General features: G+C 67.3%; 50 protein-coding genes, 1 tRNA gene and 1 pseudogene (1 of these 52 only partly in view). 28 read left to right on the forward strand and 24 right to left on the reverse strand.

Translation table 11 applies throughout. The features are described 5' to 3' along the window. Window positions 1-31: 31 nt before the first annotated feature. The 3 genes and pseudogenes from E1H18_RS11115 to E1H18_RS26730 all read left to right on the forward strand — a co-directional run bounded on the left by E1H18_RS11115 (window position 32) and on the right by E1H18_RS26730 (window position 893). Window positions 32-108, forward strand: a tRNA-Met gene (locus E1H18_RS11115). 245 nt (window positions 109-353) lie between these two features. Further along, window positions 354-557 (forward strand): annotated as a pseudogene (locus E1H18_RS26725) (cold-shock protein); the annotation flags it as partial. 141 nt (window positions 558-698) lie between these two features. Then, a complete protein-coding gene (locus E1H18_RS26730; protein WP_233206781.1) occupies window positions 699-893 on the forward strand; it encodes a cold-shock protein in 195 nt (64 codons plus the stop codon). 217 nt (window positions 894-1110) lie between these two features. Here E1H18_RS26730 and E1H18_RS11125 read toward each other — a convergent pair whose 3' ends face one another. Beyond that, complete coding sequence (locus E1H18_RS11125; protein ID WP_172269539.1) at window positions 1111-3390, reverse strand: NADP-dependent malic enzyme; 2280 nt, start codon at window positions 3388-3390, stop codon at window positions 1111-1113. A 335-nt stretch (window positions 3391-3725) separates the two neighbouring features. Here E1H18_RS11125 and uraH point away from each other — a divergent pair, with 335 nt between their 5' ends. Genes uraH through guaD form a run of 5 tightly spaced genes read left to right on the forward strand, consistent with a single transcriptional unit; the run spans window position 3726 to window position 10128 of the window. Next, a complete protein-coding gene (gene uraH, locus E1H18_RS11130; RefSeq protein ID WP_172267735.1) occupies window positions 3726-4073 on the forward strand; it encodes a hydroxyisourate hydrolase in 348 nt (115 codons plus the stop codon). Next, window positions 4073-5515, forward strand: coding sequence for a xanthine dehydrogenase small subunit (xdhA, locus tag E1H18_RS11135; RefSeq protein ID WP_172267738.1), 1443 nt, complete (start codon window positions 4073-4075; stop codon window positions 5513-5515). Before uraH ends, xdhA begins: the two co-directional genes overlap by 1 nt. Continuing rightward, window positions 5508-7847, forward strand: a complete 2340-nt coding sequence (gene xdhB / locus E1H18_RS11140) for a xanthine dehydrogenase molybdopterin binding subunit (protein ID WP_172267782.1) — start codon at window positions 5508-5510, stop codon at window positions 7845-7847. The genes xdhA and xdhB overlap by 8 nt, the downstream gene beginning before the upstream one ends. Beyond that, a complete protein-coding gene (gene xdhC / locus E1H18_RS11145; RefSeq protein WP_172267785.1) occupies window positions 7840-8835 on the forward strand; it encodes a xanthine dehydrogenase accessory protein XdhC in 996 nt (331 codons plus the stop codon). Before xdhB ends, xdhC begins: the two co-directional genes overlap by 8 nt. Before the next feature lie 3 nt (window positions 8836-8838). After that, window positions 8839-10128, forward strand: a complete 1290-nt coding sequence (guaD, locus tag E1H18_RS11150) for a guanine deaminase (RefSeq protein WP_172267788.1) — start codon at window positions 8839-8841, stop codon at window positions 10126-10128. A 116-nt stretch (window positions 10129-10244) separates the two neighbouring features. On the opposite strand, the gene E1H18_RS11155 is transcribed toward guaD, so the two are convergent. The 4 genes from E1H18_RS11155 to E1H18_RS11170 are packed head-to-tail and all read right to left on the reverse strand — an operon-like array spanning window position 10245 to window position 13236. Then, entirely contained in the window at window positions 10245-11210 is a 966-nt protein-coding gene (locus tag E1H18_RS11155) for a nucleoside hydrolase (RefSeq protein ID WP_172269541.1), read from the reverse strand. Window positions 11211-11213: 3 nt separating this feature from the next. Beyond that, window positions 11214-11630, reverse strand: a complete 417-nt coding sequence (hpxZ, locus tag E1H18_RS11160) for an oxalurate catabolism protein HpxZ (protein WP_172267791.1) — start codon at window positions 11628-11630, stop codon at window positions 11214-11216. Then, window positions 11630-13021, reverse strand: a complete 1392-nt coding sequence (locus E1H18_RS11165) for an AtzE family amidohydrolase (protein WP_172267794.1) — start codon at window positions 13019-13021, stop codon at window positions 11630-11632. Before E1H18_RS11165 ends, hpxZ begins: the two co-directional genes overlap by 1 nt. Beyond that, window positions 13018-13236, reverse strand: coding sequence for a hypothetical protein (locus E1H18_RS11170; protein ID WP_172267797.1), 219 nt, complete (start codon window positions 13234-13236; stop codon window positions 13018-13020). The genes E1H18_RS11165 and E1H18_RS11170 overlap by 4 nt, the downstream gene beginning before the upstream one ends. A gap of 223 nt (window positions 13237-13459) precedes the next feature. Between E1H18_RS11170 and E1H18_RS11175 the strand changes: the two genes are divergently transcribed. The 3 genes from E1H18_RS11175 (at window position 13460) to E1H18_RS11185 (ending at window position 19154) form a co-directional block, all read left to right on the forward strand. After that, window positions 13460-14404 carry an acetamidase/formamidase family protein gene (locus tag E1H18_RS11175; RefSeq protein ID WP_172267800.1) on the forward strand — a complete coding sequence of 315 codons (945 nt, stop codon included), beginning with the start codon at window positions 13460-13462 and terminating at the stop codon, window positions 14402-14404. 247 nt (window positions 14405-14651) lie between these two features. After that, entirely contained in the window at window positions 14652-18338 is a 3687-nt protein-coding gene (locus tag E1H18_RS11180; RefSeq protein WP_172267803.1) for a hypothetical protein, read from the forward strand. A gap of 90 nt (window positions 18339-18428) precedes the next feature. Next, on the forward strand, window positions 18429-19154 hold the full coding sequence (locus tag E1H18_RS11185; protein WP_172267806.1) for a YceI family protein: 726 nt from the start codon (window positions 18429-18431) through the stop codon (window positions 19152-19154). Window positions 19155-19156: 2 nt separating this feature from the next. Here the strand turns inward: E1H18_RS11185 and E1H18_RS11190 are convergent, their stop codons facing one another. The 9 genes from E1H18_RS11190 to trmFO form a co-directional block, all read right to left on the reverse strand. Further along, window positions 19157-19837, reverse strand: coding sequence for a TetR family transcriptional regulator (locus E1H18_RS11190; protein ID WP_172267809.1), 681 nt, complete (start codon window positions 19835-19837; stop codon window positions 19157-19159). Continuing rightward, the gene (locus E1H18_RS11195; protein WP_172267812.1) at window positions 19834-21021 is read right to left on the reverse strand and encodes a urate hydroxylase PuuD; all 1188 of its coding nucleotides are present in this window, start codon (window positions 21019-21021) and stop codon (window positions 19834-19836) included. Before E1H18_RS11195 ends, E1H18_RS11190 begins: the two co-directional genes overlap by 4 nt. 1 nt (window position 21022) lies before the next feature. Beyond that, window positions 21023-21547 (reverse strand): 2-oxo-4-hydroxy-4-carboxy-5-ureidoimidazoline decarboxylase, encoded by a 525-nt coding sequence (uraD, locus tag E1H18_RS11200; RefSeq protein ID WP_172267815.1) that lies wholly within the window; start codon window positions 21545-21547, stop codon window positions 21023-21025. Continuing rightward, window positions 21544-22473: an allantoinase PuuE gene (gene puuE, locus E1H18_RS11205; protein ID WP_172267818.1), complete on the reverse strand. Its 930-nt coding sequence runs from the start codon at window positions 22471-22473 to the stop codon at window positions 21544-21546. The genes uraD and puuE overlap by 4 nt, the downstream gene beginning before the upstream one ends. 142 nt (window positions 22474-22615) lie before the next feature. Continuing rightward, window positions 22616-23836 carry an alanine--glyoxylate aminotransferase family protein gene (locus tag E1H18_RS11210; RefSeq protein WP_172267821.1) on the reverse strand — a complete coding sequence of 407 codons (1221 nt, stop codon included), beginning with the start codon at window positions 23834-23836 and terminating at the stop codon, window positions 22616-22618. Continuing rightward, on the reverse strand, window positions 23833-25098 hold the full coding sequence (locus tag E1H18_RS11215) for an allantoate amidohydrolase (RefSeq protein WP_194247989.1): 1266 nt from the start codon (window positions 25096-25098) through the stop codon (window positions 23833-23835). Before E1H18_RS11215 ends, E1H18_RS11210 begins: the two co-directional genes overlap by 4 nt. A gap of 152 nt (window positions 25099-25250) precedes the next feature. Continuing rightward, complete coding sequence (locus E1H18_RS11220) at window positions 25251-26336, reverse strand: mechanosensitive ion channel family protein (protein WP_172267827.1); 1086 nt, start codon at window positions 26334-26336, stop codon at window positions 25251-25253. 110 nt (window positions 26337-26446) lie between these two features. After that, window positions 26447-29833, reverse strand: coding sequence for a TonB-dependent receptor domain-containing protein (locus E1H18_RS11225; RefSeq protein WP_370526487.1), 3387 nt, complete (start codon window positions 29831-29833; stop codon window positions 26447-26449). Window positions 29834-30148: 315 nt separating this feature from the next. Continuing rightward, window positions 30149-31573 (reverse strand): methylenetetrahydrofolate--tRNA-(uracil(54)-C(5))-methyltransferase (FADH(2)-oxidizing) TrmFO, encoded by a 1425-nt coding sequence (gene trmFO / locus E1H18_RS11230; protein WP_172267833.1) that lies wholly within the window; start codon window positions 31571-31573, stop codon window positions 30149-30151. Between the two features lie 109 nt (window positions 31574-31682). Here trmFO and E1H18_RS11235 point away from each other — a divergent pair, with 109 nt between their 5' ends. From E1H18_RS11235 to E1H18_RS11250, 4 genes are all read left to right on the forward strand, one after another. Beyond that, on the forward strand, window positions 31683-32612 hold the full coding sequence (locus E1H18_RS11235; RefSeq protein WP_172267836.1) for a hypothetical protein: 930 nt from the start codon (window positions 31683-31685) through the stop codon (window positions 32610-32612). 82 nt (window positions 32613-32694) lie between these two features. Then, window positions 32695-33453 (forward strand): hypothetical protein, encoded by a 759-nt coding sequence (locus tag E1H18_RS11240; RefSeq protein WP_172267839.1) that lies wholly within the window; start codon window positions 32695-32697, stop codon window positions 33451-33453. Further along, window positions 33454-34311 (forward strand): hypothetical protein, encoded by an 858-nt coding sequence (locus E1H18_RS11245; RefSeq protein WP_172267842.1) that lies wholly within the window; start codon window positions 33454-33456, stop codon window positions 34309-34311. It begins immediately after the preceding gene. Window positions 34312-34403: 92 nt separating this feature from the next. Further along, window positions 34404-35321: a hypothetical protein gene (locus tag E1H18_RS11250; RefSeq protein WP_172267845.1), complete on the forward strand. Its 918-nt coding sequence runs from the start codon at window positions 34404-34406 to the stop codon at window positions 35319-35321. Window positions 35322-35372: 51 nt separating this feature from the next. On the opposite strand, the gene uvrA is transcribed toward E1H18_RS11250, so the two are convergent. After that, entirely contained in the window at window positions 35373-38282 is a 2910-nt protein-coding gene (uvrA, locus tag E1H18_RS11255; protein WP_172267848.1) for an excinuclease ABC subunit UvrA, read from the reverse strand. Window positions 38283-38577: 295 nt separating this feature from the next. On the opposite strand from uvrA, the gene E1H18_RS11260 reads away from it, so the two are divergent. After that, window positions 38578-39177, forward strand: a complete 600-nt coding sequence (locus E1H18_RS11260) for a hypothetical protein (RefSeq protein WP_172267851.1) — start codon at window positions 38578-38580, stop codon at window positions 39175-39177. 107 nt (window positions 39178-39284) lie between these two features. Further along, window positions 39285-39443 carry a hypothetical protein gene (locus E1H18_RS11265; protein WP_172267854.1) on the forward strand — a complete coding sequence of 53 codons (159 nt, stop codon included), beginning with the start codon at window positions 39285-39287 and terminating at the stop codon, window positions 39441-39443. On the opposite strand, the gene E1H18_RS11270 is transcribed toward E1H18_RS11265, so the two are convergent. Further along, complete coding sequence (locus E1H18_RS11270; protein ID WP_172267857.1) at window positions 39440-39904, reverse strand: DUF1203 domain-containing protein; 465 nt, start codon at window positions 39902-39904, stop codon at window positions 39440-39442. The two genes, E1H18_RS11265 and E1H18_RS11270, sit on opposite strands and share 4 nt — an antisense overlap. A 124-nt stretch (window positions 39905-40028) precedes the next feature. On the opposite strand from E1H18_RS11270, the gene E1H18_RS11275 reads away from it, so the two are divergent. The 3 genes from E1H18_RS11275 (at window position 40029) to E1H18_RS11285 (ending at window position 42314) form a co-directional block, all read left to right on the forward strand. After that, on the forward strand, window positions 40029-40142 hold the full coding sequence (locus E1H18_RS11275; protein ID WP_172267860.1) for a hypothetical protein: 114 nt from the start codon (window positions 40029-40031) through the stop codon (window positions 40140-40142). Next, complete coding sequence (locus tag E1H18_RS11280; RefSeq protein WP_172267863.1) at window positions 40099-41682, forward strand: ABC-F family ATP-binding cassette domain-containing protein; 1584 nt, start codon at window positions 40099-40101, stop codon at window positions 41680-41682. Before E1H18_RS11275 ends, E1H18_RS11280 begins: the two co-directional genes overlap by 44 nt. Before the next feature lie 65 nt (window positions 41683-41747). Continuing rightward, a complete protein-coding gene (locus E1H18_RS11285) occupies window positions 41748-42314 on the forward strand; it encodes a methyltransferase (protein WP_370526510.1) in 567 nt (188 codons plus the stop codon). Here E1H18_RS11285 and E1H18_RS11290 read toward each other — a convergent pair. The 3 genes from E1H18_RS11290 to E1H18_RS11300 are packed head-to-tail and all read right to left on the reverse strand — an operon-like array spanning window position 42311 to window position 44243. Next, window positions 42311-42760, reverse strand: a complete 450-nt coding sequence (locus tag E1H18_RS11290) for a flagellar basal body protein (protein WP_172267866.1) — start codon at window positions 42758-42760, stop codon at window positions 42311-42313. The genes E1H18_RS11285 and E1H18_RS11290 overlap by 4 nt on opposite strands. A 2-nt stretch (window positions 42761-42762) precedes the next feature. Continuing rightward, complete coding sequence (locus E1H18_RS11295; protein ID WP_172267869.1) at window positions 42763-43119, reverse strand: rod-binding protein; 357 nt, start codon at window positions 43117-43119, stop codon at window positions 42763-42765. Then, complete coding sequence (locus E1H18_RS11300; RefSeq protein WP_172267872.1) at window positions 43119-44243, reverse strand: flagellar basal body P-ring protein FlgI; 1125 nt, start codon at window positions 44241-44243, stop codon at window positions 43119-43121. Before E1H18_RS11300 ends, E1H18_RS11295 begins: the two co-directional genes overlap by 1 nt. A 220-nt stretch (window positions 44244-44463) precedes the next feature. Between E1H18_RS11300 and E1H18_RS11305 the strand changes: the two genes are divergently transcribed. Together E1H18_RS11305 and dksA are read left to right on the forward strand one after the other, a co-directional pair. Further along, window positions 44464-44901, forward strand: coding sequence for a flagellar assembly protein FliX (locus E1H18_RS11305; protein WP_172267875.1), 438 nt, complete (start codon window positions 44464-44466; stop codon window positions 44899-44901). Between the two features lie 213 nt (window positions 44902-45114). Next, window positions 45115-45543, forward strand: a complete 429-nt coding sequence (dksA, locus tag E1H18_RS11310) for an RNA polymerase-binding protein DksA (RefSeq protein ID WP_172267878.1) — start codon at window positions 45115-45117, stop codon at window positions 45541-45543. A gap of 69 nt (window positions 45544-45612) precedes the next feature. Here the strand turns inward: dksA and adhP are convergent, their stop codons facing one another. Continuing rightward, complete coding sequence (gene adhP / locus E1H18_RS11315; protein ID WP_172267881.1) at window positions 45613-46647, reverse strand: alcohol dehydrogenase AdhP; 1035 nt, start codon at window positions 46645-46647, stop codon at window positions 45613-45615. A gap of 185 nt (window positions 46648-46832) precedes the next feature. On the opposite strand from adhP, the gene E1H18_RS11320 reads away from it, so the two are divergent. Further along, a complete protein-coding gene (locus tag E1H18_RS11320) occupies window positions 46833-48365 on the forward strand; it encodes a sodium:proton antiporter (RefSeq protein WP_172267884.1) in 1533 nt (510 codons plus the stop codon). A gap of 59 nt (window positions 48366-48424) precedes the next feature. Then, complete coding sequence (locus E1H18_RS11325) at window positions 48425-49726, forward strand: hypothetical protein (RefSeq protein ID WP_206679056.1); 1302 nt, start codon at window positions 48425-48427, stop codon at window positions 49724-49726. A gap of 3 nt (window positions 49727-49729) precedes the next feature. Here the strand turns inward: E1H18_RS11325 and E1H18_RS11330 are convergent, their stop codons facing one another. Both E1H18_RS11330 and E1H18_RS11335 read right to left on the reverse strand, forming a co-directional pair. Beyond that, window positions 49730-50344, reverse strand: a complete 615-nt coding sequence (locus E1H18_RS11330) for a pyridoxamine 5'-phosphate oxidase family protein (RefSeq protein ID WP_172267889.1) — start codon at window positions 50342-50344, stop codon at window positions 49730-49732. A gap of 21 nt (window positions 50345-50365) precedes the next feature. After that, window positions 50366-50734 (reverse strand): response regulator, encoded by a 369-nt coding sequence (locus E1H18_RS11335; protein ID WP_172267891.1) that lies wholly within the window; start codon window positions 50732-50734, stop codon window positions 50366-50368. Between the two features lie 174 nt (window positions 50735-50908). Between E1H18_RS11335 and E1H18_RS11340 the strand changes: the two genes are divergently transcribed. Together E1H18_RS11340 and E1H18_RS11345 are read left to right on the forward strand one after the other, a co-directional pair. After that, complete coding sequence (locus E1H18_RS11340; RefSeq protein ID WP_172267893.1) at window positions 50909-51721, forward strand: crotonase/enoyl-CoA hydratase family protein; 813 nt, start codon at window positions 50909-50911, stop codon at window positions 51719-51721. Between the two features lie 2 nt (window positions 51722-51723). Further along, a complete protein-coding gene (locus tag E1H18_RS11345; RefSeq protein WP_172267895.1) occupies window positions 51724-52317 on the forward strand; it encodes a DUF3052 family protein in 594 nt (197 codons plus the stop codon). Between the two features lie 123 nt (window positions 52318-52440). Here E1H18_RS11345 and E1H18_RS11350 read toward each other — a convergent pair whose 3' ends face one another. Continuing rightward, on the reverse strand, window positions 52441-53361 hold the full coding sequence (locus E1H18_RS11350; RefSeq protein ID WP_172267896.1) for an oxygenase MpaB family protein: 921 nt from the start codon (window positions 53359-53361) through the stop codon (window positions 52441-52443). 71 nt (window positions 53362-53432) lie between these two features. After that, on the reverse strand, window positions 53433-54899 hold the full coding sequence (locus E1H18_RS11355; RefSeq protein ID WP_172267898.1) for an NAD(P)/FAD-dependent oxidoreductase: 1467 nt from the start codon (window positions 54897-54899) through the stop codon (window positions 53433-53435). Between the two features lie 307 nt (window positions 54900-55206). On the opposite strand from E1H18_RS11355, the gene phnX reads away from it, so the two are divergent. Together phnX and psrA are read left to right on the forward strand one after the other, a co-directional pair. Further along, complete coding sequence (phnX, locus tag E1H18_RS11360; protein WP_172267900.1) at window positions 55207-56025, forward strand: phosphonoacetaldehyde hydrolase; 819 nt, start codon at window positions 55207-55209, stop codon at window positions 56023-56025. Then, window positions 56025-56880, forward strand: partial view of an iron-containing alcohol dehydrogenase PsrA gene (gene psrA, locus E1H18_RS11365; RefSeq protein ID WP_172267901.1) — the 5' portion only. It continues 272 nt past the right edge of the window; only the first 856 of its 1128 coding nucleotides appear in the window; the start codon lies at window positions 56025-56027; its stop codon lies off the right edge, out of view. Before phnX ends, psrA begins: the two co-directional genes overlap by 1 nt.

Consider the following 56880-nt stretch of genomic DNA (forward strand, 5'->3'; position numbering starts at 1 on the left):
CACCCTGCCATCACAATCCAAAACACCCTGACGCGGGGTGGAGCAGCCCGGTAGCTCGTCAGGCTCATAACCTGAAGGTCACAGGTTCAAATCCTGTCCCCGCACCCAAGGTCGTCAAGTCTGATCACCCCGTCGATCCGTCGGCGGGGATTTTTAATGCTCAATCTTGCAACCTATAGCGGCATTTCGGCAACGCCCGTTGCCTGAAGCGTGAATTTTTCGAACTTCTGTCGCTGTTCGGCCAACTTTCTACGCTCAAAGCCCATAGCGCTTGCTGCGGTTTTGCGTCATGACTTCCCTTGGAAGGACGCGGGCCGACTATCAGCCCGTCGATTGAGGTGTTTGAGGATAATATGGCGAACGGTGTCGTTAAGTGGTTCAACCCGGCCAAGGGCTTTGGCTTCATTCAGCCCGAGGACGGCGGCCAGGACGTGTTCGTCCATATCGCCGCGGTTGAACGCTCGGGCCTGGGTGGCCTGAACGAAGGTGATCAAGTCGCGTACGAGCTGGAAGAAGATCGCCGTTCGGGCAAGACTTCGGCCGGCCAACTGCGCGTGACGGGTCACGGCGAAGTTCCGGGTGGCGGCGGCGCCCGCGCTCCGCGTCCCCCGCGCAGCTTCGACGGCCCGCGTGGCGGCGGTTATGACGCTCCGCGCGGCGGCGGTGGCGGCGGTGGCGGCGAAGCCGGCACGGGCGTCGTGAAGTGGTTCAACACCACCAAGGGCTTCGGCTTCATCCAGCCGGACAACGGCGGCGGCGACATCTTCGTGCACATCTCGGCCGTTGAACGCGCCGGCCTGCGCGGCCTGAACGAAGGCCAGCAAGTCGGTTATGAGCTTGAACAGGACCGTCGCTCGGGCAAGACCTCGGCCGGCAACCTGCGCATCCTCTAAGCGCCAAAAAGAAAAGGCCGCCCGGACGGACGGCCTTTTCGAAAGACTTTTGAAGGGCCCCGCCGACGTGAAAGCGTCGGACGGGGCCTTTCGGCGTTTGGAGCTTTGCTCTGCGGGACGCCTTGAGCTGCGCGCACAGCCATTGGGTGGGCGTGGCGCATGGAAAAGGCCGCCCTTCCGGACGGCCTTCCCAAGACGAACTGAGCCCGTGTCGTGCCTACTCAGCGGCCGCCCGGGCCGCCTGGTTCACCGCCAGGGCCGTCAGATTGACGATGCCACGGGCCGTGACGCTGGGCACCAGCACGTGCACCGGCTTGCTCATGCCCAGAAGGATGGGTCCGACGAGCAGAGACTCGGTGGCGGCGCTGAGCAGGGTCAGGCCGATATTGGCCGCGTCCAGGGTCGGCATGACCAGCAGATTGGCCGAGCCCTTCAGCGGGCTGTCGGCCACCATGCGGTCGCGCAGGTGCTGGCTGAGCGCGGCGTCGGCGTGCATCTCACCGTCAACCTCGAGGTCCGGCGCCTGCTCGCGCAGCAGGCCCAGGGCCTCGCGCATCTTGCGGGCGGTCGGCGAGTTGCTGGCCCCGAACGAGGAGTGCGAGAGCAGGGCGGCCTTGGGCGTCAGGCCAAAACGCCGAACGGCTTCGGCGGCGAGCTGAGTGCATTCGGCGATCTGCTCGGCGGTCGGGTCGACATTGACGTGGGTGTCGCAGAAGAACAGCGTGCCGTTGTCCAGGATCAGCGACGACATGGCGTAGACGCGGCTAACGTCGTCCCGCTTGGGGATGATCGGCAGGGCGTACTTCATGTGCTGCCACCAGTCACCGCTGCCGCCGACCAGGGCGGCCTCGACGTGACCCGACAGCAGCAGCATCGAGGCGGCCACCGTGCGCCGGCCCGAGACGCGGCGCTCGGCGGCGATCGGCGGCACGCCGCGCCGGCCGACCAGCTTCTGATAGTCGGCGACCAGCGGCGCAAACAACTCGGTGTCGGTCTGCGGATCGGCGATCTCGACCGCGCCGTCCAGGTCGAGGCGCAGGCCCATCTCGGCGACCTTGGCCTTGATGACTTCGCGACGGCCGACCAGCACGGGGCGGGCCAGGCCTTCGTCGACGACGGTCTGCACGGCGCGCAGCACGCGCTCGTCCTCGCCCTCGGCATACGCCACCTTGACCGGCGCCTTGCGGGCCCGTTCGAACACCGGTCGCATCAGCTGGCCCGAGCGATAGACGAACAGCTCCAGTTCGTCGTGATAGGCGTCGAAGTCGGCGATCGGGCGCGTGGCCACGCCGGTGTCCATCGCCGCCTTGGCTACGGCCGGCGCGATCTGCAGGATCAGGCGCGGGTCGAAGGGCTTGGGGATGATGTACTGCGAGCCAAACACCGGCGCCGCGCCGCCATAGGCGCTGGCGACGACCTCGGAAGCCTCGGCGCGGGCCAGTTCGGCGATGGCCTCGACGGCGGCGACCTTCATCGCCTCGTTGATCTCGGACGCGCCGACGTCCAGTGCGCCGCGGAAGATGAACGGGAAGCACAGGACGTTGTTGACTTGGTTGGCGTAGTCGCTGCGGCCGGTCGCCATGATGGCGTCGGGGCGGGCGGCATAGACCAGCTCTGGCAGGATTTCCGGGTCCGGATTGGCCATGGCCAGGATCAGCGGCTTCTCGGCCAGCAGCGGCAGCCATTCAGGCTTGAAGACACGCGGAGCCGACAGGCCCAGGAAGATGTCGGCGCCCGGCAGCACTTCCGGAAGGGTGCGCGCATCGGTCTGGCGCGCATAGCGGGCCATGTTGTCGGGCATGTCCGGCTCACGGCCGGCATGCACGACGCCCTTGATGTCAGTCAGGGTCACGTTGTCGACGGGCAGGCCCATCGACACCAGCAGGTCGACGCAGGCCAGGGCGGCGGCGCCGGCGCCCGAGGTGACCAGCTTGACGTCCTTCAGCTGCTTGCCCTGGACGAGCAGGGCGTTGCGGACGGCGGCGGCGCAGACGATGGCGGTGCCGTGCTGGTCGTCGTGGAAGACCGGGATGTTCATCCGTTCACGCAGGGCGCGCTCGATGACGAAACACTCCGGCGCCTTGATGTCTTCCAGATTGATACCGCCGAAGGTGGGCTCCAGGGCCGCAACCACCTCGATGAACCGGTCAGGATCCTTGGCGTCGACTTCGATGTCGAACACGTCGATGCCGGCGAACTTCTTGAAGAGGACGGCCTTGCCTTCCATCACCGGCTTGGAGGCCAGCGGGCCTATGTCGCCCAGACCCAGCACGGCGGTGCCGTTCGAGATCACGGCGACCAGGTTGCCGCGCGCGGTGTAGTCGCGGGCCAGGTCCGGGTTCTCGGCGATGGCGATGCAGGGGGCGGCGACGCCGGGCGAATAGGCGAGGGCGAGATCGCGCTGGGTGGCCATCCGCTTGGTGGCTTCGATCGCCAGCTTTCCGGGTCGCGGGAGGCGATGGTAGTCCAGCGCCGCCTTGCGGAAATCCTCGTCCATCATGTCCCTCTTGAAGCTCTGCGCACGTCTAGCGCGGCCCATCTTCGCGCGCGGGCCGTTAGAGCGTCTAGCTACCGGGGATGGGCGGCTTTTCCAACCCTGCGCGCCGGTTTGTGGGCTGGGCTGTGTGATAGCGGTAACATTTTCGCGGGCCTGCGAACGCTGTTCCGGGGCTCCATAAGTAATAAAACTATTATATATTGCCTGCGCTTCGGGCGCCCGCCGCCCCGTTCCTCGGCGCTTGTCCTTCCAATGTGATCGCCGGGGCCTGGGCGCTGGACAGGGTGTCCGGAGCAACCGAGCATCGATCGCGAACGGCGATCCGAGGACGGACCATGAGCGGACTGACGACCCACATCCTCGACCAGGCGGCTGGCAAACCGGCGACGAACGTGGCCGTGCGGGTGTTGTGGCGCGAGGGTTCCGAGGTCTCGTTGGTGGCGGAATTCCGCACCGATGCGGACGGCCGTGCGCGACTTCTCGCCGTCGAGGACCTGAAGGTCGGCGGATATCGACTGGAGTTCGCGATCGGCGAGTATTTCAAGGCCTCGGGCCTGGCTGTGACGGAGCCGCCGTTCCTGGACGTGGTGGTCATCGACTTCGCTGTTTCGAGCGTCGAGCAGCACTGGCACGTGCCGCTGCTGGTGTCGCCATACGGCTACTCGACCTACCGGGGCAGCTGATGGGCGAGATGATCCGCTTCCTGCTGGACGGCCAGGCGCATGAAGTGCGCGGCGCCAATCCGACGACGACCCTGCTGGAGCACCTGCGCGGTCCGATGCGTCGCACCGGGATCAAGGAAGGCTGCGCCGAGGGCGACTGCGGTTCGTGCACGGTGCTGGTCGGCGAGGAAGAGGGCAATGGGATCGCCTGGCGGGCGGTCAACAGCTGCATCCAGTTCCTGCCCATGCTGCACGGCAAGGCGCTGATGACGGTCGAGAGCTTGGCCAGTGATGGGGCGCTGCATCCGGTGCAGCAGGCCATGGTCGACAAGCACGGCTCGCAATGCGGCTTCTGCACGCCCGGCATCGTCATGTCGCTGTATGCCCGCGCGGTCGGGGCCAAGGGGGCGAGCGCGCCGGTGGGCGAGGTGCTGGCCGGAAACCTGTGCCGCTGCACCGGCTACGGCCCGATCATCGAAGTCGCCCAGACCGTGGCGGTCGAGGCGGCGCCGACGGTCGATCTCTCTGTCGTGCGCGACGAGACCATGCTGGCGCTGAGCTATGACGACGAGATCCACGCCGTCACCCGTCGCTGGTTTTCGCCGCGCACGGTCGACGAGCTGGCAGACGTCTATGCCGCGCATTCGGACGCGACGATCGTGGCCGGGGCGACCGACGTGGGTCTGTGGGTCACCAAGCTGCGCAAGCCGCTGCCGACCTTGATCAGCATTTCGGAAGTGGCCGAGCTGAGGGCGCTTGAGGAAACGGCCGATGGCCTGCGCATCGGCGCGGGCGTCCGCTATGTCGACGCCATCGCGGCGGTGGCGGCGCTCTATCCCGACCTTGGGCGGATGATGCGGCGGCTGGGCTCCACCCAGGTGCGCAACAGTGGCACGATCGGCGGCAACATCGCCAACGGCTCGCCGATCGGCGACATGCCGCCGGCCCTGATCGCGGCGGGGGCGACCCTGGTCCTGCGTCTGGGCGATGATCGGCGCGAGATGGCGCTGGAAGACTTCTTCCTCGATTACGGAAAGCAGGACCGCCGGCCGGGTGAGTTCGTCGAGGCGGTGATCGTTCCCGCGCCGGCGGCGGATCGGATCTTCAAGGTCTTCAAGCTGTCCAAGCGCTTCGACCAGGACATCTCGGCGGTGTGCGGCGCGTTCTCGCTGGCGATCGAGGCGGGCGTCGTCACCGACGCGCGGATCGCGTTCGGCGGCATGGCCGGCACGCCCAAGCGCGCCAAGGCCTGCGAAGCGGCGCTGGTCGGTCAGGCCTGGAGCGAGGCGACGGTCGAGGCGGCCATGGCGGCGCTCGACACCGACTACGCGCCGATGAGCGACATGCGGGCTTCGGCCGCCTACCGGTCGCTGGCGGCGCGCAACATGCTGCGCAAGGTGTTCCTGGAAAGCGCCGATTCCGCCGTCGAAACCCGCGTGGTTCCGGAGAGCGCCCATGGCTGACTCCGCCGCGACCGCGCCCGTCCAGACCGCGCCGTTCCAAGGCGTGCATGCTTCGCTGCCGCATGACAGCGGCTCGCGCCATGTGGCGGGCTCGGCAGTCTATATCGACGACATGCCCGAGCCGCCCGGCCTGCTGCACGTCGCCTTCGGCATGAGCGCCAAGGCCCATGCCAGGATCACCCGGATGGACCTCTCGGCCGTCCGCGCCGCGCCTGGCGTGGTGCTGGTGTTGAGCGCGGAAGACGTGCCGGGCGAGAATGACGTCAGCCCGGTGATCCACGACGACAGGCTGTTCGCCGATGGCGAGGTCTATTGCGTCGGTCAGAGCCTGTTCGCCGTCGCTGCCACCTCGATCACCGCTGCTCGCGCCGCCGCCGCCAAGGCCGTGGTCGAATACGAGGAGATGCCGGCCGCCATCGACATCGCCGCCGCGCGCGCCATGGACCTGACCCTCGAGGCCAGCCAGCGCATGTCGCGCGGCGACGCTCGGGCTGCGCTGGCGACGTCTCCCCGCCGCGTGCAGGGCCAGTTCGCGATCGGCGGCCAGGACCACTTTTATCTCGAAGGCCAGATCGCTCTGGCGACGCCGCGCGAGGATGGCGACGTCCACGTCTGGTCCTCGACCCAGCACCCCACCGAGGTGCAGCACCTGATCGCTCGCGTGCTGGGCAAGCCCGACCACTGCGTCACCGTCGAGGTGCGCCGCATGGGCGGGGGCTTTGGCGGCAAGGAGACGCAGGCCTCGTTGTTCGCTGCCGCCGCCGCCCTGGTCGCGGTCAAGACCGGCCGCCCGGCCAAGGCCCGTCCCGATCGCGACGAAGACATGGTCATGACCGGCAAACGGCATGACTTCGAAGCCGCCTACGACGTCGGCTTCGACGACGCGGGTCGGCTGACGGGGCTGTTTCTGGAGCTGTCCTCGCGCTGCGGGGCGACGACCGACCTCTCCATGGCGATCAACGATCGGGCGATGTTCCACGCCGACAACGCCTATTTCCTGCCGGCCATCGAGATCCTGTCGCACCGCTATCGCACGCACACGGTGTCGAACACTGCGTTCCGGGGCTTTGGCGGGCCACAGGGCATGATCGCCATCGAGCGGGTGATAGACGCCGTGGCCGCCGCCACCGGCCTGGACCCGCTGGAGGTGCGCCGCCGCAACCTCTATGGCGGCGAGGGCCGCAACCTGACGCCCTACCACCAGGTGGTCGAGGACAATGTCGCGCCGCAGCTGATCGACGAATTGGCGGCGTCCTGCGACTACGAGGCCCGCCGCCGCGAGATCGAGGCGTTCAACGCGACGAGCCCGGTCTTGAAGAAGGGCATCGCCCTGACGCCGGTGAAGTTCGGCATTTCGTTCACGACGACGTTCCTGAACCAGGCCGGGGCGCTGATCCACCTCTATGCCGACGGCTCGATCATGCTGAACCATGGCGGCACCGAGATGGGGCAGGGGTTGTATGTGAAGGTCGCCCAGATCGTCGCCAACGCCTTCCAGGTCGATGTCGCACGGGTGAAGATCACCTCGACCGTCACCGACAAGGTGCCCAACACCTCAGCCACCGCCGCCTCGTCGGGGGCGGACCTGAACGGCATGGCGGCGCTGAACGCGGCCGACACGATCAAGGCGCGGCTGGTGGAATTCGCCGCCGCCAAGTGGAACGTCACGCCAACCGAGGTGGCCTTCACCCCGGCCGGCGTGCGGGTCGGGGCCGAGACCTACGAGTTCGGCTGGTTCATCCGCCAGGCCTATCTGGCGCGGATCTCGCTCTCGGCGACCGGCTTCTACGCCACGCCCAAGATCCACTACGACCGCGCCACCCACACGGGACGGCCATTCTACTACTTCGCCTATGGGGCCTCGTGCAGCGAGGTGCTGATCGACACCCTGACCGGCGAGATGAAGGTCACCCGCGCCGACATCCTGCACGACGTCGGCAAGTCGCTGAATCCCGCCATCGACCTGGGTCAGATCGAGGGGGGCTTCGTCCAGGGCATGGGCTGGCTGACGACCGAGGAGCTGGTGTTCGACGCGCAAGGCCGTCTGCGCACCCATGCGCCCTCGACCTACAAGGTGCCGACCTGCGGCGACCGTCCGGCGCATCTGGACGTCAAGCTGTGGGCGGCCGGTCGCAATGTCGAGGCCACGGTCCATCGCTCCAAGGCCGTGGGGGAGCCGCCGCTGATGCTGGCCATTTCGGTCCACTGTGCGATCAACCACGCCGTGGCCAGCGTCGGCGACCACAAGGTGTTCCCGCAGCTGGACGCGCCGGCCACGCCTGAAGCGATCCTGATGGCCTGCGAGGATGTGCGGAGCCGCAGCCATGCGTAACTGGGCCCGCGCCGCACTGTCGCGTCTCGACGCCCACGACGAGGCCGCTCTGGTCACCGTGCTGGCGACCGAGGGTTCGGCCCCGCGCGAGGCCGGGACCAAGATGGTCGTCTGGCGCGGCGGCCAGTCGGGCACGATCGGCGGCGGTAATCTGGAATACCGCGTGGCCGACCAGGCGCGGCGGATGCTGGACGGCGGCCAGGCCCATTTCGCGATCCAGGACTATCCGCTGGGGCCGCTGCTGGCCCAGTGCTGCGGCGGCCGGGTGCGGATGTTCCTGGAGCGGCTGAACGACAACAGCCGCGACTGGCTGACCGAGGCCGCCCGGCGCATGGACGCGGCCCAGCCGTTCGAGGTGCGCACCCGGTTCGATCCGGGCCTGCTGACCAAGTCGATCGCTCCGATCCTGGCGACCGAGGACGGCGCCTCCGTCACCCTGGGCGGCGCGCCTGCTACCGCGCGCGGCGTGCGGCCCGAGCTGGGCGACGTCATGGTCGAGCGCGCCGACGCCCCGCGTCCGCCGCTGCTGCTGTTCGGCGCCGGCCATGTCGGACAGGCGATCGCCCAGACCTTCGCGCCGCTGCCCTTCCGCCTGTTCTGGTACGACAGCCGACCCGAGACCGCCGACATTCCGGGCGTCACCGTCCTGCCGCCCGACGAGATCGTCGCCAAGGCCCGCGGCGCGAGCCCCGACGCCTACGGCCTGGTGCTCACCCACGACCACGCCCAGGACTACGCCCTCGTGTCGGCGGGCCTGGCCGGGGGCGGGTTTTCCTACTTCGGCGTCATCGGCTCGAAGACCAAGCGCGCACGTTTCATCAGCCGGTTACGCGACGGTGGTTTCTCGGAGGCCGTGCTGACCCGAATGACCTGTCCCATCGGCCTGCCGCAGCTTAAGAGCAAGGCGCCGGAGGTGATCGCGGTTTCGGTGGCCGCCGACCTCCTGATGCGCCACGAAGCGGCGCGCATTCGCAACGACGAGACCTGACCCGTGAAAGCCTATAGGGCGTCGATCCTGCATCTGCTGGACGACCCGACCAAGACGACGGAGGGCGCGGTCGCCTTCCACAAGGACGGCCTGCTGCTGGTCGAGGACGGCCGCATCGTCGGCTGCGGCGAGTATGAGGAGCTGTCCCCCTGGCTGGGCAAGGCCGAGCTGGAGGACCTGTCCGGCCATCTGATCACGCCGGGCTTCGTCGACACCCATATCCACTTCCCGCAGGTCGACATCATCGCGGCCCACGGCAAGCAGCTGCTGGACTGGCTGGAGCAGCACACCTTCCCGGCCGAGGCGGCCTTCGCCGATCCGGCCCATGCGGAAGCGGCGGCGACCTTCTTCCTGGACGAGCTGCTGCGCAACGGCACGACCACAGCCCTGGTGTTCGGCTCGGTGCACAAGGTTTCGGTCGAGGCCCTGTTCGCCGAGGCCCTGACGCGCGACATGCGCCTGATCGCCGGCAAGGCGCTGATGGACCGCAACGCGCCCGAAGGCCTGACCGACACGGTCGAAGAAAGCCGCGCCGACATGCTGGCCCTGATCGAGGCGTGGCACGGCAAGGGGCGGCTGGGCTACGCGGTGACCCCGCGCTTTGCGATCAGCTGCAGCGACGCCCAGCTGACCATGGCTGGCGAGGTGGTGGCCCAGCATCCCGACGTCTGGATGCAGACCCACCTTTCCGAGAACCTCTATGAGATCAAGGAAACCGCGCGGCTCTTCCCGAAGGCCAAGGATTATCTGGACGTCTACGACGGCTTCGGCCTGTTGCGACCGCGCTCTGTGTTCGCCCACTGCGTCCACCTGAAGGGCGACGCGTTCCGGCGCATGGCGGCCAAGGGCGGGGCGGTGGCGTTCTGCCCGACCTCGAACCTGTTCCTGGGCTCGGGCCTGTTTCCGCTGGAGGAGGCCTGTTCGCACGGCGTGAAGGTCGGCATGGGGACCGACGTCGGGGCCGGCACGACCTTCTCGATCCTCCACACGCTGGGCGAGGCCTACAAGGTCGGCCAGCTGCGTGGCGATGCGCTGGACCCGTTCCACGCCCTGTACCTGGCGACCCTGGGAGGCGCGCGGGCGCTGGATCTGGGTGACAAGATCGGCAACCTGGAGCCCGGCAAGGAAGCCGACTTCGTGGTGCTGGACCTGGCCGCGACGCCGCTGCTTAAGCGCCGGCTGGCGGCGGCCAGGACGCTTGAGGACAAGGTGTTCGCGCTGACGGTGCTGGGTGACGACCGCGTCGTGGCGCGGACGTATCTGGCGGGTGTGGAGCGGTGGCGGCGGGGATAGACCTCGCCCCCTCCGCGCCTGCGGCGCTCCTCCCCCGGAGGGAGAAGACGGGGATCACCTTCCGCCTGCCTTTGGGGGCGGACGACCGCGAAGCGGTCAGGTGGGGGGGAGCGGCCCTAAGCCGCCCCCATCGTCTCCGCATAGAGCTTCAACAGCCGCTCGCCGTCCACCGCCACCGTCGCGGCCTGGATCGGCTGGTCGTCCCAGGCCGACGGACCGAACAGTTCGCCCTCGGGGCTCTGGCAGGTCTGGCCCAGGGTAATGCCTTCGGTCACCACGCGCACCGCGCCGCGGCGCACCGTGAACAGCGTCGGGTCGATCACGAACGCCACCGCCGCCGCGTCGTGGACACAGCAGCCGACGATGCCGTCGCGGCCGCCGTAGAAGGCGGCGTAGGGCTTGGAGATCGCGTTGAGGAACACGCCGGCGTCGCTGCCGCCGGAGGCCAGGGCCTCCATGTAGTCCGGCGACATCACCACTTGCGTCGTCACGTCCAGGCTGACGGCGGTCAGGCTCCAGGGCGCGGTGAAGACCTGGTCGGCGGCTTCCGGGTCGTTCCAGATATTGGCCTCGGCGACCGGAGTGACATTGCCCGGCTTGCCGGCGACGCCGAACGCGCCGCCCATGATCACCACCGACTTCAGCAGCGCAGCGACTTCCGGATCGGCCTGCAGGGCCAGGGCCAGGTTGGTCAGCGGGCCGACGGCGCACAGCACCACCTCGCCCGGATACTGCCGGGCCAGGTCGATGATCGCCTGGTGGGCCGGCTTGGCCTCGGGCTGGGCGGGGACAAGACCCTCGAGCTCGACATCGCCCAAGCCGTTAACACCGTGCACGAAGGTCGGCGATGGGTTGCGCGGGCGGGTCAGCGGCTTGCTCGCGCCCTTGTAGATCGGGGCCTTCAGGCCGAAGCGCTGCTTCAGATAGAGCGCGTTGCGGGTGGTGGTCTCGATGTCGGCGTTGCCGAAGACGGTCGTCACCGCGATCAGGTCGAGGGCGGGGCTCGCCTCGATGAACAGCAGCGCCATGGCGTCGTCGATGCCGGGATCGGTGTCGAAAATGATCTTGATCGTCATCGTCAGGCTCTAGCGCTTTTCCGTGTCGGACGCGAGACGTTGGTCGCTCCCGCCCTGCATCAGGGAGACATGGGCCGCGACGACCTTCCAGCCGGCGTCGGTACGCACCCACGTCTGGCTCTGGCGGCCGATCTTGCCGGTGTCGTCGCGGCGAAATTCGACATTGGCCACGGCGAAGTCGGTCCCGAAGGTGGTGATCTGGGTCCGCAGGCGCGTGCGCGGCGGCGAGCCGCCGGCCCGGCCCAGGCGGAAGGCGGCGATCTCGTCGAAGCTCCACAGGTTCTCGGCCACGCCCAGGCGCACGGTGTGCGGCGAGACCCAGAAGGCGCCGTCCAGGGCCTGGACGTCGTTGCCCATCAGCGCCGTCTCATAGGCGTCTACAAGGGCGGTGACTTCGGCCAGGGTCTTGGGATCGTCGACGACCATCAGACGCCTTTCGGGGGATGGGCGGCCAGCACGCCGTCACGCTGGAGGCGGGCAGCGGCCGCGAAAGCCAGGTCTTCGCGCCAGGGCGGGGCGATGATTTGCACGCCGATCGGCAGCAGCCCTGGCCGGTTCACCGGGGCGGCGACGACGGGGAGGCCGATGTAACTGATCGGTTGGGTGAAGGCGCCCAGGTTCTTGCGGACCGACACTGGGACGCCGTCCATCTCCATGGTCGCCTGGCCGATGGGCGGGGCGGGGCACACCGACGACGGCGCCAGCAGCACGTCGTAGCGCTCGAACGCCTTGGCGACCTCATCGCGGAAGACGGTGCGATAGCGCTGGGCCGCGCGATGCACGCCCTCGGGCAGCAGAGCCCCGGCCAGCAAGCGGTCTCGCACCGCCGGATCGTAGTCCATGGCCCGGGCGGCCAAGTCCTTCAGGTGCAGCTCGCCGCCCTCGAATCCGGTCAGGGTGAAGGCCGCCGCCCGCGCGGCTTGGGCGCCGGGCAAGGTGACCAGACCCTTGGCGCCCAACGCCTGGGCCACGCGGTCCAGCGCCGCAAGCACCTCGGGGAAGGCGCCTTGCTGGAACCAGCCGTCCAGCACGCCGACGCGCAGGGGCTGCTCGGCCAGGGCGTCCAGGCGCTGGGCCAGCGGATCGGCTTCGCGCACGCAGATCGCGTCGCCCTGGGGATCGGGGCCCTGCAGCACGTCATAGGCCAGGGCCAGGTCCTGGATCGATCGTGCGAACGGGCCGACATGGTCCAGGCTCTCGACGAACGGGAACACGCCCTGGCGCGACAGGCGGCCATAGGTGGGCTTCAGGCCGTAGACCCCGCAAAGGCTGGCGGGAATGCGGATCGAGCCGTTGGTGTCCGAGCCCAGGGTCAGCGGGACGAGACCCGCCGCCACGGCCGCGGCCGAACCGCCCGACGAGCCGCCAGCGATCCGCGTCGGGTCGTGCGGATTGTGGACCGGCCCGTCATGGGCGTTCTCGGTGACGAAGCCATAGGCGAACTCGTCCATGTTCAGCGCGCCGACGAGGATGCCGCCAGCGGCGGCAAGGCGCCTGACCAAGGTGGCGTCGTGGGTCGGCGGAGCGGCGTCCCGGCGGATCTTCGAGCCAGCCAGAGTGGGCAGGCCTTCCAGGTCGAACAGGTTCTTCACCGCGAATGGCGCGCCGGCCAGCGGACCGACGGGACGGCCGGCGGCCAGATCGGCGTCGACCGCCTCGGCCGCGGCCAAAGCGCGCTCGGCGGTGACAGCGGTGAAGGCGTTGATGCCGCCGTCCAGGCGCGCGATCCGGGACAGGGTGGCCTCGGTGACGGCGCGGGCGGTGACGCGGCCGGCGCGGACTTCACCGGCGATCTCGACGATGCTGCAGAAGCTCACGGCTGGAAGGTCTCCGCAACCTCGCCGGCCGCTTCGCCGAGCGCAGTGATGAACAACGCCGACTGGCTCTTGAGCAGGGCGATGTTCTCGAGCACGGCGGGCAGGGCGGCGGAGGGAATGGAGAGGTCGCGCGCCTCGGCGCGGGCAGCGGTCCAGGGGGCGACCTCGACGTCGGTGAGGTCCAGGAAGGCTTGCGTTTCCGCGTCCAGCGCCATGCGGTCCAAAGCTCCACAAGTAAGAAAAAACTTCATACACCCGCGTTCGCGCGCCGCGCCAGTCCCGCAGGCGGTCTCAGCTGGATCCGCTCAAGCGCGCGTCACCTTCCGCGCCGATCGCCCGCGTGGTGGGCAGGCGAGGGCGATCGCAGCCCGCCGATGCGGTCATGACTTGGGCGCCGCGCGCCAGCGACGTCACATGCAAAGGTAAGAAGGAACTTACTTGATGGCGCATCACCGACTGGCTTCCACGCCCGACACCATTCGCTTCGGCATGTTCGACGCAGCGTTCGATCCCGTGCTGACCGTGCAACCCGGCGACAGCGTCACCTTCGAGTGCGTTTCCGGCGGCGTCGAGGTTATGCCGCAGGCGGGGTCGCCCTACGCCATACCGCCTGCGCTGCAGGCGATCCACGACAGCAAGCCCGAGCGTATCGGTCCGCACATCCTGACCGGTCCCGTTGCCGTCGCGGGCGCTGAGCCCGGCGACGTGCTGGAGGTGCGCATTGAGGCGATCGAACCGAACAACGACTGGGGTTACTGCGCAGTGCGCCCGCTGGCCGGCACGATTCCGGAGGACTTCCCCGAACGCTATGTCAGCCACATCGCCGTCGATCGCGCGGCCGGGACCTGCAAGCCCGAGTGGGGCCCGCAACTGCCGCTGGCCCCGTTCTTCGGCACCATGGGCGTGGCCCCGCCGGCCAGGTACGGCCGTCTCTCCAGCCGGGAACCGCGCGAGCACGGCGGCAATATGGACAACAAGGAACTGGTCGCCGGCTCGACCCTGTTCCTGCCCGTCTGGGTTCCGGGCGCGAACTTCTCGGTGGGTGACGGTCACGGCCGACAAGGCGACGGCGAGGTCTGCGTCAATGCCCTGGAAATGGGCCTGACCGGCACCTTCACTTTCGTGCTTCACAAGGCGGGAGACCTGAAGCAGCCGCGCGCCGAGACGCCCACCCACTACATTCTGATGGGCTTCAACGAGGACCTGGACCTGGCCATGAAGCAGGCCCTGCGCCAGACCATCGACTTCATCACGGCGCGCTCCAACCTGACCCGCGTGCAGGCCTATCAGTTCTGCTCCCTGGCCGTGGACTTCCGCGTCACCCAGACCGTCAACGGCGAGAAGGGCGTCCATGCACTGCTGGCCAAGGGTCTGCTGTTCTGAGCCAACTCTACCTCTAGGAAGGGGGCTTGGCCCGTCGCCAGCCCTTGACTTGATCACGGAGGCATCGGCGATAGGCGCGCGCCGAAACCCTTACGCGCAAGGGGTTTCCGTTTCGGAACGGCACAGCTGAGCCGTTCCGGCACGGCGCCTATCCCGCAAACAGCCGCAAAGACGGAGGGCGCGACGGCGCCGCTCTTGCAGACCTCGGGTCACGCTGAAGTTGCAGCTGGGGCTGAGGGATCTCGAGATGTTGGTGCGGGGCACGGAAGGCGCGGACGTTCTGACGGGCGGCGACGAGGGCGACACCCTCTACGGCTTCGGCGGCAATGACACGCTGCGGGGCGGAGCGGGCGACGACGTGCTGGCCGGCCACGAGGGCAACGACCAGCTCTACGGCGGCGACGGTGACGACTACCTTCTGGGCGGACCGGGCGACGACCTGATCGACGGCGGCGCTGGCGTCGACTGGGCAGCCTATGAGGACGCCACGGCCGGCGTGAAGGTCGACCTGAACATCACCGGCGTCCAGAACACCGGCGGCGGCGGTCGCGATACCCTGGTCGGCATCGAGAACCTCTACGGCTCGGACTTCAACGACACCCTCACCGGCAACGCGGAAAACAACGTGCTGGTCGGCGCCAAGGGCAACGACACGCTCTATGGCCTGGCGGGTGATGACACCCTGGATGGCGGCGACGGCAACGACATTCTCGATGGCGGCGACGGCGACGACTGGCTCATGGGCGGCGCGGGTGACGACATCATCCGAGGCGGCGCCGGGAACGACTGGGCCTCCTATGAAGACGCCAAGGCCGGCGTGACGGCAGACCTGACGAAGACGGGCCAGCAGGACACCGTCGGCGACGGCAAGGACACCCTGAGCGGTATCGAGAACCTGTACGGCTCGGACTTCAACGACACCCTCACCGGCGACGCCGGGATCAACGTGCTGGTCGGCGGCAAGGGCAATGACACGCTCCATGGCCTGGCGGGCGACGACACCCTGGATGGCGGCGACGGAAACGACGTTCTCGACGGCGGCGACGGAGACGACTGGCTCGTGGGTGGCGCTGGCGACGACATCATCCGAGGCGGCGCCGGGAGCGATTGGGCTTCCTATGAAGGCGCCAAGGCCGGCGTGACGGCAGACCTGACAAAGACGGGCCAGCAGGACACCGTCGGCGATGGCAAGGACACCCTGAGCGGTATCGAGAACCTGTACGGCTCGGCCTTCGACGACGCGCTGATCGGCGACGCCAACGCCAACAATCTCCAGGGCGGGGCGGGCGACGACAAGCTGTACGGCGGCGCGGGAGACGACCACCTGTCGGGCGGGACGGGAAACAATCTCATCGACGGCGGCGAAGGCTGGGACACGGTCGACTACGGGTTCAGCGACGTCGGGGTGACGATCGATCTGTCAATGTTTGTGGCGCCGGGGGGGAGTCCGCCAGCCGGTGACTGGCTCATCTCGATCGAGGCTGCGACAGGCTCGGAGCACGACGACGTCATGACCGGCAACGCCTATGAAAACTATCTGTTTGGCGGTGGTGGCAATGACATCCTTCGGGCCATGAGCGGCGGCGACACGCTTGATGGCGGCGATGGCGATGACATTCTCTATAGCAGCGGTTTTGGCGCTCCCGACTTGCTTTTGGGCGGGGCAGGCGACGACCGATTTATGATCGGCGGCTCGACAGCCGTTATCTACGGCGGCGAGGGCAGCGACACCTTCGTGTCGACGAGTACTTCGAGCGTCAAAATCGATCTGAATATCACTGGTCTTCAGACGATCTGGTCGCTAGGTGGCGGCGCCATCAGTAGCGCGGTCGAGTTGCATGAAATCGAGAACCTTGTTGGCAATGTCGGCGATGATCACCTGATCGGTGACGGCAAAGACAACATCCTCACGGGCGGCTTTGGCGACGATATCCTGGATGGCGGGGCTGGATCCGACACCGCGTCCTATGCAGGCGATGCGATGTGGACGCCTGTGGTCATCGATCTAGGCAAGAGCGTCCAGACACAGACGGGCAATCGCGGAACCGACACCTTCATCTCGATCGAAAATGTGATCGGCACCGCCTTCAATGATGAGATCACTGGCAATTCTGAGGTCAACCGTCTGCAAGGCGGCGCCGGCGATGACAGACTGACCGCAGTCGGCGGAAACGATCTTCTGGAAGGTGGCGACGGCAACGACACGCTCATCGCCAGCAAAGATGACCAGCCTGGAGACCGCCTGTTCGGCGGCGCAGGGAATGACACGCTCATCACTCAGAAGGGTGCGGCCCTTCTGGATGGCGGCGATGGTGACGATATCTTTGTCGTCGCCCATGCGCCGTCAATGGCTGGGGTCACGGTAATCGATGGCGGGGCCGGGCTCGACACGCTGGACATGCGAAGTGCGATCGCCAACCTCAAGATCGATCTGTCGCTGATCGGCCCTCAAGATGTTGGTGGCGGCCATCTCATCGATCTCACGCGTATTGAAGCCGTCGTCGGAGGCGGCGGCAACGATCAGATCAAGGGCGACGCTGGCGACAACTGGCTGCAGGGCGGCGCTGGCGACGACGTTATCGATGGGGGGGCAGGCTTCGATTTCGTTCGTTATGACGATCCGGACTTCCTGACCGGCGTGAAGGTGGATCTGCGCAACACCGTTCAGACGGAACTGGGGGGTCGTGGCGTCGATACCTTGATCTCTATCGAGGGCATTCGGGGTACGGCCTATGCCGACACACTGATCGGTAACGACGAGGACAACATCTTCGTCGCCGGCGGTGGTGATGATCGCATCGAGGGCGGTGGCGGCTTCGATTACATCAGCTTCGAGAATGATGGCTTTGAGCGCGGCGCCCATATCGGTCTTCGCAACCAGGGCCAGGCGCAACTTACCGATCGTGGGACCAAGACTCTGGTGTCGATCGAAGGCGTTATCGGTTCGAACTACAATGACTACTTCATCGGCTCGGCAGGAGCGGACGTCCTGAAGGGCGGAATGGGGGATGACGATCTTGTCGGCGGGGGTGGCGCGGACACTCTGGAAGGCGGAAGCGGCAACGATACCCTGACTGCCTATTTCCTCGAAGCGGGCACGCTGTTGTCGTCGACGGGGACGGTGTTGCGTGGCGGCGATGGCGACGACCGCATCGAGTTCGGTCTCGGGGACAACCGCGGCGAAGGCGGAGCCGGCGCGGACATGTTTTTCATCGACAACCTGGCGGGAGACAAGGTGGTGGATGGCGGTGAAGGCCATGACACTATCCAGTTCGCCTACCGCGTTGGCGTGGGGCTCGACTATCTGTCGGGCATCACCGTCGATCTGAGCCGGACCGACAAGCAGCAGGTCGCGACGGGCGTTACCGTTACGCTGAACTCTGTTGAAAGCGTCAATGGCAGTTCTGGCAATGATACGATCATTGGTAATGCCGGCGCCAACGTGCTGAGCGGCGGCAACGGAGATGACATTCTTGAGGGGCGGGACGGTAACGATGTCATCTTTGGCGGCGCCGGCGACGACATCCTTGTCGGTGGCCGCGGCTCCGACATCCTGGTAGGCGGCCTGGGGGCTGATACCTACAAGTTCGCCGCTGGAGACACCCAGTGGTCGCGAGACAGCGAAAATCCCTGGGCCAGCACGGAAACCGTCGTTCTGGATAAGATCCAGGGCTGGGAAGCCGAGGACCGGCTCTCGTTCGGCTCCGTCGATGTCATCCGCTACAACGAGCTGACGACCAGCAGCTGGCTTGGCGCAATGACCATCGCTCCGCAGGCCATGGCGACGCAAAACTTGAATCGCTTGGCCATCCAGGTTGGCGGCGACATCTATGTCTTCTCGACCGTTCCAGGTTCGACCACCGGCCAGATTGAAAGTGTTGTGAAGCTGGTGAGCGTTGGTCTCGACGCTATCGGCGCTGAGAACTTCATCTGACACGCGCGGGAACTCTCTCAGCAACCTTCACCGTCCCCCTACGTTGACCCTTGGTCGGCGTAGGGGCGTCGAGTTCAAGGAGGGAAGCGCATGAGAACGATCCTGCCCGTCGTGGCCTTGCTGGCCCTGGCCGCTTGTTCGCCGGCTCCGGCCGACAAGAAAGAGGCCGAGCCGCCCGTCGTGCCCGCGCCGGCCGCGGCCGCGCCCAAGCCGCCGAAGGCCGACATTCCGGCCGGCGACTACACGCTGGACAAGACCCATTCGACCCTGGTGATGAAGGTCAACCACCTGGGCTTCTCGAACTACACGGCGGCCTTCGCCAGCTTCGACGCCAAGCTGAAGTTCGACCAGAACAACGCCGCCGCCAGCAGCCTGGAGGCGACGATCGATCCCAAGTCGCTGACCCTGCCCGCGCCGCCGGCCGGCTTCCTGGCTGAGCTGACCGGGCCGCAATGGCTGAACACGGCCAGCTATCCGGCCATCACCTTCAAGTCGACCAAGGTCGAGACGACGGGCGCCGACGCCGGCAAGATCACTGGCGACCTGACGCTGCACGGCGTCACCAAGCCGGTGGTTCTGGATGTGACCTATAACGGCGGCTATGTCGGCCATCCGATGGACCCGCACGCCCGCATCGGCTTCTCGGCCAAGGGGGCGTTCAAGCGTTCTGACTTCGGCATCGCCTACGGCGTGCCGGCCCCAGGCACGACCATGGGCGTCAGCGACGAGGTCCAGGTGATCATCGAGGCCGAGTTCAGCGGTCCGCCGCTGGCGACCGCCCCGGCCGCGCCGACGGCGACCCCGCCGGCCCAGTAAACCTAGCGCGCCCCGCGGGTGAGATAGCCTTCGAGCAGCGCCAGGGCGTGGTCCAGCCGCGCCCGGCGCCACTCGGGGGCGCTCATGTCGGTGTTCAACGTCGCCGACAGCGAATAGCCGTTGGCCAGGTGGAAGCGGCTCATGGCCGCGATGGTCACGTAGATCTGCACCGGATCCAGGTTCGGTCCGAACAGCCCCTTGGACTGGCCGCTTTCGATCAACTTCTCGATCGTGCGGCGCAGGGGGAAGGCGGTCTCGGTCACCACTCGCGACTGGGCGGCGAACTTGCCGTGCTGCAGGTTCTCGTTGCGCAGCAGGCCCTCGAAGCGGGGGTTCTTCTCGAAATAGTCGAAGGTGAAGCGCTGCAGCTCGAGGAAGCCCTCGAGCGGCTGGTCGAAGTCGATCTTCAGCTCGGCCTCGCGCGCCCGCAGATCCATGTAGGCGCTCTCGAGGACGGCCATGTACAGGCCCTTCTTGTCCCCGAAGTAGTGGTACAGCATGCGGATGTTGCACTTGGCGGCCTTGACGATCCGCTCGATGCGCGCGCCCGCGAAGCCGGCCTGCGAGAACTCCTTCAACGCGGCGGCCAGGATCGCCTTGCGAGTGCGCTCGGCGTTGCGCTTGCGCGGCGCGCTGTCGATGTCGGCTTCGGCCTTGTTCGCGTCCAGGACGGCGTCGGTCACGGGATCTTGGCTCCCTGTTTGATCCAGGCGCCCAGCTGGGCCCGCTCCTCTACGGTCATGCCGGTCTCGTTGCCAAGGGGCATGCTCGTGGAAGCCACCGCACGCTCGTGGATTTTCGGAGCGTAGGTCGCGATATGCTCGGGGGTGTCGAACACCGCGCCCAGCGGCGGGGCCGAGAAGCCCGGATGGGTCGGGGTGGCGCTGTGGCAGGTCGTGCAGTGCCTGCCGATGATCGCCTGGGCGGTGGTGAAGGGCACTTCGCCGTCGATCTTCACCACGTCCTTGGGCTTGAGGCTGGCGACCATGGTCGCGGCGAACACCAGCATGAAGCCGTAGAACAGGAAGTCGTGGCGGATCTTGCCGTGATGCTTGAGCAGGAAGAATTGCCGGATCGAGATCCCGCCGGCGCTGATCATCGCCAGCAGCAGCCACGACAGCGGATGGCCGGTGACCATCGGATAGTGGTTGCTGATCATGATGAAGATGACCGGCAGCGTCATGTAGGTGTTGTGCACCGACCGCTGCTTGCCCATCGCGCCCAGGCGCGGATCCACGGGGCGGCCGGCCAGCATGTCGGCGACGATCTTGCGCTGATTGGGAATGATCACCAAGAAGACGTTGGCGACCATGGCCGTGCCGATGATCGCGCCCACATGGATGAAGGCTCCGCGGTCGCTGAACAGCTGCGCCAGCGCCCAGGCCGCGCCGGTCAGGACGGCGAACCATACGACCCCGAAGGCCAGGCCGCGCTGGCCCAGCGGCGAGCGGCACAGGGCCTCATAGACCGCCAGCCCGCCGAAGATGAAGGCCAGGCCCGCGCCGATCGCGGCCGGCTGGCTGAAGGCGTGCTTGGCAGTGTCGATCAGATAGACCGGCGCCTGCCAGTAGTAGAGCACGATCAGCAGCGCAAAGCCCGACAGCCAGGTGGTGTAGGCCTCCCATTTGAACCAGTGCAGGTGGCCTGGCATGTGGGCCGGGGCGATCATGTACTTCTGCGAATGGTAGAAGCCGCCGCCGTGCACGGCCCATAGCTCGCCCTTGACCCCGTCCTTGGGCGGCTCGGGTTCGCGCAGGTTGTTGTCCAGCCAGACGAAGTAGAACGAGGCGCCGATCCAGGCCACGCCGGCGATCACGTGCAGCCAGCGCAGACCCAGGTTCAGCCAGCCGGGAAGATCGTATTCCATCTTATGCGGTCACCGCGTCGAGCAGTCTAAGCTTGGAGATCAGGCCGATCTGCTGAATCGCCTCGGCGATCTCCGTCGCTTCGTCATGGGCCGTGCGCGCTTCCATGGCCGCCAGGATCGAGGCCTTGTCGTTCAGGCGAACGGCGATGATGAACGGGAACGAAAAGCGCTCTTGGTAGGCCGCGTTCAACTGGTGGAAGCGGGCGAACTCGTCCTCCGTCAGCCGGTCCAGACCGGCGCTGGCCTGTTCGGCGGTGCTCTCGGCGGTCAGCTGCCTGGCGATCGCCGCCTTGCCGGCCAGCTCGGGGTGAGCGCGGATCAGCGCCAGCTTATCGGCGGTGCTCGCGGCCTCCAGCACCTCCATCATCGCGCCGTGCAGGGCTTCGAGATTGGCGAACGGCCGCTCGTCCCAGGCGCGTTCGACCACCCACGGCGAAAGCTCGAAGGCGAAGCCGAGCGCGGTGGTGAAGCCCGTCTGGTTCATGCTGTTCAGGCGGGCCAGGGTCAGGGGCGGAGCGCCGCTCATGCCTTTACCTCGTAGGCCAAAGACTCGGGGGGATGGGTGGCGATCCAGTGGCGGGCGATGTCGATGCGCTTGGCCACCCAGACGCGATCATGGCGGGTGATGTGCTCCAGGAACCGCCGCAGGGCGCCGATGCGTCCCGGCTTGCCGACCACGCGGCAATGCAGGCCGACGCTCATCATCTTCGGCGCGGTCTCGCCCTCCAGATAGAGGGCGTCGAAGGCGTCGCGAAGGTAGGTGAAGAACTGCTCGCCGGTGTTGAAGCCCTGCGCGGCGGTGAAGCGCATGTCGTTGGCTTCCAGGGTGTAGGGCACGATCAGCTGGGCGCGGCCGTGCTGGTCGTCCCAGTAAGGCAGATCGTCGGCATAGCTGTCGGCGTCGTAGACGAAGCCGCCTTCCATGGCGACCAGGCGGGCGGTGCTCGGGCTGGTGCGGCCCTGGTACCAGCCCAGGGGGCGCTCGCCGGTCAGGCGCTTCTGGATCTCGATAGCCTGCTGGATGTGCTCCATCTCTTGGTCCGGCGTGAAGTGCTGGTAGTCGATCCAGCGATAGCCGTGGCTGGCGATCTCCCAGCCTGATGTCATCATCGCCTCGACGGCGTCCGGGTGGCGCTCCATGGCCTGGGCGACGCCGAACACGGTCAGCGGCAGGCCGAAATCCTCGAACAGTCGCCGGATGCGCCAGAAGCCGGCGCGCGAGCCGTACTCGTACAGGCTCTCCATCGACATGTTGCGCATGCCCTGGATGGGCTGGGCGCCGACCATCTCCGACAGGAAGAACTCTGAAGTAGGGTCGCCGTGCAGGATCGAGCGTTCGGCGCCTTCCTCGTAGTTCAGTACGAACTGCACGGCCACGCGGGCGCCGTTCGGCCATTGCGCTTGAGGCGGATGCTCGCCGTAGCCGATCAGGTCGCGGGGGTAGTCACTCATGACTTCTGCCCCCTCCGGGGGCGGACGACCTCGCAGTGCGAGGTCAGGTGGGGGCAAGTGAGGTGAGTGTTCTGGACGCTCGCCCCCTCCGCGCCTGCGGCGCTCCTCCCCCGGAGGGGGAAGAAGGTGATGGCCGAACCTCTCATGCGAACACCTTCGCCGCCGCGTCGACGCCAGCGCCGGCCGGGGCCTCGAAGCCCTCCCAGCGCAGCACCGCTTCCAGCGCCGCCAGGGTCTGCAGAACCGCATGCTTGCGGGCGTTCACACCCATGGTTCCGATGCGCCAGATCTTGCCGGCCAAGGGCCCGAACGCGGCGCCGATCTCGATCTCGAACTCGGTGCGCATGCGGGCCTTGACCCGGTCGTAGTCGACGCCGCTGGGCGCGATCACGCCGGTGACGTTGGTCATCTTGTGGGCTTGGTCGCCATAGACCTGGAGGCCTAGCGCCTCGATACCGGCGACCATGGCCGCACCGGCCTGCTTGTGACGGGCGAAGCGGGTTTCGAGGCCTTCCTCCAGCACGATCCGCGCGCATTCGCGGGCGGCGAACAGCATCGAGGCCGCCTCGGTATGGTGGTTCAGGCGCTTGTCGGACCAGTAGTCCATGATCATCGCCAGGTCGAAATAGTTGGAGGCGATGCGGCGGCCGTTGCCGGTGGCGCCGGGCGTGGCCAAGCCCTTCTCAACGTGGCGGCGGCTGAAGATGTGCTCTGCGGCGCGGTCGCTGATGGTGATCGGCGCTGAGCCCGAGGGGCCGCCCATGCACTTCTGCAGGCCGGCGGTGACGATGTCGGCCTGCCACTGATCCACAGGCACGCTCATGCCGCCCAGCGTCGCGGTGGCGTCCACGTAAAGGAGGGAGTCGTGGCGGCGGCAGATCTCGCCGATGGCCTCGATCGGCTGAGCGATGGTGGTCGAGGTGTCGCCATGTACGCAGGCCACCAGGCGCGGCTTGACGCGGGCCACGGCGTCCTCGATCGCCTGGGGATCGACGACCTGGCCCCACGCACCCTCGACGAAGGTGACCTTGGCGTCGCAGCGCTCGGCGATCTCGGCCAGCAGCAGGCCAAAGCGCCCGGCATTGACCACCACGACGTCATCGCCGGGGCTGAGCGTCGAGACGAGGGCCGCCTCGATCCCCGCCCGCGAGGTGCCGTCGACCAGGAGGGTCTGCTGGTTCTTCGTCTCGAACACGCCGCGATACAGCGCCATGACCTCGTTCATGTAGCCGGTGAACTCGGGATCGAATTGGCCCAGCAACTGCACCGACATGGCGCGCAGCACGCGTGGATGGACGTTGATGGGCCCGGGACCCATCAGCAGGCGGGCGGGATGGTCCAACTCTTTGAAAGTCTCGGTCATGCGCGTTCGCGTCGTTCTAGCTTGTCGATGAAATGGAGCATGGCCTGGGCCGCCAGGGCGCAGTCGGCCTCGGTGACGGCTTCGGCCGGGTTGTGGCTGATCCCGCCTTCGCAGCGGATGAACAGCATGGCGGTGGGGCAGAGGTCGGCCATGACCATGGCGTCGTGACCGGCCCCTGAGGGCAGGCGGCGCAGCGGCAGGTCGAGATCGCGCAGAGCCTGTTCCAGCAGGTTCATCAGCGACGGATCGCAGGGGCTTTCGGCCAGGGCCTGCATCAGCGTGACCGTCGCCGAAAGCCCGCGCTTGGCGGCGATGGCGTGGATCTCGGCCCCGATGGTCAGCACCGCCTCGTCGCGGGTCGCGGAGGTCTCGGCGCGGATGTCCATCGAGAACTCGACTGCGCCGGGGATGACGTTGAAGGCGCCGGGCAGGGCGGTCATGCGTCCCACCGTGCCCACCAGGCCATCGGTCCCGGCGCGGCAGATCCGCTCGAGAGTCAGCATGGCTTCGGCGGCGGCGGGACCAGGGTCCTTGCGCAGGTTCATCGGCGTGGTGCCGGCATGGCCCGCGGTTCCCTCGATCCGCACCATCAGCCGCTTCTGCGCGGCGATGGCGGTGACCACGCCCAGGGCCAGGCCCTCGGCCTCCAGCACCGGACCCTGCTCGATGTGGGCCTCCAGGAAGGCCAGCACGTCTTCGCGCTTGCGGGCGGCCGAAGCGATGTTGGCCGGATCGCCGCCGAACGCCGCCAAAGCCTCTGCGACCGACACGCCCTCGGCGTCCTTCATGTCCAGGGCGCTGGCGTCCAGCGTGCCGGCGATCGCGCGGCTGCAGCTCATCGAGGCGGGGAAGCGCGAGCCCTCCTCGTCGCCGAACGCCACGACCTCGATCGCGAACGGCAGGCGGCGGCCGGCGCGGCTGAGCGCCTCGACCACATCGACGCCCAGCACGATCCCCAGCGGTCCGTCATAGCGCCCGCCGTTGCGCACGCTGTCGATGTGCGAGCCGATGATCAGCGCCTTGGCGCCGGGCGTCTCGCCCTCATAGCGGCCGATCAGATTGGCGGCGGCGTCGCGGCGCACGCTCATGCCGGCTTCCAGCATCCAGCGGGTCAAGGCGTCCAGCGCGGCGCCATGGGCGGCGGTCAGGAACCGCCGCGTCAGCTGGCCCTCGGCCTCGCTATAGGGCGGGGCGCCCAGGGCGTCGCACCGGGTTTTCGCCCGGGCGCCGATCTCGAAACCTCCGGTCACGTCCGCTTCCATTCCCGAACCTTAGCAGGCTGATCCCGCCACGCTCTTGCGACAAGCGCTCTCGGCAGAGGTTCCCCGCCCAGGCGCCCGCGCGCGCGCCATGTCGAGATGGCGGCGCCTCTTCATAAGTCATAATTCGCTTACTTGCGGAAGATCGTACGAGGTCAGCTGGCCTCGGCCGCGATCGCCAGGCGCTGCTTGGGGAAGGCCTCGGGCAGTTCGTCGCGCAGGAAGGCCATCATCTTTTCGCGGACTTCGCAACGCAGGTCGAAGGTCTTGGGCGCATTGCGGGCGCTGACCAGGCAACGGATCTCCATCACCTCGGGTCTGATATCGGTGACCGCCAGATTGACGACCTTGCCGTCCCACAGCGGCGAGTCCTTGGCGATCTCCTCCAGCTTGGCGCGCAGGCGGTCGACCGGCGCGGCGGGATCGACATAGAGCATGGCCGTGCCGATCAGGGCGGCGCTCTCGCGGGTCCAGTTCTGGAATGGCGTCTGGATGAAGTAGCTGAGCGGCAGCACCATCCGCCGCCAGTCCCACAGTCGCACCACGACGTAGGTGGCGTTGATCTCCTCGATGTTCCCCCATTCTTTTTCGACGATGACGGCGTCGTCGATGCGGATCGGCTGGGTGACGGCGATCTGGATACCGGCGATCAGGTTGGTCAGCAGCGGCTGCAGCGCCAGGCCGACGATCAGCGAGGCCGCACCGCCGGCCGCCAGTAGGCTGACGCCCCACTGCCGCACGCCGGGGATGGTCATCAGAGCCAGGGCCAGGGTGACGATGCCGACGAGGATGGCCACCGCGCGCCGCAGGATCCGCACCTGGGTGATGTGCTTGCGGGCCAGCAGGTTGTCTTCGACGTCGACCTTGAAGCCCCGCAGGTAGAGCGCGGCGGCGATGTCCAGCGCCGTCATGGCCATCCAGCCCAGCAGCAGGATGAACAGCACCAGCAAGCCATGGCGCGCAGCGTTCGACTGGATCTCGTTGAGCGGGGAGGCCGTCACCGCCGGGCCCAGGGCCGCGACGATGATCGCCAGTCGTGTCACGCGCCGGGTGCGGGCGATCAAGGCCTGCCAGAAGGCGTCGCGCTTGGAGAGGCTATGGCGGACGATCCGCACCAGCACGGCGTGGACGGTGAGGGCGATGGTCACGGCCAGAGCGATCAGCGCGATGCTGACGAGCCAAGGCGGCGCCCAGCCGATCAGCCAGACGGAGTCGGAAAGCCAGTTCTGTACGCGGGTCATGCGGGGGCGAACGTCCCCCGGCGCGGAAGGCTGCATGACAAAAAAAGAAAGGGCCGCGTCGGTGTCGACGCGGCCCCAGTCAAAGCGTTGGGAGGAATTAACGCTCTAGATCAGTAGACGAAGCGGACGCCGCCGAAGATCGAGCGGCCGACCGCGGCGTAACGCGTCACGACCGGGTCGTTCTCGTAGGCCCAGCGGTTCTCCGTCTGGTTCGTCAGGTTCAGGGCTTCCAGCGAGAACGTGATGTTGTCGTTCAGCTTGTAGGTCATCGAGCCGTCCAGGTTGAACGTGCTTTTGTTGCCCAGGAAGTCGTTGACCAGCGGGCTGTCGCAGTAGCCCGGCTCACAGGTGCCGGCCGCGATCGGGTACTGGGTCTTGTAGTTGGTGCGGTAGGCCGACGACAGGCGGGCGCTGAACTTCTCGACTTCATAATAGACGGTGAAGTTGAAGGCGTTCGGCGAGGCGCCGGTGAACGGGCCCTTGGCGGTGATGGCGGCCGTGCCCAGGCGGGCGTTGGCCGGAGTCACGATGTACTCCATCTCCGACTGCAGGTGCGTGGCGTTGAACTGCACGCCCAGGTTCTTGAAGTACCAGGGCAGGAAGGTCAGGTTCTGCTGGTAGTTGAACTCGATGCCGCGGATGTAGCCGCCGGGCGCATCGCCGAACTGGCGAACGTCGAACGGGTTGTTGGCGTCGATATAGGCGACCGCCTGCGGGTTGGTCTGGGCCGCGCGCAGCGCCGCGATGGCGTCGGCGTCCAGGAACGCGCTGAGGTTCGAGGCCGAGACCAGGGTCTGCGGGAAGTTCGAGATGTCCTTGTTGAACACCGCGACCGAGACCAGGGCGCCGGGCTGGAAGTACCATTCCAGGCTCAGGTCCAGGTTGGTGGCGCGGAACGGTTCCAGCTTCGGATTGCCGACCGTCAGCGAGCCGCCGACCGTCGCGCCGTTCGAGGGCACGCTGATCGAGGTCACGTTCGGGGCCAGGTTGGCCAGCAGCGGACGGGCCATGACCTTGGCGGCGCCGAAGCGCAGCAGCATGTTGTCATAGACCTCGTACGAGGCGTTCAGCGAGGGCAGGAAGTCGTTGTACTTGTTGTGGCCCGAGATCGGACGCGAGGTGTTGGTCAGGCCGTCGGAGTCGATTTCGGTGATCGCATAGCGGCCGCCGAGGTTACCGCGCAGCTCACGACCGAACAGCTCGGTGTCGTAGTCGAACTGGACGTAGTAGCTGGTGCTGGTTTCGTCGACCGAATAGCGGTTGGCCGCGCTCGCCAGGTACGACAGACGCCAGTCGCCGTACTTGTTGATGCAGTTACAGTCGAAGTTGAACAGGCTGACCATCTTGTTCAGGTCGGGCGCCAGGAACGAGGTCGTGGTGCCGGCCGGGACGTCGAGGCCGGTGCCCCAGTTGATGATCTTGCTGACCGAGGCGATGTTCGAATTGCCTTCACGCAGCGACGGGTTCAGCGTTTCGCCGGTCAGACGGCGATATTCCGAGGTGCCGAAGCCGTACTTGCGGCGGCTGGCGCCGAACCGGACGGCGTAGTTGTCGTCCAGGTCGTACTTGAAGTCCAAGCGGAAGGTTTCGTAGTCGTTGCGGGTGTAGCGCTGGAAGTGGCGCAGGGCCGAGTAGCCCTTCACGAAGTCCCAGGCGCCCGTCTGCGTCGCGTCGAAGCCCAGGTTCAGCATCGGCATGTCGCCACCGCCGCGCGCGTCGTAGACGAGGTAGTCGTTGCCGGCCACGCCCTGACCGCTGTCCAGACGGATGAAGTCCGCCAGCAGGCCCTGGGTCTTATTGTTCGACGACGACTTGCCGTAAATGCCGGTCATCGAGAACCGGTCATTGAACTCGTGGTCGAGGCGCAGCGAGGTCTGACGGAAGTAGGTGCTGAAGAAGGCGGCGTCGGCGGCCGAGCGCAGGTCGACGTTACCCAGCTTCAGGTAGTCGGCGTTGGCGCCCGAAGCGCTGAGAGCGCCGTCGATCAGCTTCACCGACGGGCGGCCGATGAACTGGGTCAGCATCGCGATGCCGGCCGGGTCGGCCACGTAACCCACCGAACCACGATTGTTGTAGTAGTCGTACGGGTCGAGGTTGTTGGGGTTGTAGCTGAAGGCCATGCCCGGGACGAGCGCGCCGCCGTTCATGGACTGGCCGCAGTCGATGGCGTCCTGGATCGCGCTGGCCGCTCGCGCCGTGCAGTTGGCGTACAGAGCGCGCTTGGTGGCGATGTCGCTGCTGGCGCTGATGCCGTTCAGGTTGGCGTTGGTGTTGTTACGGTTCAGGCCGACGGTCTGGATCTGGTAGTTGACCGAGTCCTGCTTCAGCTCCGAATAGGCCCAGTCCAGCGACACCGTGGTGCGGCTGGTCGGACGCCATTGCAGGGCGCCGGTCATGCCGGTGCGCTTCTGGTCCAGGTCCTGCTGGTTCAGGGTGGCCAGAGCCGGGATGCGGGCCAGCGGGCCGGCGGCGGTGATCTGGCCGTTGGCGACGGTGGCCGTCGTCGGGTTGTTGATCAGGTTGTAGGCGGCCGGATTCGAACCCGTCAGGGCCGAGCAGACCGCGGCGTTGGTGATGTTGACGCCGGGGATCACGCCATTGTTGCAGGCGGTGCCAGTCGGGGCGGCGAAGCCCTGGCGACCCGGGGTCGCAGTGGTCGAACCCGTGCCCAGGAACGTCGACTGACGATACAGGTAGTCCGACTGGCCGGCCTGACGGGCGTAGCTGTCGATGACTTGGCTGCGCTTGTTGAAGGCCAGCGAGAACAGGGCGCCGAATTCACCCCAGTTGGTGTCCCAGCGGTCCGAGACCAGGCCGGCGAAGCGCGGCGAGTGGCTGCCGCCGTTCTTGTAATAGGCGTCCTGCACCGACAGGGCCAGGCGACGGCCCTTGAAGCTCAGCGGGCGACCGGTTTCCAGGTCGACGGTGGCGCCCAGCGAACCTTCGTCGGTCTCGGCCGAGGCGGTCTTCTGGACCTTCAGGGCGTTGAAGAGTTCCGAGGCGAAGGTGTTGAAGTCGAAACCGCGCGAGCGGTTGGCGCTGTCGCCGGCGGCCGACGGACCAGCCGTCGACAGGGCTTCCAGGCCGTTCAGGCGCACGCGGGTGAAGTCGCTGCCCAGGCCGCGGACGGTGATGGTGCGGCCTTCGCCGTTTTCACGGTCGATCGAGACGCCCGGCAGGCGCTGCAGCGACTCGGCCAAGTTGGCGTCGGGGAAGTCGGCGATGTCCTCGGCGTTGATGGCGTCGACCATCGTGTTCGAGTTGCGCTTCAGGCTGATGGCGCTCTGCAGGGCGGCGCGATAGCCGGTGACGACGACGGCTTCGACTTCGGCGCTTTCGGCTTCAGGAGCCGGGGCGGCTTGCGCGGGGGCAGGCGCGGCCTGCTCCTGAGCGAAGGCGGCGCTGGCCGACAGGCTGGCGGCGGCGATGGTCAAGGCGCCCAGGGACGCTTGAGCCAGAAGCGCGCATGCGCGGCGATGCTTGGAATTAATTTGCACGGTTCCCTCCCGGAAAGTTGAAAAAGGTCCCGGCTCTTTTTGAGTGGACGGCCGGTCCCAGAAAAGGCTGGTAGCGCTAACGGATACCGGTGTCATCTGCAAGAGAAACCGGTGTCAGATGAAACTTTGTAGCATTTGTCAAAAACTGAGCGCCGCAATCCGGTCGCGTTTCCTCGCGGGAGGATGTGGCGTGAAAACGCTGATAAAGGGTTGAAAATTCTGCCCAATGAACAGCCGCGGTTGACGTTTGCGGCAGGCAAGAAGAAGCCCGCCGCCGTCGCCGGGGCGGGCCTCCTTAAGGGCTCGATTTTGGGATCAACCGGCCTGCCAGGCGTCCAGATCGGCCAGGGCGCGCAGGCTCATCAGCCGTTTCTTGGCCCGTCCGCGCTCTTTGAGCGGAATCTTCTTGCCCTCTTCGTCGACCTTGGGGGCCTCTAGCGGCGGCAGCAGCCCGTAGTTGATGTTCATCGGCTGGAAGCTGCCCGGACCGTTGCCGGCCGCCAGGTGGCCGCCGGTGATGTGCTCGACCAGAGCGCCCAGGGCCGTCGTCGGCGGCGGGGCGTCGATCGGCGCGCCCTTGCGGTCGGCGGCGGCGAAACGGCCTGTCAGCAGGCCCATGGCGGCGCTCTCGACATAGCCTTCCACGCCCGTCACCTGGCCGGCGAAGCGCAGGCGCGGATGGGCCTTGAGGCGCAGCGAGCGGTCCAGCAGCTTGGGCGAATTGATGAAGGTGTTGCGATGCAGGCCGCCCAGGCGGGCGAACTGGGCGTTCTCCAGGCCCGGGATCATCCTGAAGGTGTCAGCCTGGACGCCATGCTTCAGTTTGGTCTGGAAGCCGACCATGTTCCACAGCGTGGCCAGGGCGTTGTCCTGTCGCAGTTGGACGATGGCGTAGGACTTGACGGTCGGGTCGCGCGGGTTGGTCAGGCCGACTGGCTTCATCGGGCCGTGGCGCAGGGTCTCGCGGCCACGCTCGGCCATCACCTCGATCGGCAGGCAGCCGTCGAAATAGGGGACGTTCTCCCACTCCTTGAATTCCGACTTGGGGCCTTCCAGCAGGGCGTCGATGAAGGCCTCGTACTGCTCCTTGTTCATGGGGCAGTTGATGTAGGCGGCGGCGTCGCCGCCGGGGCCTTCCTTGTCGTAGCGCGACTGGCGCCACGCCTTGTCCATGTCGATCGAGTCGAAATGGATGATCGGAGCGATGGCGTCGAAGAAGCTGAGCTGGCCTTCGCCGGTGGCGTCCAGGATCGCCTGGGCCAGGGCGGGCGAGGTCAGCGGGCCGGTGGCGACGATGACATTGTCCCACTCTTCCGGCGGCAGGCCGGCGATCTCCTCGCGCACGATGGTGACCAGCGGGTGCTCGGACAGGCGCTTGGTGACCTCGGCCGAGAAGCCGTCGCGGTCGACGGCCAGGGCGCCGCCGGCCGGCACCTGGTGCTGGTCGGCGCAAGCCATGATCAGGCTGTCCAGCTTGCGCATCTCGGCGTGCAGCAGGCCCACGGCGTTGAACTGCCAGTCGTCCGAACGGAACGAGTTGGAGCACACCATCTCGGCCAGGCCGTCAGTGTGGTGGGCGTCGGTGGTGACCTTTCCGGTGGCGTCGTCCTTGCGCATCTCGTGCAGGATGACGGGCACGCCAGCCTGGGCGATCTGCCAGGCGGCCTCGGAGCCGGCCAGGCCGCCGCCCACGACGTGAATGGCGATGGGGGCGGGCTTGTGGGTCGAATTCGAATTCATGGCGCGCCCTATACCCCCGGCTGTCGCTTGGCGAAACCTGCGTGTAGGCTCACGCGAGGGGAAGGAGCCTTCGCGCCTGGCGCGCATGAGGCGAGCACGAGGAGGGAAGATGGCGAGCTTTTCCGTGACCGCGGCCGCGACGGCCGGTTTCGGCGTGATCGCGCGCAAGCCTTTGGCGGTGATCGGCTGGGGACTGGCCCTGGTCGTCGCACTGGCTCTGCCGGCGTTGCTGTGCGTGGCGGCCATGGGGCCGGACTTCATGCTGATGTTCCAGGCCGCCGCCCAGACGGGCGATGACGCCGAGTACCTGAACCGGCTGATGCGGATGCAGTCGGGAATGATGGCGCTGAACATGCTCTACTGGCTGTGGTCGAGCTTCGTCTCGGCGGTGCTTTGCGCGGCGGTCTTCCGGGCGGTGCTGTCGCCGGAGCAGTCGGCCTGGGCTTATCTGCGGGTCGGTTCGCGCGAAATGTGGCTCACCCTGCTGATGCTGGTCGAGCAGGTCCTGGCGATGATCGTCGTCTTCGTCGTCGTGCTGCTGGTGGCGGTGCTGACGGCCATCGCCGGGTTCGGTGGCGGCGAGAATGGCGTCATGGCGGCCATCGTCACGGGAACCGGCGGCGCCATCGTCGCTGGCGCGGTCCTGCTGTGGCTGGCGCTGCGCCTGTCCCTGGCTCTGCCGATGACCTTCGTCGACAACCAGTTTCGTCTGTTCGAGTCCTGGAGCCTGACCAAGGGCCACGCCCTGAAACTGCTGGGCGTGGCGCTGCTGATCGTGTTGCTGGTGCTGCTGCTGGAGGTCGTGGCTGGCGGGATCGTCGTCGGCCTGATTGTCGCCTTCGCCGGTTCGCTGTCGGGGCTGCAAAGCGCGGGGGGCGTGGACGTTCTGCTGAGCCAGGCTCCGATGACGTTGTTGCGCGCGATCTGGCCGTTCCTGGCCGCCCTGGCGGTGGTGATGTCGGTGCTGGGCGCGGTTTTGCAGCTCCTGTTCTATGCGCCCTGGGCCGCCGCCCACCGCGCCCTGACCCAGCAGCCCTAGGACGCCATCGCCAGACGCCTCGCGACGCCATAGATTGGCCCGGCGCGGCGACTCATGGGTGAGGGCCGCGGCGGAGGTTGGAATGAAGGACGGATCGGCGATGGTCGGCGCGACGCTGCGCGCGGGCTTGTCCGACGTGACGGGCGCGGTGAAGGACTGCTGGGGCGCTCTGACCCTGGCGGCCGTGCTGGGCGTAACGTCCAACCTGCTGCCGTCGGGCCTGAGCGCGGCCGTCGCTATCCTGGCCGTCGTCATCGCGCAGGGGGCGTTGTTCCGTCGCGCCTTCGGCCGACAAGGCGGGATCAAGGGCCTGCGCTGGGGACGCGACGAGTGGCGGCTGCTGGGCGCGCAGGCGATGATCCTGGCCCTGTTCCTGCTGATCGGCGCGATCCTGATGATCATCGTCGGCGGCGTGTCGCTGGGCATCGCCCGCACCGCCGCGCCCGACTTCGACGCCAGCACGACGACGGGGTGGAAGGCGGCTTACGCCAGCGCCGGCCCGGCCGGCTTCGTCATCGCTCTGGTCCCCTTGGCCAGCCTCGCCATCCTGATCTGGCTGGGCCTGCGCCTGTCGCTGTCGGCCCCGGCCACGGTCGAGCAGTCGGGCGTGCGGGTGCTGAGCGCTTTTCCGCTGACCAAGGGCTATGTGCCGGTGCTTCTGGCGGTGGGGGTCGTGATCGTGCTGCCGGTGCTGCTGCTGAGCACGGCGATGCGTTTCGCGCCGCAAGGCCTAGTCGTCGCAGCGATCCTGGCCTTTTGCGCCTATTTCTACGCCATGCCGGCCTGGGCCGGCGCCCTGGCCCATGTCTACCGCCGCCGCGCGGCCCTGCAGGACGCCTAGATGTCTGTTCGCCCCGTCGACGCCGCCCTCGAGGGCGTCCGCACCCTGCGCCGCAAGCCCAAGGCCATCGCGGCCTGGGCGGCCTTCGCGCTCGTCATGCTGCCGATCCTGGGCGTGATCGTCCAAATCGTGCTGGGCCCTGAAGGCCGGGCGGTGCTTCAGGGGCGCGGCTCGTCCGCCGATCCGCGCGAGATCCTGGAGCTGGTCACCCATCTGGGCGGCGCCATGCTGCTGCTGATCATTCTGGCCCTGGCGATCGGCGCCGTGCTGGCCGCGGGGATCATCCGCTCGGTGCTTCAGCCCGGCGACAAGCGCTTCGCCTATCTGCGGCTGGGCAAGGAAGAGATCCAGCTGCTCATCGTCTCGCTCATCACCTGGGTGGCGGCGCTGCTGGCCACGGTCATCCCTTCGGGCGCGGTGGTGCTGGGCACGGCCCTGCTGTCGGGCGGCGCGGCGACCTGGTTCGCGTTCCTGGGCGGCCTGGCCGTGATCGGCCTGTCGCTGTGGATCGCCGTGCGGCTGTCGCTGCTGGGCCCGCACGCCTTCTCGCACCACCATATCGACGTGCGCACCGCCTGGATCCAAACGCACGGCCAGTTCTGGCGGCTGCTGGCGATGTACGGACTGGTCATCGTCATGACGGCGGTGATCTCGATCGTCGGCACGATTACGGGCGCGCTGGTCGGCTGGATCATCAGCCTGGTGACGGGCTACTCGGCTCTGATCTCGGCTTCGCTGGTCAATATCTTCCTGGTGCCGATCGTCCTGACCCTGCAGGCGGTGGTCGTGACCTCGGCTCCGGCCCGCGCCTTCGCCCACCTCAATCAAGATGAGATCGACGCCGGCCTGCACGACTGACCCGCACCCGAAAAGTGGGGAGAAGGCCTGTCGAAGCGGCTCGAACCTTGTTAGGCCTGTCGGCCAATTCACGATCCTTTCCAGGGCCACACATGTCCAAGTTCTCGGCCTCCGACGCGGCCTTCTCCGGTTTCCGGCTGGTGCGGGAAAACCTGAAGACCGTGGCCATCTGGGCGGGGGTCATGACGGTGGTGTCGATCCTGACCAACGTCGCCGCCATCCAGTTCTTCGGGCCGCAGCTTGAAGCCTTCCTCGGCTACATGCAGGACAACAACAATCCGGATCCGGACGAGTTCTTCCGCCTGGCCTCGGCGCTCAGCCCGCTGACCCTGTGGATGCTGCCGATCAGCCTGATCCAGAACGGCGTGACGTTCGCGGCTCTGAACCGTCTGGTGCTGCGCCATGACGACAGCCGCATGGCCTATCTGCGCCTGGGCAAGGACGAGTTGCGCCAGGCGGCGGTCTGGCTGCTGACCGCCCTGGTCCTGATGGGCGCGCTGTTCCTGGGTTCCGCCGTCACCGGCTTCCTGGGCGCGATGGGCGGCGCCACCGGCGCTTTCCTGGCGCTTGCCGGCCTGCTGGGATCGTTCTGTGCGGTGATCTGGCTGGCCATTCGCCTGTCGTTCGCGCCCGCCGTCACCTTCGACACCGGCAAGATCACGCTGTTCAAGTCGATGCCGCAGACCAAGGGGCTGTTCTGGCCGCTGCTGGGCGCCTACTTCCTGGCCGCCGTGATGAGCATCATCGTGGTGCTGCTGATCTGGACCATCGTCTCGGCCGTCGGTCTGATCGCCTCGGGCGACTTCGCCGCCACCGGCAAGATGATGCGCGCCGACACCAGCTCGCTGGCTGCCTATTTCACGCCGGCCGGCGTCGTCCAGGCGCTGTTTTCGGGCGTGATCCAGGTGCTGACCACCCTGATCGTCTTCGCCCCGCCGCCGTCGATCTACAAGGAACTCAAGGACCGCGAGGCTCCGCCCGCGCCCAGCGCCGGCAACGGCGGCTGGTAGAGCCTCCTAAAGAAGAAGCCCCGGAGATCGCTCTTCGGGGCTTCTTTGTTTCTAAGCGCGCTTGCTTTTCTTCAGCTCGGCGACCCGCGCCTTGCGGCGTTCCTCGTGGCGGTCCAGCAGCTCCTTGAGGTAGCGGCCGGTCCAGCTGGCCTCGACCTTGGCCACGTCCTGGGGCGAGCCGACAGCCACCACCTGGCCGCCGCCGTCGCCGCCCTCGGGACCGAAGTCCAGCAGCCAGTCGGCGGTCTTCACGACGTCGAGGTTATGCTCGATGACGACCACGGTATTGCCCTGGTCGACCAGCTCGTGCAGCACCTCGAGCAGCTTCTTGGTGTCCTCGAAGTGCAGGCCGGTGGTCGGTTCGTCGAGGATATACAGCGTGCGGCCGGTGGCCCGGCGCGACAGCTCCTTGGACAGCTTGACCCGCTGGGCCTCGCCGCCCGACAGGGTCGTCGCCTGCTGGCCGACCTTGACGTAGCTGAGGCCCACGCGCTTGAGGGTCTCCATCTTGTCGCGGATCGGCGGCACGGCCTTGAAGAAGTCGGCGGCCTCTTCGACGGTCATGTCCAGCACGTCGGCGATGGTCTTGCCCTTGAACAGCACGTCCAGGGTTTCGCGGTTGTAGCGCTTGCCCTTGCAGATATCGCAGGTGACGTAGACGTCGGGCAGGAAGTGCATCTCGATCTTGATGACGCCGTCGCCCTGGCAGGCCTCGCAGCGGCCGCCCTTGACGTTGAAGCTGAAGCGGCCGGGGCCGTAGCCGCGCGCCTTGCTTTCCGGTAGCTGCGCGAACCAGTCGCGGATCGGACCGAAGGCGCCGGTATAGGTCGCAGGGTTCGAGCGCGGGGTGCGGCCGATGGGCGATTGATCGATGTCGATGACCTTGTCGAACTGCTCCAGGCCCTCGATCCGCTCGTGCGGGGCGGGGGCGTCGCTGGCGTTGTTCAGGCGGCGCGCGGCCGCCTTGTACAGGGTCTCGATCGTGAAGGTCGACTTGCCGCCGCCCGACACGCCGGTGATGCAGGTGAAGGTCCCGACCGGGATCTCGGCCGTGACGTTCTTGAGGTTGTTGCCGGTGGCGCCGACGACCTTCAGCACCTTCTTCTTGCTGATCGGCCGGCGCTGTTCGGGCACCTCGATCTCGCGGGCGCCGGTCAGGTACTGGCCGGTGATGCTGTTGGGATTGGCCATCACCTCGGCCGGCTTGCCCTCGGCGATGATCTGGCCGCCATGCACGCCGGCGGCCGGACCCATGTCGATGACATAGTCGGCGGTGAGGATGGCTTCCTCGTCGTGCTCGACCACCAGCACCGAATTGCCCAGGTCGCGCAGACCCTGCAGCGATTGCAGCAGGCGGGTGTTGTCGCGCTGGTGCAGGCCGATCGACGGCTCGTCCAGCACGTAGAGCACGCCGGTCAGGCCCGAGCCGATCTGGCTGGCCAGGCGGATGCGCTGGCTCTCGCCGCCCGACAGGGTGCCCGAGCCGCGCGAGAGGTTCAGGTAGTCCAGGCCGACATCGACCAGGAACCGCAGGCGATCATTGATCTCCTTCAGGATCCGGCGAGCGATCTCCATCTGCTTGTCGGTCAGCTGGCCTTCCAGGCCGGCGAACCAGTCCCGCGCTGGACGGATGGCCAGCATCGACACCTCGGCGATGTCCATGGCCGCGATCTTCACGGCCAGGGCTTCGGGCTTCAGGCGCTTGCCGTGGCACACCTCGCACGGGGTGTCGGATTGGTAGCGGCCCAGCTCCTCGCGCACCCAGCTGGAGTCCGTTTCGCGCCAGCGGCGCTCCAGGTTCGGCAGCACGCCCTCGAAAGGCTTTTCGACCTCGTATTTGCGGGCGTTGTCGTCATAGACGAACTTGATCTTTGTGCCCTTGCTGCCTTGCAGCACGACGTCGCGGGCATCGGCCGGCAGCTTGTACCAGGGCTCGTCCATCGAGAAGCCGTAGTGACGGGCCAGGGCCTGCAGGGTCTGGGTATAGAGCGGCGAGGGACCCTTGGCCCACGGGGCGACGGCGCCCTTGTGCAGGCTGCGCTCGCGGTCGGGCACGATCAGGTCGGCGTCGAAAGCCAGCTTGGCGCCCAGGCCGTCACATGCCGGGCAGGCGCCCGCCGGATTGTTGAACGAGAACAGCCGCGGCTCGATCTCGGCGATCGTGAAGCCGCTGACCGGGCAGGCGAAGCGTTCCGAGAACAGGATGCGCTTCGGCTCCTTCTCACCCTCTTCGATAGTGGCGAACTCGGCGACCGCCAGGCCGTCGGCCAGGCGCAGGGCCTGCTCGATGGAGTCAGCCAGGCGCTGTTCCATCTCGGGCTTGGTGACCACGCGGTCCACGACCACGTCGATGTCGTGCTTGAACTTCTTGTCGAGCGCCGGGGCGTCTTCGATCGGATAATACTCGCCGTCGATCTTCAGCCGCTGGAAGCCGGCCTTCTGCCACTCGGCGATCTCCTTCTTGTACTCGCCCTTGCGGTCGCGAACGACGGGGGCCAGCAGGTAGAGGCGCGTGCCCTCGGGCAGGGCGGTGATCTTGTCGACCATCTGACTGATGGTCTGGCTTTCGATCGGCAAGCCGGTGGCCGGCGAATAGGGAACCCCGACCCGCGCCCACAGCAGGCGCATGTAGTCGTGGATCTCGGTCACGGTGCCGACGGTCGAGCGCGGGTTGCGCGAGGTGGTCTTCTGCTCGATCGAGATCGCGGGCGACAGGCCTTCGATCAGATCGACGTCCGGCTTGCTCATCAGCTCCAGGAACTGACGCGCATAGGCCGACAGGCTCTCCACGTAGCGACGCTGGCCCTCGGCATAGATCGTGTCGAACGCCAGCGACGACTTGCCCGAGCCCGACAGGCCGGTCAGCACGACCAGCTCGCCACGCGGGATGTCGACGTTGACGTCCTTGAGATTGTGCTCACGGGCGCCGCGAACGCGGATGAAGTTCAGTTGCTCGGCCATGTTTTCCGGAACGTTGGACCGCGAATTTGGTCGCGGCGCAGCGGCTATATGTAGGGCTCGAAGCGCGGATTAACACAAGAACAAGTTGCGAACAAATGTCGCGCCCGCGAGGCGGCGTTTCTGCTGACAGCGGATGTCAGCAGTCCGACACTTTGGCGCGGCGCCGCTTGGCCATGTTCGCGCCTCGAAAGCGGCGCCAGCAGAGCGCGTCCTTTCCGCCAACTTAACCGGAGGTGGCGGGCGCATGGGGCGGGGCACGGGGACCAGGCGATGGATCGCCGGCGCGGGCGGCGTCTTGGTCAACGCCTCGGTTCTGGCGGGGCTGGCCTTGCTCGAACGTGCGCCGCCCGTGGCGGAGGTTCCGATCATGATCTTGGCGTTGGAAAGACCGGAACGAGAGCGGGAGCGCCGGCCATCGGCAGCGAGGGCTGGGCGGAGTTCGGTCCGGCCGACAGCGGCGGACGAGGCCTCGACGACGATCTCGGATGAGGGCGTTGCCGAAGCCGCCACAGCCGCGCCCGCGCCCCTCGCCGTCGACCCCGCCTGGCGCGTCGATCCCAAGGCCGTCGAGCGCTGGCGGCTCACCGAGGGCGCGCCCGAATGGGGATGGGGCCGTTACCGCCGGGCCTGCAGCGGCTCCACCAGCGAGCACCTGACCGAGGACGAGAAGGAACGCTGCTACGGCGAGTGGGGCGGTCGTCGTGACAAGCGCCCATCGCCCAGGTTCGTCGGGCCGATCGACGAGCGCAGATGGCAAGACCATCAACCGTCACCAAAACAGCCGTCGCTCTACGACAAGGACGCCGAGCGTCAGGCGCATTGCCGGACGTATCGCCGCCTGCGCAACTCCGACCCTTCGATGCAGCCGTCGCTGCTCCAGGGAGGCTGCTTCTGATCAAGCCTGTTCGGATTTCCGAAACCCTGTTTGGAAGCGGGTTCTTCAGTCCACGCATGGTCTAAGCGTCACGGTCGGGCAGAAGCCCGGAGATGCAGGAGCCAGTCATGGCCAAGGCCGCAGCCGGTGGAAAGCAGGGCGCCAAGCAGGACGCTTTCGACGCTCTGAAGGCTCCCAAGCCGCGCTCGATCGTGATCGACGGCCTGGTGTTCCTGGGCGGTGTCGGCTCGCTGATCTGGGTCCTGCACGCGATGGCCCCGAGCTAGGCCCTGTCGATCCGCGCCGCGTAGCAGCCCCACTTGGCGTAGTGGGCGTGCAGGTAGGCGACTTGTGCATTTTCGAACATCTGGGCGATGAGGTTGCTCGCTTCGGCGCCGTCGACGATGTCGGCGGCGATCATCATGCCGTTCGTATCAAAGGCCCGTAGCGAGAGCAGGCGGCGGCGAAGGGCGGGCGGCATCTCGCCAATCATCGACACCGGCGCCACGCCCTCCCGAACAAACACGGCGTGGCTGGCGCGGAACGGCGTCGGCGCTGACTGGTGCTCGTAGTTGACCAGGATCAGGGTCTCGCCGGGCTGGGCGTCGTCCAGGCTGACACGGCAGGGATAGCCGACCGGCGCATCGGCGATCATCCGGCGCGCGCCGCGCGCGGCCAGGGCTTCATCGTCCATCGCGAATAGGGGCGCGAACAGTTCGGCGGGCAGGCTGGTGACGGCATAGGTCATCTGAAACTCCTCTTTCGCCGGTTCTCGCGTGCGCTCCGACGAGGCGACACCCGATCCTTGCGGTCTTGCCGAACCGCGTTCGCGGGCGTAGACCCCCGCCTCACATCCCCCAAATCCTGCTTCGATGGAGGCTCCCATGATCAGCAAGCCGGAAGACCGCTTCGTCCTTCCCGTTTCCCTGACCGTGGGTTTGCATGTCCTTCGTCACCCTGGATGCCGTTTCCGCCGCCACGCCTGACGGCCGGCCGCTTTTCGAAAACCTGAACCTCTCCATCGGGGCCGAGCGCATCGGCCTCGTCGGCCGCAATGGCGTGGGCAAGTCGACCTTGCTGGCGCTGATCGCCGGGACGCGTCCGCCGCTGTCCGGAGCGATCACCCGCGCCGGGACCGTAGCCAGCCTGGAGCAGACGCCGAACGTCTCGCCCGGTGCGCGGCTGGCCGACCTGCTGGGCGTGAGGCCTGACTGGGATCGCCTGACGCGCATCGAGCGCGGGGAGGGCGACGAGACCGATCTGTCCGACGCTGATTGGGAGCTGCCCGCGCGGCTGGACCAGGCCCTGGCTGATGTCGGTCTGGCGGGCCTCGATCCCGAGCGGCCGGCGGCGGCGCTGTCGGGCGGCCAGGCGACGCGGGCGGGGCTGGCGCGGCTGCTGATCGCCCGCCCCGACGTGCTGCTGCTGGACGAACCCACCAACAATCTCGACGCCGAAGCGCGCGAGATCGTCTCCAGGGTGCTGGCGCGCTGGAAGGGAGGTGCTGTGGTGGTCAGCCACGATCGTTCCTTGCTGCGCGGCATGGACCGGATCGTCGAGCTGTCGTCGCTGGGCGCGCGGTCCTATGGCGGTGGCTACGACCTCTATGCCGAGCGCAAGACGCTGGAGGCCGACGCCGCCCAGCGCGACCTTGACCACGCCGAGCGCGAGGTCCGCCGTGTCGCTCGGGAGGCCCAGCAAGCTCGCGAGCGCAAGGACCGCCGCGACGCCGGCGGCCGCAAGTTCGCCGCCAAGGGCAGTGAACCCAAAATCGTCTTGGGCATGATGGCCGAGCGGGCCGAGAACAGCGGCGCGCGCGAAGGCAAGCTGGCCGAAAAGCGGACGGGCCAAGCCGCCGACGCCAAGGCGGCCGCCGAGGCGCGGGTCGAAAGGGCTCGCACCCTGGGCTTCGATCTGCCCTCCAGTCATCTGCCGGAGGGGCGGGCAGTTCTGGCCTTCGACGCGGTCGGCTTCGCTTGGCCGGACGGGACGCCGGTGATCGAAGAGCTGTCGTTCCGCCTGGCCGGTCCCGAACGGGTGGCAGTGGTCGGGCCGAACGGGACCGGCAAGACGACCCTGATCCGGCTGGCGACGGGTGATCTCTTGCCGACCACCGGCGAAGTCAGGCTCTCCGTGCCCGTGGCCCTGTTGGACCAGCGGGCGGCGCTGCTGAACGACGAGGAGACCATCCTGGAGAACTTCCGCCGCCTGAACCCGGCCGCCAGCGTCAATGACGCCCACGCGGCCCTGGCCCGCTTCCTGTTCCGCAACGCCGCCGCCCATCAGGTCGCCGGGACGCTCAGCGGCGGCGAGCGCCTACGAGCAGCCCTGGCCTGCGTGCTGTGCGCGGCCGTTCCGCCGCAGCTCTTGATCCTGGACGAGCCGACCAACCATCTGGATTTGTCCTCGATCGAAGCGGTCGAGGCGGCGCTTTCGGGTTATGATGGCGCGCTGCTGGTCGTCAGCCACGATGAGGACTTCCTCGACGCCATCGGCGTGGAGCGGCGGATCGTGTTGGGAGCCTGACCCTGGACATCGCCGCCTTCATCCTGGCCAACCTGCCGCTGGAGCCCGTCCCCGGCGTGCCCGAGATCCGCCTGCATCGCGCCGGGCCGCGCAGCGGGCTGATGCGGCTGGCCGACGCCGATCCGGACTTCGGCTCGCCTTACTGGGCGCGGCCTTGGGGCGGCGGGCTGGCCTTGGCGCGGCATGTGTTGGACCGACCGGAGGTCGTCACGGGCAAGCGCGTGCTGGACCTGGGCGCCGGCTCGGGCCTGGTGGCGATCGCGGCAATGTTGGCGGGCGCGAGCGCGGTCGTCGCCGCCGACGTCGATCCCTATGCCATCGCCGCAACACGCCTAAACGCCGCCGCAAACGGCGTGGCGGTCGAGGCCGTGCTCGCCGATCTGACGAAAGGCGATCCGCCGGACGTCGATCTGATGCTGGTGGGCGATCTCTTCTACGACCCGGACCTGGCGGTGCGGGTTCTGGCCTTCCTGGAGCGCTGCGTCGCGGCGGGGATCGCGGTGCTGATCGGCGACCCCTGGCGCGCGTCCCTGCCGGCCGACCGCCTGCGGGTCGTGGCCGAGCATGTGGTCGCCGACTTCGGCGACCCGGACGGGGCGGGCAGGCCCGCCGCCGTCTTTGAATTGGTCTAGGCCTTGCGGTTCAGCGTGATCGCCGAGCCCAGGGCGGGGCGGTCATTGATCATGGCGCCGGCGCCGTAGGTGGTGGCAGGGGCGGCGCGCTGGTTGGCGATCTCGGTGGCCACGGCGTGGACCAGGCCCTCGGTGACGGTCTTGGCGGCGGCGACGGCGCGGGACTGGCGAGCCAGCACGGCGTCGAAGGCTTCGGTCGCGCGCATCAGGCGTTGGCGCAGTTCGGGCCGGGCGGCCTCGACCAGGGCGACATTGGCCCGCACCCGCATCGACTCGTGCCGATAGACATTGGCGAGCTTGGCGGTCTCTTCGACATATTGCGCCGCCTCGTGCGGGCGGTGGTTCTCGAAGGCCGTAGCTTCCTTGGCGACCAGCTCGGTCAGGCGTTCGGTCAGCAGGGTCAGCTGGTGGACGCGGTCGTCGGCGTCGAGGGCGGCGATGGCCATGGCTATTCCTTCAGACCTTGCATCTTCAGCATTTCGCGCTGGATCGTGCTGGACAGGCCGACGCCGCCGGACTTGGTGACTTCCTTGGACATCGCGTCGGTCAGCATCGACTTGAACATCTCCTCGCCCTGGCCGCCGCCGAAGGGCTCGGAGGTTTTCACGCCTTCGAACATCTGCTGCATCATCACCGACAGGAACGAGGACTCGAAGGTCTTGGCCGTCTCGGCGATCTTGGCGCGCTGGGCGGTGTCCTTGGCGGCGGTCGCGGCGGCCTTGACCGCGTCGGCGGCGGTCTTGGTGGCCGAGACCGCGGCGCCGAACTGCGGAACCAGGGTGGAGATGGTGGACAGAGCGCTCATCACATCACCTCGATGTCGGCTTGCAGGGCGCCCGCGGCCTTCACGGCCTGCAGGATCGAGATCATGTCGCGGGGCGTGACGCCCAGGGCGTTCAGGCCGCCGACCAGGCTCTTCAGCGAGGGCGAGCCGCCCAGGGTGACCAGTTTCTTGCCCTTCTCCTCGTCGACGCTGACGGTCGACTGCGGGATGACGGCGGTCTGGCCCTGGCTGAACGGCGCCGGCTGGCTGACGGCCGGGGTTTCCTGGACCGAGATGGTCAGGTTGCCCTGGGCGATCGCCACCTGGCTAATGCGGACGTCGTCGCCCATCACGATCACGCCGGCCACTTCGTCGATGACCACCTTGGCGGGGCCTTCCGGCTCGACCTGCAGGTTCTCGATGGCGGTGACGAAGCTGATCATGTCCATGCCGGCCGGGGCGCGCACCGCGACGATGGTCGGGTTCTGAGCCTGGGCGCAGTTGGGGAATTTCTGGTTGATGGCGTCGGCGATACGGCGCGCCGTCGTGAAGTCCGGATTGCGCAGAGTCAGGCGCAGGATGTCCATGGTGACCATCTGGAAGCCGGTTTCGCGCTCGATGACGCCGCCGCCGGCGATCCGGCCCGCCGTGGGAACCCCCTTGGTGACCGAGCTGCCCGAAGCGCCGCCGGCCGAGACCGAACCGGTCTGCACCGTGCCTTGGGCGACGGCGTAGGTCTGGCCGTCCGCGCCCTGCAGGCTGGTGACGATCAGGGTGCCGCCCAGCAGGCTCTTGGCGTCGCCCAGGGCCGAGACGGTGACGTCCATTTTCGAACCCGCGGCCGCGAAGGGGGGCAGGTTGGCGGTGACGATGACCGTGGCGGTGTTCTTGGTGTTCAGGGTCGCGTCGCGGACGTTGACGCCCTGGCGCTCCAGCATCGCTTCCAGGCTCTGCTTGGTCATCGGCGCGTTGCGCAGGCTGTCGCCCGTGCCGTTCAGGCCGACCACCATGCCGTAACCGACCAGCGGGTTGTCGCGGACGCCCTCGAACGAGACGATGTCCTTGATGCGCGACTTGGCGAACGCCGGTGCGGCCGTGAAGGCGCAGGCGACGACCACGGCGGCGAGGACCGGGCGAAGAACGGTGCTGAAGAATGAACGCGACATGGCAATCTCGTAGCGGGGAGAGGCCCCCACGCCGCTCATGCCAGAAGCGGGCCAGTTCGAAGGGCCTTGTGACTCAAGGGATTCCTGGAAGGCCGATGGTCCGCTCGGCGCCCTCCGGCAGATTCTGCCCGGCATTAACCATACTTCAAACGCCGGGGGAGATTATGATCTCGCGTCGGGATAGTATGACTCACGCGTGTGAGCTTTTTGGAGCTGTTGGATGAAGGTTTCAGGCACGGGGAGCGTAGGAGCGGCCGGCGCATCGCGGGCCAAACCGGCCGGCGGTTCGTCGTCGAGCTTTTCGCTGCCCTCGGTCAACGCCGCCAGCGGCGCGGCCAGCACGGCTGCAGTCGGCGGCCTGTCGGGCGTCGGCTCGGTCGACGCCCTTCTGGCCCTGCAGGAGACCGGCGCGGTCGGCAATCCGCTGGAACGCAAGAAGCGCGCGGTGCGCCGCGCCGACCAGATCCTGGACATCCTGGGCGAGGTTCGCGTCGCGATGATCGACGGCGACATCTCTCACAGCACGCTGGACCGCCTGACCCGCGCCATCCGCGAGCAGCGCGAGAATACCGACGACCCGAAACTTGAGGGCGTCCTCAACGAGATCGAGACCCGCGCCGCGGTCGAGCTGGCCAAGCTTCAGAGCCAAGGCCGCTGACCATGAGCGGGGGCAGGGAACCAAATTGGTTTTCTTGCTGCCACGCTTCGCCGGTTCGCGCGTTTTACACCTGTCGTCGTCGCGGTCTGGGGCCCCGCACGGGAGCGGCGCGTGCTGAACGCGCTACTCACGCGAGGTTCATTGAACGCGGCTCACCTTTTGGTATAAGCACCCGCCCGTTTCGGGCTGCGTTCATTGGGGCGTGAGGCGTTAATGCAAACGGCCACTGTTCTAGTCGAAGAGTCTGGGTATCGTCCTTCCGAGGACGAGCCTTTTATGAACGACCGGCAGCTTGAGTATTTCAAGAACAAGCTGCTGGCCTGGAAAGAGGAAATCCTCCGCGAATCTCGCGAGACGGTTGCTCATCTCCAGAAAGAAACCGAGAACCACGCCGATCTAGCCGATCGCGCGTCCTCGGAAGCTGATCGTACGCTCGAGCTTCGTACCCGCGATCGCCAACGGAAGCTGATTTCCAAGATCGACCAGGCCCTGCGCCGAGTCGAGGATGGCTCCTATGGCTATTGCGAGGAGACGGGGGAGCCGATCGGTCTGGCCCGACTGGATGCTCGCCCTACGGCGACCATGAGTGTCGAGGCCCAGGAACGCCACGAGCGCCGCGAACGCGTCCACCGCGACGACTAAGCGACACTCAGGCGACTATGTGTTTCGAACGGCCCGGGGTGGGGAGCCCCGGGCCGTTTTTGTTTCAGCCTATTGGGTCAGGTCCAGGACGACGCGGCCTTCGATCTGACCCTTGTGCATGCGCGCGAAGACGTCGTTGACGTCATCCAGGCGGGCGGTGCTGATCGTCGCCTTGACCTTGCCGTCGGCGGCGAAGTCCAGCGACTCCTGAAGATCCAGGCGCGTGCCGACGATCGAGCCGCGCACGGTCACGCCGTTCAGCACCATGTCGAAGATCGACAGTGGGAAGTCGCCGGGCGGTAGGCCGTTCAGGGCCACGGTGCCGCCGCGCGAGACCATGCCCAGCGCCTGGCGGAAGGCGATCGGCGAGACGGCCGTGACCAGTACGCCCTGCGCGCCGCCCGAGGTCTGCTTCTTGATCTCGGCGGCCGGGTCCTGGCTGGTCTTGGCGTTGACGGTGACGGTCGCGCCCAGCTGGCGGGCCAGGTCGAGCTTGGCGTCGTCGATGTCGACGGCGGCGACGTTCATCCCCATGGCCTTGGCGTACTGCACGGCCATGTGGCCCAGGCCGCCGACGCCGGAGATCACCACCCAGTCGCCGGGCTTGGTGTCGGTGACCTTCAGGCCCTTGTAGACCGTGACCCCGGCGCACAGCACCGGCGCGATCTCGTTGAAGCCGATCTCTTTCGGCAGATGGCCGACGAAGTTGGGATCGGCGACGACATAGTCGGCGAAGCCGCCGTTCACGGAGTAGCCGGTGTTCTGCTGGCTCTCGCACAGGGTCTCCCAGCCGCCCAGGCAGTGCTTGCAATAGCCGCAGGTGCTGTAGAGCCACGGCACGCCGACGCGGTCGCCCTCCTTGACGTGCTTGACCCCGGCGCCGACGCCGGAGACGAAGCCGACGCCCTCGTGGCCCGGGATGAACGGCGGGTTCGGCTTGACCGGCCAATCGCCCTCGGCGGCGTGCAGGTCAGTGTGGCAGACGCCCGAGGCCTGGATGCGGACCTGGATCTGGCCGGGACCGGGCTCGGGGATCGGCGCGTCCTCGATGACCAGCGGCTTGCCGAATTCGCGCACGACGGCGGCCTTCATCGTCTTGGCCATGGGCGGAGTTCCTTTCTCGTTTCCTCTGCGGACAGGCTCGGCCGCGGGGACCGGCGCGGCTAGACGGGCGGGCAGGGGAGGGGCGCGAAGCGTCGCAGAACTGCGACAGTCCGGCGGGCGACAAACAGCGTTGTGTCGAACGTCAAGTTGCCCCCTAACCTTGCTCAACGGTTGGAGGTCGCCGCTTGAGCTTCTTTGAGAGTCTGCTGGTCCTGCTGTTGGCGGCGGTTCTGCTGCTACAGGTGTCGCGTCGACTGACCGTGCCCTATCCGACCATGCTGGCCGCCGCCGGCGTCTGTATCGCCCTGGTCCCGGGCGCGCCGCGCATCTCGCTGGAGCCGCACACCACCCTGGCGCTATTCCTGGCTCCGGCCCTGGTCGACGCGGCGTTCGACTTCCCGGTCGGCGACGCGCGCAAGCTGTGGCGGCCGCTGTTCGCCCTGGCGGTGATGGCGGTGGTGTTCAGCGCCGGCGCAGTGGCCTGGCTGGGCGTGACCATGGCCGGCTTACCGATCGCCGCGGCTCTGGCGCTGGGCGCGATCGTTGCGCCGCCGGATGCGGCCGCCGCCACCGCCGTCCTCAGCAGCGTGCGGATGCCGCGCGGCTCGATCGCGGTGCTGAAGGGCGAGAGCCTGTTGAACGACGCCTCGGCCCTGCTGCTGTTCTCGGCGGCCCTGGCCTTCCAGGCGCGGGGCGAGGTCGATGGCGACCTGGCCTGGCGGCTGGCCCTGGCCGCGCCGGGCGGCGTGCTGCTGGGCGTGCTGCTGGCCTACGTCCTGCGCGCGCTCAACCCGCTGGTCAGCGGCACCCTGGGTGGCAACGTCCTGGAGTTCGTCACCGCCTTCGGCGTCTGGGTGGTCGCCGAGCGGCTGGGCCTGTCGCCCGTGCTGTGCCTGGTCGCCTTCGCCATGACCATCGCCCGTCGGGCCGGCCTGCGCACGCCGCCCCGGATGCGGATCCACAGCTTCGCGGTCTGGACCTCGGCGGTGTTTTTCCTGAACGTCCTGGCCTTCCTGCTGATGGGGCTGCAGGCGCGGATCATCCTGGCCGACATGAGCCGCGAACGACTGGTCGAGGCGGCCGGCTTCGCTGGCGCGGTGATCGCCTGCCTGATCGTCGTGCGGATGGCCTGGGTGCTGATCTACATCCGCCTGGCCCAGCTGATCCCCAACCTGCGCGGCGGCTATAAGCCCAACCTCCGCCACGGGGTGCTGGTCGGCTGGTGCGGCATGCGCGGTCTGGTCACTCTGGCGACCGCCTTCGCCCTGCCGGCCGACTTCCCGCAGCGCGACCTGGTGGTGCTGACCGCCTTTGCGGTGGTGTTGGCCACCCTGGTCATCCAGGGCCTGACCCTGTCGCCGCTGGTCAAGCTGCTGGGCCTCGATGGCGAGACCGGGATCGACGCCGAACTGGTCCGTGTGCGCGCCGACCTCGCCGCCGCCGCCCTCAAGGCGCTGGAACACGACCAGGGCGAAGCCGCCGACCACTGGCGCTTCCGCTTCGCCGCCGTGCCCGCCGGCTTCCCGCCCGCGACCGGTCTGCTGGAAGCCCGCTGCACGCTGGGCCTGAAGGCGATCGCCCGCCAGCGCGTCCGCCTGGAGGAGCTGCGCGACGAACAGATCGTCGGCGCCGACGCCTTCCTGATCGTGCAGGAGGAACTGGACTTCGAAGAGGTCTCGATCAGTCGCGACGACCAGCGCCAGATCGAGGAGAGTTAGGGCGGTAAACTACGGACGCCTTAGCGGTAATTTTATCTAAGGTTGTGCATCGTGCTGTCATGCACGCACCCAAAGCCCTTGGCCTCCTTCTGGTGCAGGTCGTCGTCCTCATCCTCCAGATGATCCCACCGATCGGGATCGTGCTGATGATGCTGGCGGCGCCGTTCTGGTCGATCTTGCTGGTGAACGGCGCCTTTATCGGCATCGCGATCGAGGCGGCTAAGATACCTGGAATGCGGCGTTGGCTGATTTTGCCGGTGCTTTGGTTCGGGAGCTACGCGGCGTGGGTTGGCGTCAGCGAATATATGGACATGCGTGCGCTCAAACGCGCTGAGGCAGGCAGCAGCATTGGGCCGGCGCTGTTCGACCCTCGCACACAGGCGCTGGTGCTACGTGGCGACAAGGTCGACCGTTCGGACCCAGACAATCGCGCGGACTGGTTCGTCGCCCATACGAGCTTGCCCTCAGTCTTCCAGCGCGATGCGACGTTTCCCGATGTGCGCTATTCCGCCGTTCGTCTGGCGTCGATGGACCAGTGCAAAGGGCTAAGCAAGGCGGGCGAGGGGGCAAACGACGCCGGGGTGCAACACGTGCGGATCTGGGCGGCGAGACAATCTGGCGGCAAAACCAGGCAGCGTGAATTTGACAAGAGGGTCTGTGTTTGGTCGGGGCCCGAGATCCCAACGATGCCCACAGCTGAAGTCACGTTCGAGCGATCTGACGATGAGCAGCGAGATGTAACCATCACCATTTCTGCCGCAAATGGGCTCCGTAAAGTGCTGCGAGCGTCGGACAAGGTTCCTAGATCTTGGATTCCCTTGCCCATCTTGGGTTGTGGCCTCAACAGCGGCAACAATTCTTGGGATTGCAAGTTTGGGTTCATGCCCGCCCTGGACTGGTCGCTTAGCGGGCGTGACAAAGATTTGGAGGCGAGTAACCGCTTGGCCGCCCGGGCGCTGGGGCTGCAATTGATCGCGCCCGCCGATCGCAGGCCAGTCGACCGTGCTGTCATCGAGGCGGCCGACAGATTGTCGAGGGATAGGGCCGCGCGTTTGGAGCTTGTCGCCTTGGATCAGATTTTGGCTGAGCCTGGCGTGTCGGCGCCTTGGCCGAGGCTTGGCAACCTGGCCCAGCGACCCGGCCTGCTAGGTGACCGCTTGGAGCCCGCCATGGCATTGGTGGAGAAGGGGCAGAGGACGGGAAGCGGTGCAGCCTACGACAATGCCCGCGCAGTCTTTGGCATGTTCCAGAACCTGCCGAAACCGATCCAGGCGCCATACCAAGCCCGCCTCAAAGCGCTGGGCGTCGTGGACGAAAATTTCACGTCTTGGGAAGAGCGGCAGCGCAGGTTGCAACGATAGAACTCACCACATTGTCTTGGCTGCCCGCTCCGGCCACTCCTTGTCGTAGGACTCGCCGCCGACCTCGCCGGCCGTGACCGCGGCCAGCATGGCGCCGGGCGTGGGCAGGCTGGCTGCCGCGACCTGGCTCTCCGGTTTCCACAAGCCTGAGCGGACGATGGCGCGGGCGCACTGGAAGTAGGCTTCCTCGACCGTGACGACCATCACCGTGCGCGGCGGCTTGCCGTCGACGGCGAAGCTGGTCAGCAGGTCCGGATCGGCGCTGAGCACCGCGCGGCCGTTGACGCGGAAGGTCGTGCCCGAGCCCGGGATCAGGAACAGCAGCGCCACGCGCGGGTCACGGACGATGTTGCGCAGGCTGTCGATGCGGTTGTTGCCGCGTCGGTCGGGCAGCATCAGGGTTTTGCGGTCGGCGATGCGGACGAAGCCGGGCAGGTCGCCGCGTGGGCTGCAGTCCAGGCCCTCGGGGGCGACGGTGGCCAGGGCCACGAAGGGGGAGGCCTCGATCAGCGCGGCATAGTGCGGGGTGATGTGGTCGGTGACCTTGACGGTCGAGGCGGCGACGGGGGCGGGCCGGTACAGCGCCTCGAGCGCTTCCAGCGTGGTGATCTCGTGCATCGCAGCCTCCCGCCCTCCACTCTAGGGGGTGGGCAGGCCGACGTCCACGCAGGCGGCCGCCAGGTGGCGGCGCGAGATCGGCTTGTCGACGATCGGCTTGACCTGGCCTCGAAGCTGATCGGCGTTGCCGGTGACATAGACGACCGGAATGCGACCCAGAAGCCGCTGGATGGCCTCGACGGCCTCAAGCCCCGTGCCGCCGACGATGCGATAGTCGGCCGTGATCAGGTCGGGCGGATGGGCCGTGGCCATGGCCAAGGCGTCCGCCGGACTGTCGGCGAAATCAAAACTCGTGAAGCCCATCTCCGCCAGAAGGGCCTCGACCTCGAACGCGACGAGGATTTCATCCTCGATAATCAACACGTGTCGGGCCTTCGCGTGCTCGGTCATTCACCGCGCCTTCGTCTTCGTCCCAACTGTTACTTCAAGGGTGCTGCGTAAATAATCGCCAATCGCGTTTTCGTGATCGGTGTGAACGCACTGGTTGTGTGGCGCCGCTTGGCTGCGCGGCGGCGGAAAGCAGGCTATGCAGGGGCAAAACAAACAATACGCAGGAACGCCCCCATGCCCTCTGACCTCAAGCCCTTGATCCTCACCGAGAAGCGCGGCCACGTGGCCATCCTCACGCTGAACCGCCCCGAGGCGATGAACGCCCTGGGCGCGCCCGGCGATGGCGACCAGGTGGCGGCCGCCTGCGAGGCGATCAACGATGACCAGGATATCCGCTGCGTGATCCTGACTGGCGCGGGCAAGGCCTTCTCGGCCGGCGGCGACGTCAAGGCGATGAAGGCCCGTGAAGGCGCGTTCGGCGGCAACGGCGTGGCCGTGCGCGATGGCTATCGCAAGAACATCCACCGCATCGTCCGCGCCATCTACGGCCTGGAGGTCCCGTCGATCGCGGCGGTCAACGGCGCGGCGATCGGCCTGGGCTGCGACGTGGCCTGCATGACCGACATCCGCATCGCCGCCGACACCGCCAAGTTCGGCGTCACCTTCCTGAAGCTGGGCCTGATCCCCGGCGATGGCGGCGCCTGGCTGATGCCGCGCACGATCGGCATGAGCCGCGCGGCCGAACTGCTGTTTACCGGCGACGTCATCGACGCGGCCAAGGCGGCCGAGTGGGGCCTGGTCAGCAAGTCGGTACCGGCCGACACGCTGATGGACGAGGCCCTGGCCCTGGCTAACCGCATCGCGCAGCAGCCGCCGCACGCCCTGCGCATGGGCAAGAGCCTGCTCAAGCACGGCCAGACGGCCAGCTACGACACCTTGATGGAGATGAGCGCGGCCGCCCAGGCCATCGCCCACCACACCGAGGACCACATGGAAGGCGTCGACGCCATCCTCGAGAAGCGACAACCGAAGTTCGAAGGCAAGTAGGCATGGGTAAGGAAGCAAGCGGCGTCTGGGGGCAACTGTCCGAGGGCGACAGCGAGGGCAAGCTGCTGTGGGAGCCGCCCAAGCTGATTTTCCGCGGAGCCTATCGCGGCATCTACCAGGGCCATGCCCTCAAGCAGGTGCGGGCCGAAGGCGATGACCTGGTGCTGCGCGACGGCACGCGCTTCACGCTAGAGCCGGGCCAAGCCGAGGCCTGGGTCCACGCGATCCAGAACCCGCCCACGCGTCTGGACAAGCTGGGCGTGAAGGCCGGCATGACCGTGGTGATCGACGGGGTGGAGGACGAGGCGTTCCTGGCCGAGCTGGAAACCCGCGTCGAACCGGTCGAGGCCGACGAAGGCGTCGAGCTGCTGTTCCTGGCCGCCGAGGACCTGGCCGATCTCGACCGTCTGGAGGACTGGGCTGGCGCCCTGGCCGACCAGGGCGCGGTCTGGGTCGTGGCCGAGAAGGGCAAGGGCGCGCCGCTGAAGGACGCCGAGATCCTGGAGGCCGCGCGCGGCCTGGGGTTCGTGGACACCAAGGTGTGCGCGTTCTCGACGACGCATATGGCGCTGCGGTTCGTGGTGCGGAGGGGGTGAGAGATGCTCCCCCGCGATGCGGGGGAGCTGTCGCGGAGCGACTGAGGGGGCTAATGCGGCTGGTGTCCAGCTAGCCCCCTCCGGCCCTCTGGGCCACCTCCCCCGCATCGCGGGGGAGGATCATCACGCCGACGCCACTTTCGGTTCGCCTGCTTCCCGCTCCGCCAGCAGTCGCCGCTGCTCCGCCTGGCTCCGATACAGGAAGTCATACGGCAGACCCAGTCGCACGCTCGCCTGGCTGGGCGGGCTGGACTTGATCGGGATCTTCTCGGCCAGCTTCCCGGCGGCTTTCAGCGACAGGGCGTCGAAGGTCGTCAGGTCATACTCGCGGCCCAGCGCCAGCTTCTCACGCACGATCGGCGGCAGTAGCGACACCGACGCCCGGGCCAGGACCTTGTGCAGGAACTTCGGCGCGGCCGGCGCAGCCTTGCCCGACTGGATGATGTCCAGAAACTCGCCGACGATCGGGTGCGGCTCGAAGCGCGGCGCCAGCTTGTCCATCATCGCCATGAAATCGGCCTGGCTGCCGGGCGAATACTTCACGCCGTAGAGCCGGGCGATCGGATGGGCCTCCTCGTAGAACCGGGTCTTCTCGGCCTCGCTCAGCGGCGCGACGAAGCGGTCATAGGCGTTGAGGAAGCCGTAGCCGGCGGTGGCGCTGACCCAATCCAGAAGCTCGACGTCCAGCGCCTTGTAGGCCTCGCCCTTGGGTGTCTCGCCGATCACGCGGGCATGCATGTTGGTGACGCCCTGGATCACCCGCCGCGCGGCGGCTTGCGGGCCGTAGACCCCGACCATGGCGGCGATGCCGGTGCGCTTGGAGCGACCGATCGGATCGACCTTGTAGGTCGAGTGGTCCCAGACGCCCGAACGGATCCGCGCATCGGCGAACTCCAGCAGCACGGCCGCCACGCCGCCGACCGCCAGGGCGATCGGGTTCTTGTAGACCCGCCAGTGCACCGAGCCCGGCTCCAGATAGGCGGGCTCGCCCGGTGGGTTGGCGTAGTCGATCTTCCAGCCCAGGTACGAGGACGGTGCAGCCATGCGGGTCTCCTTACCCTTCAAAGGTCGGAGAGCCCGCGGACGGTTGCAACCTATCAGATCCGATAGGGAAGCTAGGCCGCCTTCGCCAAGGTTCCGGTCTTCCGCCCGAACTGCATCACCCCGTCGTCGACCTTGCCGAAGCGCAGGGCCATCAGGTCCAGGGCGTAGTTCTGGTGCGCCTTCCACGGCTTGCGCAGGCCCTGCTTGGGGAACTGGTCCATCGAGCGGGTGACGTAGCCGGACGAGAAGTCCAGCCACGGCGCGACCTCCATCTCGCCGTCCAGGCGCGGGACGCAGTAGTCGACGCCGGTGCGGTCCAGGGTGTTGAGCAGGCGGCAGACATATTCGCTGGTCAGATCCGCTTTCAGCGTCCAGCTGGCGTTGGTGTAGCCGAAGGCCGAGGCCAGGTTCGGCACGTCGCTGAACATCATGCCCTTGTAACTCATCGACTGGGCGAGGTTGGCCACGAGGCCGTCGACCACGACCTCCATGCCGCTCAGCAACTGCAACTGCAGGCCGGTGGCGGTGACGATGACGTCGGCCGGCAGGGTCTTGCCCGACTTCAGCAGGATGCCATCCTCGGTGAAGGTCTCGATATGGTCGGTGACTACCGAGCTGGATCCGGCCTTGATCGAGTCGAAGAGGTCGGCGTCGGGCACCAGGCACAGGCGTTGGTCCCAGGGATTGTAGCGCGGCGTGAAATGGGTCGCGACGTCGTAGTCCGGGCCCAGTTGCTCGCGAACCAGGCCGATCAGACGCTCCTTGGTCTTCTCCGGCTTCTTGCGGGCCAGGTTGAAGAACAGCATCGACAGCAGGACGTTCTTCCAGCGCGTAAAGCCGTAGGCGGTCATCGGCGGCAGCTTGGCGCGCAGCCAGTTGGCCAGGCCGTCCTCGGCGGGACGCGACACCACATAGGTCGGCGAGCGCTGCAACATGGTGACGTGGCCGGCGGTCTTGGCCATCTCCGGCACCAGGGTGACGGCGGTGGCGCCGCTGCCGATGACCACCACCTGCTTGCTGGCGTAGTCGAGGTCCTGGGGCCAGTGCTGCGGGTGGACGATACGGCCCTTGAAGCGGTCGCTTCCGGCGAAGTCCGGCGTGTAGCCGGCCGAATAGCGATAATAGCCCGAGCACATGTAGAGGAAGCCGCAGCTGAACTGCACGACTTGGCCGTCATGCTCGGCTTCGACCGTCCAGGTCGCCGTCTCGGTGGACCAACTGGCGCGCTTGACCAGGTGCTTGAAGCGGATGTGGCGGTCGACGTCGTTCTCGCGCGCGGTCTCGCGAACATAGGACAGGATCGACGGGCCGTCGGCGATGGCCTTGGCGGCCTTCCACGGCTTGAAGCTGTAGCCCAAGGTGTACATGTCGCTGTCCGACCGGATGCCCGGATAGCGGAACAGGTCCCACGTGCCGCCAATCGCCTCGCGGCCTTCCAGGATCGCGTAGCTCTTGCCCGGGCAATGCTTCGTCAGGTGATAGGCCGCGCCGATCCCTGACAGCCCCGCGCCCACGATCAGTACGTCGACATGTTCCATGGTCCCGCGTCCTCCCCGTTTCGCCATCCCTCAGTTGGCCTGAAGTGACGGTATGTGAACAGTGTTCACCAACAGACGACCGTTTTGACCATACGTCAACTGTGGCGGCTGTCCCCTGGCCGTGCGCGATGCTGCGGGCAGGACGCACGGTTGCGTGCCGAGGTTCTGAAACACCATCCAGGGTGGAAATATAAACAACCGGATTTATCGGTCGATAAAACGAATTCGCGCGGACTTTTCGATGAAAGGTCTGTCATCGACGATACGCAAAAGAGAGCGATCTTCTCCCATCCGGTAGCGCCTCTCCATGTCCAGTTCGCCTGCTTCTCCGATCACCGCGGTCATCTTCGACTGGGCGGGTACGGTCATCGACTTCGGGTGCATGGCGCCGGTCGTCGCCTTCCGGGCGGCGTTCGCCGAGACAGGGTTCGAGATCTCCGAGGCCGAAGCGCGCGAGCCGATGGGCGCGGCCAAGCGCGAGCATATCGCGATGATCCTGGCGGCGACGGACGTCCAGGCCCGCTGGCTCGGTCGCTTCGGTGCGGCCTCGACCGAGGCCTCGATCGACGACCTCTACGCCCGCTTCCTGCGTCTGGACGCCCAGAGCACCACTGAGCATAGCGGCCTGATCCCGGGCGCGCTGGACACCCTCGCGGCGCTCCGCGCGCGCGGCGCCGGCATCGGCAGCACCACCGGCTATCCGCGCGAGATCATGGATCGGATCCTGCGGCTGGCCGCCGCTCAGGGCTATGCGCCCGACAGCTGCGTCACGGTCAGCGACGTCGAGCGGGGTCGCCCCTGGCCGGACATGGTGCAGGCCGCCGCCGCCGAGCTGGGCGCGGCTGATCCCGCGCGCTGCGTCGTCGTCGACGACAGTCCGACGGGCCTTGAAGCCGCTCGCAAGGCCGGCATGTGGGCGGTCGGCGTCTCGGCCAGCGGCAACGAGGTCGGCCTGCCGCTCGAGGTTTGGACCGCCCTCGGCGTCGCCGACCGCGCCCAACGTCTCGAGCGCGCCACGCAGCGTCTGCACGACGCCGGCGCGCACGTCGTCGTCGAGAGCATCGCCGACCTTCTCCCCGTCATCGACACGATCCAGCAGCGCCTCGACGCCGGCGAGCGGCCGTGATGACGCCCTGGACCTATCGCAATCCGGTGCGGGTCAGTTTCGGCTGGAACGCCCTGGACGGGATCGCTGATCTGCTGGCCGGACGCGCCTACGCCCTGGTCACCCATCCCGATCCGCCGCTGGCGCCGCATGTCGAGCGCCTGATCGCGCGAGCCGGCGCGCCGGTCGCCGTCGTCGACCAGGTCCAGCCCAATCCGTCGCTGGCGATGCTGCAGGGGGCTTGCCAGCAATTGCAGGTCGCGAGCCAGCCGGCGCAGGTGCTGGTGGCGTTGGGCGGCGGGTCGGTGATCGACACCGCCAAGTTCCTGGCCGCGGGGGCAGGGGACTGGAGAAGCGTCGCCGACCACCTGCGCGACGGCGCGCCGCTGACGACCGCAGCCCTGCCGATCCTCGCCATTCCAACCACCGCGGGCACTGGCAGCGACGTCACGCGCTGGGCCACCATCTGGGATCCCGAACATGCCCGAAAGCTTTCTCTGGCGCGCGATGACCTTTACCCTGAAGCGGTGCTGGTCGACCCGGCGCTGACGGTCGCGCTGCCCTGGAGCGTGACCCTGGCCAGCGGCCTGGACGCGCTGTCGCACGCCCTGGAAAGCCTCTGGAACGTCAACGCCAACCCGATTTCGCGCGGCCTGGCCGTGGCGGCGGCGCGCGACATCCTGGCGGGTCTGGCTGGCCTGCGCGCCAACATCGGCGACCTTGATGCGCGTGAACGGATGTCGCTGGGCGCCCTGCGCGCCGGGCTGGCCTTCTCCAACACCCAGACGGCCCTGGCGCATAACATCTCCTACGCCATCACCCTGGAGCAGGGCGTGGCCCATGGCCTGGCCTGCTCGTTCTGCCTGCCCGACGTGA

The organism is Caulobacter sp. RHG1 (assembly GCF_013181195.1).
GTDB lineage: Bacteria > Pseudomonadota > Alphaproteobacteria > Caulobacterales > Caulobacteraceae > Caulobacter.

Bases quoted from the DNA above. Each gene is read 5' to 3' on its own strand.
- E1H18_RS11125 (WP_172269539.1), bottom strand. From the start codon at position 3,390: ATGGACGAGGATTTCCGCAAGGCGGCGCTGGACTACCATCGCCTCCCG.
- E1H18_RS11340 (WP_172267893.1), top strand. From the start codon at position 50,909: ATGCCCTCTGACCTCAAGCCCTTGATCCTCACCGAGAAGCGCGGCCAC.
- E1H18_RS11330 (WP_172267889.1), bottom strand. From the start codon at position 50,344: ATGCACGAGATCACCACGCTGGAAGCGCTCGAGGCGCTGTACCGGCCC.
- E1H18_RS11275 (WP_172267860.1), top strand. From the start codon at position 40,029: ATGGAGGCTCCCATGATCAGCAAGCCGGAAGACCGCTTCGTCCTTCCC.
- E1H18_RS11220 (WP_172267827.1), bottom strand. From the start codon at position 26,336: ATGACCCGCGTACAGAACTGGCTTTCCGACTCCGTCTGGCTGATCGGC.
- E1H18_RS11215 (WP_194247989.1), bottom strand. From the start codon at position 25,098: ATGGAAGCGGACGTGACCGGAGGTTTCGAGATCGGCGCCCGGGCGAAA.
- E1H18_RS11245 (WP_172267842.1), top strand. From the start codon at position 33,454: ATGTCTGTTCGCCCCGTCGACGCCGCCCTCGAGGGCGTCCGCACCCTG.
- E1H18_RS11265 (WP_172267854.1), top strand. From the start codon at position 39,285: ATGGCCAAGGCCGCAGCCGGTGGAAAGCAGGGCGCCAAGCAGGACGCT.
- E1H18_RS11350 (WP_172267896.1), bottom strand. From the start codon at position 53,361: ATGGCTGCACCGTCCTCGTACCTGGGCTGGAAGATCGACTACGCCAAC.
- E1H18_RS11170 (WP_172267797.1), bottom strand. From the start codon at position 13,236: ATGGCGCTGGACGCGGAAACGCAAGCCTTCCTGGACCTCACCGACGTC.
- xdhB (WP_172267782.1), top strand. From the start codon at position 5,508: ATGGCTGACTCCGCCGCGACCGCGCCCGTCCAGACCGCGCCGTTCCAA.
- E1H18_RS11305 (WP_172267875.1), top strand. From the start codon at position 44,464: ATGAAGGTTTCAGGCACGGGGAGCGTAGGAGCGGCCGGCGCATCGCGG.
- puuE (WP_172267818.1), bottom strand. From the start codon at position 22,473: ATGAGTGACTACCCCCGCGACCTGATCGGCTACGGCGAGCATCCGCCT.
- dksA (WP_172267878.1), top strand. From the start codon at position 45,115: ATGCAAACGGCCACTGTTCTAGTCGAAGAGTCTGGGTATCGTCCTTCC.
- E1H18_RS11240 (WP_172267839.1), top strand. From the start codon at position 32,695: ATGAAGGACGGATCGGCGATGGTCGGCGCGACGCTGCGCGCGGGCTTG.
- xdhC (WP_172267785.1), top strand. From the start codon at position 7,840: ATGCGTAACTGGGCCCGCGCCGCACTGTCGCGTCTCGACGCCCACGAC.
- E1H18_RS11325 (WP_206679056.1), top strand. From the start codon at position 48,425: ATGCACGCACCCAAAGCCCTTGGCCTCCTTCTGGTGCAGGTCGTCGTC.
- E1H18_RS11185 (WP_172267806.1), top strand. From the start codon at position 18,429: ATGAGAACGATCCTGCCCGTCGTGGCCTTGCTGGCCCTGGCCGCTTGT.
- E1H18_RS11235 (WP_172267836.1), top strand. From the start codon at position 31,683: ATGGCGAGCTTTTCCGTGACCGCGGCCGCGACGGCCGGTTTCGGCGTG.
- E1H18_RS11280 (WP_172267863.1), top strand. From the start codon at position 40,099: ATGTCCTTCGTCACCCTGGATGCCGTTTCCGCCGCCACGCCTGACGGC.
- E1H18_RS11180 (WP_172267803.1), top strand. From the start codon at position 14,652: ATGTTGGTGCGGGGCACGGAAGGCGCGGACGTTCTGACGGGCGGCGAC.
- E1H18_RS11300 (WP_172267872.1), bottom strand. From the start codon at position 44,243: ATGTCGCGTTCATTCTTCAGCACCGTTCTTCGCCCGGTCCTCGCCGCC.
- E1H18_RS11195 (WP_172267812.1), bottom strand. From the start codon at position 21,021: ATGGAATACGATCTTCCCGGCTGGCTGAACCTGGGTCTGCGCTGGCTG.
- E1H18_RS11290 (WP_172267866.1), bottom strand. From the start codon at position 42,760: ATGGCCATCGCCGCCCTCGACGCCGACGACCGCGTCCACCAGCTGACC.
- E1H18_RS11345 (WP_172267895.1), top strand. From the start codon at position 51,724: ATGGGTAAGGAAGCAAGCGGCGTCTGGGGGCAACTGTCCGAGGGCGAC.
- trmFO (WP_172267833.1), bottom strand. From the start codon at position 31,573: ATGAATTCGAATTCGACCCACAAGCCCGCCCCCATCGCCATTCACGTC.
- uvrA (WP_172267848.1), bottom strand. From the start codon at position 38,282: ATGGCCGAGCAACTGAACTTCATCCGCGTTCGCGGCGCCCGTGAGCAC.
- adhP (WP_172267881.1), bottom strand. From the start codon at position 46,647: ATGGCCAAGACGATGAAGGCCGCCGTCGTGCGCGAATTCGGCAAGCCG.
- E1H18_RS11335 (WP_172267891.1), bottom strand. From the start codon at position 50,734: ATGACCGAGCACGCGAAGGCCCGACACGTGTTGATTATCGAGGATGAA.
- xdhA (WP_172267738.1), top strand. From the start codon at position 4,073: ATGGGCGAGATGATCCGCTTCCTGCTGGACGGCCAGGCGCATGAAGTG.
- E1H18_RS11270 (WP_172267857.1), bottom strand. From the start codon at position 39,904: ATGACCTATGCCGTCACCAGCCTGCCCGCCGAACTGTTCGCGCCCCTA.
- phnX (WP_172267900.1), top strand. From the start codon at position 55,207: ATGTCCAGTTCGCCTGCTTCTCCGATCACCGCGGTCATCTTCGACTGG.
- uraD (WP_172267815.1), bottom strand. From the start codon at position 21,547: ATGAGCGGCGCTCCGCCCCTGACCCTGGCCCGCCTGAACAGCATGAAC.
- hpxZ (WP_172267791.1), bottom strand. From the start codon at position 11,630: ATGGTCGTCGACGATCCCAAGACCCTGGCCGAAGTCACCGCCCTTGTA.
- E1H18_RS11295 (WP_172267869.1), bottom strand. From the start codon at position 43,119: ATGAGCGCTCTGTCCACCATCTCCACCCTGGTTCCGCAGTTCGGCGCC.
- E1H18_RS11250 (WP_172267845.1), top strand. From the start codon at position 34,404: ATGTCCAAGTTCTCGGCCTCCGACGCGGCCTTCTCCGGTTTCCGGCTG.
- E1H18_RS11210 (WP_172267821.1), bottom strand. From the start codon at position 23,836: ATGACCGAGACTTTCAAAGAGTTGGACCATCCCGCCCGCCTGCTGATG.
- uraH (WP_172267735.1), top strand. From the start codon at position 3,726: ATGAGCGGACTGACGACCCACATCCTCGACCAGGCGGCTGGCAAACCG.
- E1H18_RS11355 (WP_172267898.1), bottom strand. From the start codon at position 54,899: ATGGAACATGTCGACGTACTGATCGTGGGCGCGGGGCTGTCAGGGATC.